We start from the raw sequence: 57,671 nt of genomic DNA on the forward strand, positions 1-57,671 counted from the left end.
CCGGGCCACGAAGTCTTTGTTTTGCGGCTCCGCCGCTCTCCGCGCTGCGCGCGTCGATCACCGGGGTGGGGCTGGGTCGGGGGCGCTGACGCGCCAGGGGTGGGTGGTCAGGTTGGGGGGTGGGGTGATTCGGGGGTGGTCCACCAGGCTTCGGGTGGGTGGGTGGTGTAGCGGCTGCGGGGGCGGGGGGTTGGGGTGGGGGTGGTGGGGGTGCCGCCGGTGGTGGGGGCGGTCAGCCATGTGGGTGGCAGGGGGGCGGGGGGTGGGTCGTTGTGGGTGGTGGTGCCGAGTGGGTTGGGGAGGGGGGTGGCGGTGTGTGCGGCGTCGTGTGTGGCTGCTGGGCTGCCGGTGCGCAGGCCGGGTGCGATGCGGATGCCGGTTACCGGGGGGATCGGGGGCGAGGGGGGTGGGGTGGGGCGGCGTACGCGGGGGCCGATTCCGGCTGGGAGGACCTGGCGAGGGTCTCGGGGTAGGGGGGTGCCCATGACGGGCGGGGGTGGTGGGGGCGGTGGGCAGCTGGATGGTGGGGGTGGGGTGAGGGGCGGTGTCGGTGTGGGTGGGGCTTCGGGGGGTGGTGGGGGCAGGGGCGGTGTGCTGTTGGTCAGACAGGTGGGGATTGGTGTGGACGGTGGTGGTGGGGGCGGCACTGTCTTGGGTGCTTCGGAGGCTTGGGTGACTGCGGGGGCTTCGGAGGGTGGGGCTTCGAGTGGGTCGCAGGATGTGGGTGGGGCGAGTGGGGGTGGCGGGGGTGAGAGGGGGGTGATGTTGCCGGGGTCGGTGGTGGTGGGGTTGATGGTGCTCGGGTTGGTGGGGGCGGTGGTGTTCTTGGTGCAGGGTTGGCTCGGGGGTGGGGTGGTGGTGGGGGGAGCGTCGGCGGGGACGTTGGCTTTCGGTGTGGCGTCGGTGTGCGGCGGAGGGGTGAGGGCGGGTAGCCGGTCGCCGAGGTCGCGGTACACGTCCTCCAGGCGTGTGGCGGCGGATTGGGCGGCTGTGGGGTCGGTGGCTTGCTCTTGGGCCAGGTTCAGGGCGTGGGCCGCCTTGTCGAGGTGCCGGTGCAGCGCGATGCCGTGGGCGGCGAGTCGGTCGGCGGTGTCGGCCAGGGTGTGACAGCGGGCGGTGAAACGTTCGGCGCCGCCGCCGGTCCAGATCTGGGCGCCACGTCGGGCGGTCTCGGCGAGTGCGTCGCGCAACTCGGCCAGCCGGACGGCGGCCAGGCGCCAACCGTCGGCCGCTGCGGCCACCTCGCCGGGGCGGGCCGCGTGAATCGCCGCGTACGTGTCCACGGCGTCGGGGGTGCTCATCGCGAGGCCGCCGTCCGCAGCAGCGTGCCGACCTCGGTCTCGGTGGCGGTGAACCGGTCGGCGGTGTGGCCGAGTTCGATCCGGGTGGTGGCCAACTCGGCGCGAATTTGCGCCAACAGCTCGACCATCTCGGCCGCCGCTCGGCGGTGTCGGTCGGTCAACTCGGCGGCGCCCGGGAGCGTCCCCAGGGCATCGGGGCCAAGGGCGGTGTCGGCCGCGACCCGGGCGGGCTCGGCGAAGCAGCCGCGCGCGAGGTAGTCGGCGCCGATGTTGTGCAAGCGCCGGACCAGTCCGTGCAGTTCGCCGGTATCGACCGCGTAGCCCGTTGTGCCTTCGCCGTCGGTGCGGGACATGCCACCACCCCCTGATGAGTACGTGAGCCGAGTGCTGCCTGCTCGGGAAACGATCAGGTTGGCACGTGGTCACTCCGCGTGCCCGACTGCCTGTGGACAACCCGGGGACACATCACCCCGAAGAGTGAAACCCGCCGAAAATCCGCTTGGTTGTCCACAGATTGTTCGACGGCGGGCGATTCGTCCGGCCCTCGGGCGCAATCTGGAGGCGTCGTGAACACACCGGACGAACTCCGGCGAACTCCGGGCGACCCGGACAAGCACCGCACGAGGGAGCGATCATGCACACCATCGAGACCTTCGCCGAACTGGACGACGAGCTGGCCACCGTCGATTCCACGCCACGCGCACTGGCCGCCGTCGCGCTCGCGCTGCACACCGTGCAGCAGGTGGTGCACGCGTGGAGCGGCAAGCCGGACCGGGGCGGCTGCCTGTGCCGGGTGGCCGACGAACTCGGGGACGCGCGGGAGATCGTCGGCCGGATCGTGGGGCCCGATTGCGCGACAGTCGTTCCGCTGCCGGGCGGAGACCCGGCCGCCGTGCCGATCGCGGGCGCCGCCCGGGTGCTCGGGCGGGTCGCCAAGGTGCTCACGCTGCTGGCCCGACAGGGCGTCGCGGACAACCCCTGCGGGGACTGGGCCAGGTTGGAGCCCGCCCAGCGGCGGGCCTGCGCGGCGGCCTGGGCGATCGTTTTTCGCAACCTGGTGCGGCTGCGTGCCGCCGAGGAGACCGCGACCTGGTCGGGGCTACCGCATCGGCACGCCCCGGCGATCCCGCCGCGCCGGCGACGCGGTGTGGCACACGTGGTGCCCTTTCCGGCGCGGCTCGCATGATCGAGTCCGGTGGGCGGCGCGTCCTCGGGGGAGGATGGGCACATGGATCTGCGTATCTTCACCGAACCCCAGCAGGGCGCGACCTACGAGACGCTCCTGAGCGTGGCCAAAGCCACCGAAGACCTCGGTTTCGGGGCCTTCTTCCGCTCGGACCACTATCTGCGCATGAGCGGCGACGGCCTGCCCGGTCCTACCGACGCCTGGATAACGCTGGCCGGACTGGCCCGGGAGACCAAGCACATTCGGCTGGGCACGTTGATGACGGCGGCGACGTTCCGGCTGCCCGGCGTGCTCGCGATCCAGGTCGCGCAGGTCGACGCGATGTCCGGCGGGCGCGTCGAACTGGGCATCGGCGCGGGCTGGTTCGAGCAGGAGCACACCGCCTATGGGATCCCGTTCCCGCGCGAGAAGTTCGACCGGCTCGAAGAACAACTGGACATCATCACCGGCCTTTGGGACACCCCGGTCGGCGATACCTTCGACTACGACGGGCGCTACTACTCGCTGGCCGACTCGCCCGCGCTGCCCAAGCCCGCGCAGCGCCCGCACCCGCCGATCCTGATCGGCGGCTTCGGCGCCAAGCGCACACCGGCGCTGGCCGCGCGCTTCGCGAACGAGTTCAACATCCCGTTCGCATCGGTGCAGACCAGCGCGCAGCAGTTCGACCGGGTGCGCGACGCGCTCGCCGAGCACGGTCGCAAGAGCGAGGACCTGGTCTTGTCGAACGCGCTCGTGGCCTGCGTGGGCAAGGACGACGCCGAGGTGGCCCGCCGCGCCGCGGTGATCGGCCGCGAACCCGCCGAACTCAAGGAGAACGGTCTCGCCGGCTCGCCCGCCGAAGTGGTCGACCGGATCGGCCGCTTCGCCGAAATCGGCTCGACCCGGATCTACTTCCAGATCCTGGACCTGCACGACCTGGACCACCTGGAGCTGATCGCCTCGGAGGTGATGTCCCAACTCGGCTGAGCCGAGGGCCCCGTGGCCATCGGCGGCACGGGAAAGGGCTCTGTCGCAGCCCGTGCGCTGCGACAGAGCCCCTCTCTCACCCCACCGCCCCCGGTGCTACAGCGGGCGGCCGTTCGGTGTGTTCCCTCGTCGTCAGACGGTCGCGGGAGTGTCCCCGTCGTCCTCGCCGAAGGTGCCACTGCCGGCAAGCAGCGTGCTGCGGGTGCCGCGGCTGCGGTACCACATGACGCCGCCGATCATCAGGAGCGTGCCGCCGGCGGTGCCGAGCAGGCGCGGGTCCAACAGGGCACCGGTGTGCGCGAGCCCACCGCCTCCGCCGCCGTTGCCGCTCCCGGCCGAACTGCCGGAGCTGGTGCCGGTCGTGGTGCCCGTGGTCGTGCCGGCGGTGGTGCCCGCGGTGGTGCCCGCGGTGTCACCGGCGGTCGTGCCGGTCGTGGTTCCGGTGGTCGTGCCCGCGGTCGTCCCGGCGGTGTCACCGGCCGTCGTGCCGGTCGTGGTGCCCGTGGTGGTGCCGGTGCTCGAACCGTTGGTCGCCCCGGCACGCGTGAGGGTGACCTTGAAGGGGCGCTCCACCTTGGGTCCGGTCTCGGTGGTCGTGACCGTCAGGATGTAGTCGCCGTCCACCCAGGGAGCCGCCGCCCGGGGGAAGGGGGCGAGTGAGGCCGTGAACCGACCGCCGGCATCGGTTGTGGTCGTGGGTAGTTCGACCGGGGCGAACGCGGTGTCGTTCTTCTTGGTGATCACGGCCTTGAACGGCACATTCGCGGGGAAGTTCGTCAGCGTGAGGGTGTAGTTCACCTGCACACCGGTCGCGTCGGGAATCTTGATCTCGTCATTGAAGCCCACGGTCGGCGTGACGGTGGCCAGCACCTTCCAGGCGGTTCCCTCGAGCTTCAGGTTGACCCGGGCGAGGTCGTTCGCCACGACCGCGCCGGCGTCGTCCAGGCACTGGGCTCGGATGCGGTAGTCACCTTCGGCGCCGCCCGAGATGATCAGCTTCTGCGTGATCGCCGGCTTGCGGTCCGCGGGAAGGGCCTGGGGAGAGAACCCGCCGATGCGCGTCTCGGTGCCGCCGCCGGGAGGGGTCAGCAGGAACAGGAACTTCGTCGTGCCCTGCGGGCATGCCTTCAACGAGGTGATGTTCCCCTTCGTCAAGAGCTCGCCGGTCGTGGGGTCGAGGACGAGGGTGTCCTCCGCGCCGGTCGGCGGGGTGGTCGTCGGCGGCGTGGTGGTCGGTGGCGTGCTGGTGGGCGGTGAGGTGGTCGGGGGCTCGGAGGTGGGCGGAGCCGCCACGCTCCACGTCTTGCCGTCCGCCGCGTCCGCCGTCGTGATGTCGACCGACGCGGGTTCGCTCAACAGCGTGCCGATGTCGCTCACGCACTGCGCGGTCAACTTGAACGTGCCCGTGAGGTCGGTCCCCGCCAGGAACAGCCGGATCGCCGTGGTGCGGTTGGGGATCCGATCACCGGGAAGCTCGTCGCCGACCTCGCCACCGATCAGGCGCGGCGCGGTCAGCGTGCCCCCGCTGACGCTCCAGCGGAAATTGGTGGCCGGCGCCGCACAGGGCACCGTCGCCTTCATCGTCACCTTGGTGTCGATCTTGCCGGTACCCGGAGCGACGACGATCGTCGGAGTCGGGGAACCGGGGTCGGCCGCCGCCGCGAGCGTCGGCATGGCCGACATTACGAGCAGCCCGGCTCCGCACGATGCCAGCACGCGCGCGAGTCTTAGGCTCATCTGGTCAACTCCGTTGAGAGGAAAGGAAACGGGGACGGATCGCAAGTGGGCCACCGGGAGGATTCCCGGCGGCCCAAGGCGTTGTCACCGACGCCGCGTCACCACCACAGGCGGGACGAGTCGAGGGTGATCGAGACCGAGGAGGTCGCCTTCGAGTCCGTGCCGGAGAGCACGAGCGTGTAGGAACCGTCGGCCACGGACGCCGGGAGCGTCAGCAGCGCGCCGCCCCAGGTGCCATTGGGCGCGATCTGCGGCTGCAACGAGACGGGGGTGGCGGTGCCGTCGGCGGCACGCACGACACCGTCCACGTGCTCACCGGGCGCGAAGCCGCGGAACAGGACCAGACCGAAGCGCAGGGCGCCGATCTTGGTGGGCAGCGCGCGGACCTCGGGCGAAAGCGAGCTCCACACGCCGCTGTTGACGCGCAGGTCGACCGAGGCGGGCTCGGTGATGGTCAGCACGCCGTCCGCGCCGGTCGTGTAGCACTGCGCGACCAGCTTGTGCGCGACGCCTTCCTGCGCGGCGGAGCCGACCGGGAAGAGCGCCCGCAGGCCGACGACCGCGGTGTCCGCGACCTTGTCGGCGGGCAGCGGCGTACCCAGGAACGACCCACCGAAGACCCGCTCGTTGGCGTCGGGCGAACGCACGACGAACCGGAAGGCGGTCGCGTCGGGGCCACAGGGAACGCTCGAGCGCACGGTCGCCTTGCCGGTGGCGTCGGCCGGACCGTACAGCGGGCTGACCTTGATGGTGCCCGATGCCGTGGTCGCCGAAGAAGTGGGTGCGGCGTCCGTGGCGATGGCCGGCACCGCGGCGATCGCCAGCGCGGCCGGAACCGCGACGGTGAGCGCGAGCAGACGACGAAGCTTCATGAAATGCCCTTCCGGGGTCAATGGGATCGAGCAAAACAGCACGCGGCGACCTGGTGGGCGTCCGCGGGGGAAACGTCAGGGGCCGGTGATGGCAAACGGATGAGCGATCCGCCACCGTCGGGTGAACTTTGGCTCGAAAGCCCCTGGAGTCGTGCGACCGGTGAACCGTGGTACCTCGGCCCGGCGTCGATCAGGGCCTGAATGCGAATGGCCCGGATCGGGAGCTGCGCGGGGCCTGGGCCCAGTCGATGAACACCGCACGAAGGTCGGAGTATTCGCACGGCAGGTGCTTCTGATCGGGCCGGACGCGGTGCTTCCCGGGATCGGACTCCGGTCTGTGCCGACGCACCCGACGATGTCCCGGAGCCGAGTGGTGGTCGGGTTCGCCCGAACCTCCGGCTTGTCGCCGCGGCCACCGAACCCGTCACCGTACCGATCCCGCGCACCCTGCCCCGCCTGGAACTCTGCGGAGGCGACGGGCCGTCCCTGAACCCCCGATTCGGGACGGCCCGTCGCTCGATCACATGCTGCGGTGTGGCTCGGGCGTCGACTAGGAGACGAAGCCGAAGGTGGTCCAGATCGGGAGCTGCGCGGGGGCCTTGGCCCAGTTGATGAACGCGATGGTGTCCGTGTCGGGCTCGGTGTCCAGCGGGTCGTAGACGAAGTAGACCGAGCGGTTACCGATGAAGCCGGTGGCGTTGGGCGCCTTGCCGTCGATGCTGCGCGGGGTGAAGCCACCGGTGTGGTTGGTCACGCCCGAGGCGGGGGTGGTCTGCTCGCCGTACGCGGCCTGCGAGTAGGGGATGATCGCGTTGTTCGAGAGGATCTGCGGCGCGTCGCCGCGGTTCTCCTGCGCGCTCTGGTTGACCGTCGCGGCGCACGCGCCGTTGGCGGTGGCGGTCGGGTCGAAGCCGAGCACCTTGTCGATGAACTCCTGGCGGGTACCGGAGCCGGCCTGCGGAATGTGCTTCTCGATCGTGCCCGACAGGCTGGAGTTGATCTGGTTCCAGTCGGTGATCGTGCACTTGTAGATGTCCTGGAGCTGCGCGCGGGTCACGTTGGTCGGCGCACCGGGCTTCTTGGTGGCCCAGGTGACCGCGTCACCGGCGACGCGGGTGAAGGTCAGCGTGGTCTCGGGCGTGCCGGCCTTGGGGCCACGCGAGGACCGGATGAAGCTCAGGCAGTTGGCGCTGGTACCGGCGCGCTCGGCCAGCAGGGCGTTGATGCCCGCGCTGGAGCCGTTCGGCCACGGGTTCTTGCCGGTACCGTACTGGGTGTCACAGGCGGCCTTGCCGGTCGCCTGGCCACCGGCGGGAACGCCGGCGTTGACGGTTATCCAGTTGTTGCCACCCGGATCGACATTGGCCGCATAGTCCGAGCCGAGCGCCGCGGTGACGTTCTGCAGCGTGTCCGAACCGGCGTTGACGTAAGTGGCGGCGTTCGCCGAGGCGTTGGCGCCGACGACGAGGGCCATGGCGGCGGTCGCGGTGCCCAGTACGGTGGCGGTCTTGCGCATGCTGAAGACGCTGGACATTCGAAGTCTCAACTCTCTCTTGGCATTTGCTGGCCGTCGACCGCAGTGGCCGACGCCGACAACGCTGCCGGCGGCTTGATCGTCGTGGGATGTCCGGCAGGGAAACGGGACCGGGCCCAACGAGGCGTCGACGCGAACGAGCCGCGCCTGTAACGGAAACCGGATACGCCGGAACCCCGACGGCACGGATATGACGCCTGCCGTACACCCTCGGCACCGGTTGTTTCCGTAGCGGACAGTCGCCGGGGTGCTGCGCTCTGGTTGTCTCCAGGCGAGGGGCATCCGGCTTGATCGCCGGGCGACATGACGAATGGTCAGGTCGGTTCGCCACCCGCTTCCAGGAGCCGACATCCATGGCACATCCGCCCGTGTTCGCACCCGAGTCGCCGGAACTCATCGATTCGCCCCGGCGGATCGTGGTACGTCGGACCAGGGCCGATCACGCGTTCCGCTGGACCACACGCGGCGTGGCGATCCTGGTCCTGGGACTGCTCGTCGCGATCGGCGGCTACCTGCTCTACCAGGGCAGCAGCGCGCTCGACCGGGCCGGTTGGGGATTCCTCACCGAGGACGTGTGGGAACCCAAGAGCGGCACCTTCGGCGTTCGCGGCCTGCTCACCGGGACCGTCCTGGTGGCCATCGTCGCGCTCGTCGTCGCCGTACCCATCGCCCTCACCGCGGCCCTGTACATCACCGAATTCGCACCCCGGCGCCTGCGCGGCGTACTCACCTCCATCGTGGACCTGATGGCGGCGGTGCCCAGCATCATCTACGGCATCTTCGGCTTCTTCGTGCTGCAACCCCAGCTCATCCCGGTCAGCCGATGGCTGGCCACCACCTTCGACTTCCTGCCGATCTTCGAGATCCGCACGATCGACGTGAAGGCCCGTTTCGTGGACAGCCAGTTCAGCTCCTCGCTGTTCATCTCCGGTGTGGTGGTCTCCACCATGGTCATCCCGATCTGCTGCTCGGTCAGCCGTGAGGTGTTCGGTCAGGCGCCGCCCGGCGAGAAAGAGGGCGCCCTCGCGCTCGGCGCCACCCGTTGGGGGGTGATCCGCGCGGTGGTCCTGCCGTTCGGACGCGGCGGCATGATCGGCGGCATCATGCTCGGCCTGGGCCGAGCCCTGGGCGAGACCATCGCCGTCGCGATGATCATCTCGTTCAACACCGACTTCTCGTTCCGCATCCTCGACGGCCAGGGCTCGACGATCTCCTCGTTGATCGTCCTGAAGTACGGCGAGGCCGACACCGAGTCGATCTCCGCGCTGATGGCCGCCGGCCTCGCGCTCTTCGTCCTCACCCTCGCCGTCAACACCGTCGCCGGTGTCCTGGTCGCCCGCTCGCGCAGCGGCAAGTCCACCGAGATCTGAACCGCGAACAACGGCTCCACCAGACCCACCATCGAGGGGATCCACGACGATGACCGTCACCGAGCCGATCGTTCGGCCCGGGCCCGACGCGCCGCCGCCCGCGTCCGCGCCGCGACCACCGGAGGAAGCCCGCGTGGCGTTGCGCCGCGTGGCGCCCGACGACATCGGCGTCGCACTCGGCGCCGCGGTCGCCGGCGCGAGCTTCGCGTGGGTGCTGTACGGGCGCATCCTGCCGGTCGCCGGCTGGCAGGGCTACCTGATCACCGCCTACGTGAGCTTCCTGCTGCTGTACGCGATCGCCACCCGCATGCGCCTGGACCGGGTCGCCGCGAGCGACCGGGTCGCCGGCGCGGTGATCTCCACCGGTGCGGCCCTGATGGTCGCCACGGTGGTGACCGTGATCGGCTACGTCTTCGTCAAGGGCTTCGGTCGGATCCTGCACGCCGACTTCTTCACCGCCACCCAGCGACACTTCAGCGCCCTGAGCGCCGACGGAGTCGCGGTCGGCGCCGCACACGCCATCGTCGGCACCTTCGAACAAATGGGCATCGCGATCGTGCTGAGCGTTCCGCTCGGAGTGATCGCCGCGATCTACATGAACGAGGTCGGCGGCCGGTTCGCCTCGGTGGTGCGGGTGGTCGTCGAGGCGATGACCGCCATCCCCTCGGTGGTCGCGGGCCTGTTCGTCTACGCCTTCTTCGTCATCTCGCTCGGCCAGGGCTTCTGCGGCCTGGCCGCCGGACTCGCGCTCTCGGTCGAGATGATGCCGGTGGTCACGCGAGCCACCGAAGTGGTGCTGCGCCTGGTCCCCAACGGCCTGCGCGAGGCCTCGCTGGCGCTCGGCGCGAGCGAGTTCCGCACGCTGTGGAACGTGGTGCTGCCGACCGCCCGCAGCGGCCTGGTCACCGCGGTCATCCTCGGCTGCGCCCGCGTGGTCGGCGAGACCGCACCCGTACTGCTCGTCGCCGGCGGCAGCGCGGGCATGAACTGGAACCCGTTCAGTGGTGTGCAGAACTCGTTGCCGTACTTCATCTGGGAGAACTACAAGTCGCCCAGCGACCAGCTCAACTCCCTCGCCTGGGGCGCCGGCGTCACCCTGCTGCTGATCGTCCTCGTGCTGTTCACCCTCGCACGCCTGATCGGCGGGCGGACCCCCGGCGAGTCCGGTCGCCGCAAGCGGCAGCGCGCCGCCGCCAAGTCCCTCACCCCGGAGCCCACTTCATGACCAGGATCAAGCGCGTCCCCGCGCTCTTGCTACGGCTGGCGATCGCCTCCGCACTCGCCGTGCCCTTGATCACCGTGCCGACCGGCACCGCCTCGGCCGCCGCCGGGATCAACGGCAGCGGGTCCACGTGGAGTGCGCCCGCGACCAAACAATGGGCGGCCGACGTCGCCGCCCGCGGTCTCGCGGTCGACTACAACCAGAACGGCTCCACCGCCGGGCGCACCGACTTCATGCACCACCTGGTGGACTTCGCCGTCTCCGAGATCCCCTTCCAGGGCAACTACGTCGACCGCACCGGCGCCTCGACCAACGAACTCGCCGCGCTGGCGAGCTCGAACACCAAATTCAAGTACCTGCCGATCGTCGCCGGCGGCACCTCGTTCATGTACAACCTGAAGATCCGCGGCCAGCAGGTCCGCAACCTGCAACTGTCGCCCAGGACCATCGCCGGGATCTTCACCAACCAGATCAAGGTGTGGAACGACAAGGCGATCAAGGACGACAATCCGGCACTGGCGCTGCCCGCCACCCCCATCACCCCGGTCGTGCGCTCGGACGGCTCGGGCACCAGCGCACAGTTCACCGCGTTCCTGACCAACCAGGTCAACGACATCTGGCGGCCGTTCTTCCCCGGCGGGATGACGTCGGAATTCCCGGTCAAGGGTGCGGCCAAGGCACAGGCGGGCTCCGAGGGCGTGGCCAACTACGTCGCGGCCGGATACGGCGAGGGCGCGATCACCTACGTCGAGACCGCCTACGCCATTCAACGCCAATTCCCGGTGGCCTCGGTCAAGAACGCCGGCGGCGTGTACACCCAGCCCACGTCCGACGCGGTGTCGATCGGGCTCACCAAGGCCCGGTTGAACCAGGACAGTACGCAGATCCTCGACGACGTCTACACCAACCCCGACCGGCGCGCCTACCCGATCTCCAGCTACAGCTACATGATCGTGCCGGCGGCGAAACAGTTCGGCTTCGACGAGGCCAAGGGCGAGACGCTGGGCAAGTTCATCAAATACTTCCTGTGTGCGGGACAGGCCAGGGCCCCCGAACTGGGCTACTCGCCGCTGCCGCCCAAGCTGGTCAGCTTCGGCTACGAGGCGATCAAGTCGATTCCCGGCGCACCCGATCCGGGCGCGCTGCCGGCCAACTTGAACAAGCCGACCAAGGCGGAGTACGACGCCTGCCCGAACCCGACCTACAACCCGTCGTGGGTACCGCCGGAGCAAAAGCAACAACAGCAACAGAACGTCCCCGGCAGCACCAACCAGAACAACAACACCACGAACAACGGCAACGGGAACGGCAACGGCAACGGAACCGGCAACACGCCCAAGCCCGGTGACACCCCCGGCGCGAACACCCCCGGCGGCCAAGGAGAGAACGGCACCGGCGGCACCGGCGACCAAAACACCGGCGAAGTCCTGGCCGGCGGCGACAAGTCCGGCCCCGCGGGGCCGGTCAGCGCCGGATCGGTGGAAAGCGGCGACTCGCCGCCCCTGCCCCCCGTGTGGTTCTACGCGCTGACACTGGTGTGCCTGGCCGGCGCGGTGTTCGGCGCACCCTTCCTGTACAGCCGCCTCGGTCGAGGGCGTGGGCCCGATGTCGGTTGAGTCGGGTGACCGGGAGATGTCCGGTCCGTGCGTCGCAGACGAACTTTCGAACACCGTGTCGGATTCCGCTCCCCCGGTACCGCCGCGCCGCGCGAGGATCGGCGCGGGTCGTCCTCGCCGGGGGGAGCCGTCCCCGAACGCGGGCGTCAGAAGTGGAGTTGCCGTGAGCGGCATCGAACCATCCACCGCCTCGCGCGGTCGCGTGCCGACCGTCGGTGGAGTCATCGCGCTGTGCGTCGCCCTGCTCGCGGGATGGCTGAGTGTGATCGTCGGCTCCGCCGGCGCGGCCGAGCCCCGCCCGACGGTGACCGTGTCGCAGAACACGAGCCTGGTCAACCAGCGAATCCTGGTCAAATGGACCGGATTCACCCTGGCCGCCGGCACCAACAGTGTGGTCGTCATGCAGTGCAAGGGCACCTCGCCCCAGCCCCGCGACTGTTGGGCGCCGCGCTGGACCGAGAACGGCAACGAGGTCAAGCAGCCGGACTCGTCACCGCCGGGAGCCGCCACCAAGCAGACCGGACTGCCCACCGCCGCCGACGGATCCGGCCAGGTGTGGATCCAGGTACGGCCGGCGCTGCGACTGTCGGAACTGGGCTGCTCCGACCGCCAGGCATGCTCGATCGTGGCATTCGTGATGCCCGCCGCCGGGAGCACCGTCACCTCGTTCACGCCATTCCACGTGGACCTGGGTGAGTCGTACGGCCCCAAGGACACCGACATGGCGCTCGCCTTCGCCGCCGGGCAGGCCGCGTTCACGCCGCTGTCCTTCGTGCCCGCACCCGACGCGTGCCCCGGCATGGAGCACCCGGACCTCTCGGTCAACGGGTCCGGTGAGTTCACCCAGGCCGGCGCCTCTTGGGTGTTCGGGCTGTGCGGCGCCCGGACCAGCCCGGTCAACATGACGGTGAGCGCCGGCTCCGGCCCCAGCGGTCGCGAAGCGTTCCTCGGCAACCTCGTCGACGTCGGCGTCACCCAACAGCCCATCGGCGGCCCCCTCGACAAGGCCCGTCCGGTGGCGCTGCCGACCATCCGGGACAAGGACAAGACCGTGTACGCGCCGCTGACCAACGGCGCGCTGGTCTTCTCGTTCAACATCGACGACGTGCAGACACACCTGCCCATCCCGTCGATGAAGCTGACCCCCCGATTGATCGCGAAACTGATCACCGGGGCCTACCTGCCTTTCGAACACGAGCCCGGCGCCATCCTGAATTTCTATGACGACCCCGAGTTCAAGGCCCTCAACGGGACATACTCCTGGCCCACCGCCGCGCGCACCCCGATCCTGCGCGGCGTCCAGGACGACACCATCTGGGCGCTCACCGCATGGCTTGCCTCCGACCCGGAGACGGTCACCTGGCTCTCCGGCACACCCGACGCCAGTGGCATCGTGTGCCCGCCGGAATGGCGGATCGGCAAGGCGACCTATCCGCTGGCGGTGTACACCAACCGGGTCGAGATGCTCTCCAACACGAACGTGCCGCAGACGGTCTACGAAGACGTCGTCAACCGGCTCGGCAACGCGGTGCCCACCAACCGCAGCATGACCGAGGTCGGACCCAAGGACGACGGCCAGGACAAGTACGGATCCCACTACGTGATGGCCATCACCACGGTCGAGGCCGCCACCCGCATGGGCACCCCGGTGGCCAAGATCCGCAACGCCGCAGGCAACTTCGTCGACCCGACCGACCCCGCGACCGTGCGCGCCGGCCTCGCCGTCGCCAAGCCGGGGCCGGACGGGGTGACACTGACCAACGACTACCGCAACACCGCGCAGAACGCCTACCCGCTCACCGTCACCGACGTGGCGATGGTCTCCACGGACAAGCTCACCGCCGCCAAGGCGGCCAAGATCGACACCTTCCTCGCCTACGCGGCAACCGCCGGCCAGGTACAGACCGGGAGCTTCAGGCCCGGCGCGCTGCCGCCCGGCTACACCCCGCTCAGCGACGCGCAGAAGCAGCAGATCGCCGCCGCCCGCTCGAAGATCGCCGCCGCGCCCAAGTGGACCGGCGAGACCCCGCCGCCCACCACCGCGCCGGTCGACCAGGGCACCGGCGCCGGCAACTCGGGCGGTTCGAGCGCCGGCAACGGCAGCCCGAACACCCCGGGCACGATCGACCCCGGCAACACCCCGACCGCGGCGCCCTCGACCGCGCCCTCCACCGCCCCCGTCGGCGCGGCCGCCCCGCCCACCGACAAGGGCCCGTTCCCCTCGGTCGCCAACGTGATCAAGGACGCGCTCGACGGCGACCCGTCCGCAGTCGTGCTGCTGGTCCTGATGTGCGTGAGCGGCGCCGCGCTGATCGCCTGCCCGGTACTGCTCTCGCTCGGACACAAGCGCCGCACCGGTGGCTGGCCGCCACCGGTAGCCGCCGTCCTGCGCCTGATCGGTCGCCAGGGGGCCACCGCATGACCGCCGACACCGTCTCCAAGGTGCCCGCGACCGCGCCGGCGACCGCACCCGCGACCGACCCTGCGCCCGCGAGCGCACCCGCGGGCGCCGACGGGCGACCGCCGGCGACCGCGGGCAAACCCCGCAGCGCGCGCCCGGACCCGTACACGATCGCCGGCGCGTCCGTCGCGCTGCTCGCCCTGCTCATCGCGGGCTTCGTCGGCTACCTCTACGTGGTCTCCGACATCCAACAGGCCCGCGACCAGAGCATCCTGGCCGACCGACTCTCCGACGAGCTCTACCGCGACGTGGGCCCGCTCGGCGGCAACATCGACAAGGGCAGCCCGGTCGCGATGCTGCGCATCCCCGCGATCGGCGTGCGCCAGGTCGTGGTCGAGGGCACCACCGCGGACTCGCTCGCCAAGGGCCCCGGACACCTGCGCACCAGCGGCCTGCCCGGCCAGGGCGGGCACAGCGTGATCATGGGCCGCTCGCACACCTTCGGCGGCCCGTTCCGCGACCTCGGCAAGCTGCGCGTCGGCCAACGCATCGAAGCCACCACCCAACAGGGCGAGTTCACCTACAAGGTGATCGAGCGCAGGCACGTGGCCAACGGCAAGGACGACGTGCTCGCGCCCGGCCGGGAGAACCGGCTCGTGCTGATCACCGCCGACTCGTGGATCCGACCCGGTGGGCGCACCGTCGTCATCGCCGAACTACAGGGCGCCCCCAAGGCCCAGGAGGGTCGCCGTCCGCAAGGTCTACGCGCGGACGAGAAGGGCACCGGCGGCTACGCGGACGCCGGCGTGCGGCTGCTGCTGTGGGCACAGGCGTTCACGCTCGTGCTCGTCGTCCTGGTCTGGGCGCTGCGCCGCCACCCCGATCGCCGAGTCACGCTCCTGCTCGGCACCCCGGTCGTGCTCGCCGTCGTGTGGGCACTGTACGAATCCGCCGCTCGCGTACTCCCGGCGACGCTCTGACGCCGGTTCTCGTCCCGTCCCACTCCACACCCCGGAGGCTCCGCACGTGACCAGCCCGGACAGCGGTGCGACGACTCTCGCTCCCGCAGCCGAGACCCAGCCTTTACCGGTTCAATCCGCCGGCGGGCGTGGCTCGACGCTCACCGCGGATGCCGTCAGCGCCTGGTTCGGCACCCACAAGGTGCTCGAACGCGTCGACCTCGTGATGGCGGCCAACTCCGTCACGGCCCTGATCGGGCCGTCCGGCTGCGGCAAGTCCACCTTCCTGCGCATCCTCAACCGGATGCACGAACTGGTGCCCAGCGCGCAACTCGCGGGCCGGGTCCTGCTCGACGGCGAGGACATCTACGACTCCACCCGCCGTCCGATCGAGACCCGCCGACGGGTGGGGATGGTCTTCCAAAAGCCCAACCCGTTCCCGGCGATGTCCATCTACGACAACGTGGTCGCCGGCCTGAAGCTGACCGGCGTGCGCAACGTCGACAAGGACGCCGTCGTGGAGTCCTCGCTGGTACGGGCCGGCCTGTGGATGGAGGTGAGAAATCGGCTCCGCCAACCCGGCGGCGCACTCTCCGGAGGCCAGCAGCAACGTCTCTGCATCGCCCGCTCCCTGGCGGTCGACCCGGACGTGCTGCTCATGGACGAGCCTTGCTCGGCACTCGACCCGACCTCCACCCGGCGGATCGAGGACACCATCGGCGAACTGCGCGACGACATCACCATCGTGATCGTCACCCACAACATGCAGCAGGCCCAACGCGTATCCGACCACTGTGCGTTCTTCCTCGCGGCGGAGAACACCCCCGGCCACATCGTCGAGGCCGGACCCACCACCGCGATCTTCGGCGCCCCCCGCGACCCTCGGACGGCCGACTATGTCGCCGGTCGCTTCGGATGAGTCGCGGGCCCCGGACGGTACGCCGGAACGGCACGCGCGCTACGACGTCCACCTGGACGCCGAGCAGCACGTGCGGTGGCGGCTCATCGCCCCGAACGGCCGCGTGCTCGCGCGGTCCGCTCGGGGCCATGTCACGGCGGGGGCCTGCCGTATCGAGCTGGACCGGCTGCGTCGCCGGGTCGTCGACCTCGTGCCCGTCATCGGACGGGCCACGGGCGCGCCGGGATGGTTCTGGAGCGTGGCTCTCGAACCCAGCGCCCCCGTGGCGTTGTCGGCCCGCACCTACGAACGCCTGGAGAGCTGCCAGGTGTCCTACGAGAGATTCGTCCGCCTGCTGACCGTCACCGAGCCCGACGACTGGTGACCCCGGGCCGCGCGCCCGCCGCGATCGCGACGATCGCGGCGGCGCGCCCCCCGCAGTGGACTCTCCCGTCACGGGAGAGGGCACTGTGGTCGCTCGGAGGTGATGAGGATGCTCCTCGGCATCGGAGACTTCGCACGTGCCACGGGCCTGACCGTCAAGGCGCTGCGTTGGTACGACGAACAGGGCGTGCTGGTGCCCGCGGACGTGGACCCGCACACGCGCTACCGCCGCTACACGATCGACCAAGTCGAACGGGCGGGCCTGGTCCGTGCACTGCGCTCGGCCGGTGTACCACTCGCGGCCATCCGCGACACGATGCACGAAGGCGGCTGCGCGCACGAGGCGTTGCGCGTGCGACGGGAGGCGGTGCGGACCGAACGGGCGCGCGAGGATCGAGCGCTCGCGACGGCGGAACGGGTGCTCGCGGGTGCGGGTTTCGCCTACGACGTGCGCCTGCGGGCGACGCCGCCTCGGGCCTGGGTCGGGGTGGTCGAGTACGTCGTATTGCCGGCGGACGCGGACGCGGGGCCGGTGATCGCGGACTCGGGTGGTGCCGTCGTGGATGCGGACGTCGCGATCGAGGGCGCCTTCTCGGATTTGTACGCGAGCCTGCACGCGGACGGCATCGCGCCCATCGGAGCTTTCTGGCTGGACCTGGGTCGACCAGCGGACGACGCCGGCGCCGAGGTCGGGCTGTGCGTGCCGATCGCCGCGCCGGTACCCGAGGGCTGGTCGGTGCCCGGACGTCGGACCATCACCGGCACCCGCCCGGCCGGCCGCGAACTGACCACCGACCACGTGCTCACCGACGACGACGCCGGCGACGGGACCGCCGTGCACCCGGCGTTCGCCGCGCTCGTGCGGGCCGCCGCCGAACAGGAGTTGTCGATCGACCTGGGCAGTGTGCGACAGCACTGCCCGCGAGAGGCCGCAGGCGCGCCGGCGGGCGCGACCCGTACCGCGGTGGAACTGTCCGTCGACGTCGACGAGTGAGGGCGCAACCGAGGATGCGGTCGCAGGCACGGTCGCAGGCGCGTCGGGGCGGTGCCGGAGGGCGGTTCGGAAGCTGCGTCGGTGGGCGCGCCGGCGGGGGTGCACACCGGGAAAAAGCGATCGTCGGTGACCGGGTGCCTGGCACATAATCGGCCTGGTGTTCCTGACCATCGCAACCACTCATCAGCCCGCCACCGACCTCGGCTTCCTGCTGCACAAGCACCCCGGGAAGGCGCAACGGTTCTCCACGACCTACGGCGAAGCACACGTTTTCTACCCCGAGGCGGACGACGCGCGCTGCACCGCGGCGCTGCTGCTCGACGTCGACCCGATCGCGCTCACCCGCGGGGTCAAGCGGGGCAAGGGCGCCAAGGGCTCGCCCGACCTGGCACTCGCGCAGTACGTCAACGACCGGCCCTACGCCGCGTCGTCGCTGCTCGCGGTCGCGCTCGGCACGGTCTTTCGCACCGCGATGCAGGGGCGCTGCGACGCGCGTCCCGAGCTGGCGGCGATGCCGATGCCGTTGGAGATCGAGGTACCCGCGCTGCCCGCGCGCGGTGGCGAAGAGATGGTCCGTCGGCTGTTCGAGCCGCTGGGATGGCAGGTGAGGATCGAGTCGATTCCGCTGGATCCGCGCTTTCCGGCATGGGGCGAATCGCGCTACGTGCGCCTGGCGCTGAGCGGCACGATGTTGCTCGCCGACGCGCTGCGGCAGCTCTACGTGCTGCTGCCGGTCCTGGACAACGCGAAGCACTACTGGGTCGCGCCCGACGAGGTGGACAAGCTGCTCCGCGCCGGCGAGGGCTGGCTGTCCGGGCACCCGGAGCGCGACCTGATCGCGAGCCGCTACCTCGCGCGCCGTCCCACCCTCACCCGCAGCGCGATGGAGCGGCTCGCCGAGATCGACGACACCACGCCGGAGAACCTCGACAACGCGATACCGGACGACGCCGGCGAGGACGCCGAGGCAGCCGTGGACGCGGAGGCGGGTGCGGGTGTGACGCCGGCGGACGCGGGTGCGCCTGCGGGCGCGATGCCGGCGAGTGCGGTGGGGGTGCGGGCGGCCGAGGGCGTGGCACCCGCGCGTGCGGTCGAAGGCGTCGCGGCCGGCCTTGCGACCGAGGGACCTGCGCCCGAGACCGAGGGATCCGCGTCTGAGACCGAGGGTGCTGCTCCTGCGGCTGCGGCCCTTGCGGCCGTGCCGGCGACCGCCGAGGTGGTGGACGCAGGTGCGGGTACGACCGAGCGACCCCCGACGCTCGCCAGGCAGCGGCGGGACGCGATTCTGACGGCGCTGCGGGCGGCCGGGGCCGAGCGGGTGCTCGATCTGGGTTGTGGCGACGGCAAGTTGATCGGGGCCCTGCTTCGCGAGCCGCGCTTTCGCGAGATCGTCGGCGTCGACGTGTCCACCCGAGCGCTCACCATCGCCGAGCGCAAGCTCAAGCTCGCCCGGATGTCGGAGCGGCAACGCGATCGTGTGCGGCTTATCCAGGGCGCACTGACCTACACCGACAAGCGCCTCGCCGGCTACGACGCAGCCGTGCTGTGCGAAGTGATCGAGCACCTGGACGAACCACGCCTGCCCGCCATGGAATACGCCGTGCTCGGCTCGGCCCGACCGGCGACCGTCGTGGTCACCACCCCCAACGTCGAGTACAACGTCCGCTACGCCCCGGAAGAGGCGGGCGGCGAAGGTCTCGCGGCGGGCGCCATGCGGCACGGCGACCACCGCTTCGAATGGGACCGCGCCACGTTTCGCGCGTGGGCCGAGCGGGCGGCGGACAGGTACGGCTACGCCACCCGATTCGAACCGGTCGGCGAAGTCGACCCCGAGGTCGGCCCCTCGACCCAGATGGTCGTCTTCACCCGTACCGAGACCGACCTCGCCGGCATCCCGCACGCCCCCGACACCCCCACCCCCACCATCGACAACGAAGGCACCGGAGCAACGGCATGACCCACGACGCGAGCGCCCGCCGTGCATTGACCATGCCCGACCTGTGTCTGGTGGTCCTGATCGGCACCACCGGTGCGGGTAAGTCGACCTTCGCCCGGACCCACTTCAAGCACACCCAGGTGCTCTCCTCCGACTACTTCCGCGGACTGGTCGCCGACGACGAGAACGACCAGTCGGCCTCCGGTGACGCGTTCGAACTGCTGCACCACGTCGCCCGGATGCGTCTCGCGTCCGGCCGGCTGACCGTGGTGGACGCCACCAACGTGCAACGCGAGGCCCGCGCGCAACTGGTCAAGGTCGCCCGCGACCACGACGTGTTCCCGGTCGCGATCGTGCTCGACATCCCCGAGGCCGAATGCCAGGCACGCAACTCCGCACGCCCGGACCGGATGCACCTGCCCCCGCAGGTGGTCCAGCGTCAGCACCGGGACCTGCGCCGATCGTTGCGCGGCCTGCAACGCGAGGGCTTTCGCAAGGTGCACGTGCTCTCCGGTGTGGACGAGGTCGCCCGCGCCGAGATGGTGTACGAACGCCGATACAACGACCTGCGACACCTGACCGGCCCGTTCGACGTGATCGGCGACATCCACGGTTGCCGCGCCGAGCTGGAATCGCTGCTGCTCGAACTCGGCTACGCGATCACCCGTGACCGGACGGGGCGGCCGGTCGACGCCGCACACCCCGAGGGACGGACCGCCGTGTTCGTCGGCGACCTGGTCGACCGCGGGCCGGACACCCCGGGCGTACTGCGCCTGGTGATGGGCATGGTCGGCGCGGGACACGCGCTGTGCGTACCGGGCAACCACGAGAACAAGCTGGTGCGCGCGCTCAAGGGCCGGCAGGTCAAGACCAGCCACGGACTCGCCGAATCACTCGAACAATTGGCCGCCGAGAGCGAGGAGTTCCGCACGCAGGTGGTCGACTTCTGCGAGTCCCTGGTCAGCCACTACCTGCTCGACGAGGGCAGGCTCGTGGTGTGCCACGCCGGGTTGCCGGAGAAGTACCACGGTCGTATGTCCGGGCGAGTGCGCAGTTTCGCCCTGTACGGGGACACCACCGGGGAGACCGACGAGTACGGCCTCCCGGTGCGCTACCCCTGGGCCGACGAATACCGGGGCAAGGCGACCGTGGTCTACGGGCACACGCCCACGCCGCGCGCCGTGTGGGTGAACAACACGATCTGCCTGGACACCGGCGCGGTGTTCGGTGGCGACCTGACCGCGCTGCGCTGGCCGGAGCGCGAACTGGTCGCCGTGCAGGCCGAACAGGTCTGGTACGAGCCCATGCGTCCGTTGGCCTCGCAGGCGCCGGGTGGCCGGGACGGGCGGACCCTCGACCTGGGCGACGTACTCGACCTGAGCGCCGGCGGAGTCGGTCGCCGGCATGTCGAGACGGCCGGCGCAGGCATGGTGACGGTACGTCAGGAGAACGCGGCGGCGGCCCTGGAGGTGATGAGCCGGTTCGCCATCGACCCGCGCTGGCTGGTCTACCTGCCCCCGACGATGGCACCGTGCGCGACCAGCACGCTGCCGGGGCTGCTCGAACATCCGGCCGAGGCGTTCGCGCAGTTCCACGCGGACGGGGTCACCAAGGTGATCTGCGAGGAGAAGCACATGGGCTCGCGCGCGGTCGCCCTGGTGTGCCGGGACGAGGCCGCCGCGCGCGAGGCGTTCGGAGTGGACGAGGGGATGGGCGCGGGCGCGGTGTGGACCCGCACCGGGCGCGGCTTCTTCGCCGATCGGGCCACCACCGACGGCTTCCTGCACCGGCTGCGCGCGGCGATCGACGCGGCGGGGCTGTGGGCGGAGCTGGACACCGACTGGCTGCTGTTCGATGCCGAGTTGATGCCGTGGTCGGCCAAGGCGCAGGAGTTGCTGCGGCAGCAGTACGCCGCCGTGGGCGCGGCCGCGACCGCCGCGTTGCCGGTCGCCGGCGCCGCGCTGGCGCGTGCACTCGAACGCGGAATCGACGTCGGCGACCTGGCTGATCGCATCCGCGGTCGCGAGGCCAACGCGCACGCCTTCGTCGACGCCTACGGCCGGTACTGCTGGGAGACCGACGGCCTCGCGGGACTGCGCTTCGCGCCGTTCCAGATACTCGCCGGCCGCGCCGGGTCCTACCTGGGCCGCGACCACGAATGGCATCTCGCGCTCGCCGACCGACTGGTGGCGGCCGACCCCTCGGGGCTGCTCGCACCCACCGGCCGGCTGATCGTGGACGTCACCGACGAGCAGCAGGTCGCGGCCGGCGTGCACTGGTGGACCGAACTGACCGCGGCCGGCGGTGAGGGCATGGTGGTCAAGCCGCTCGCGGGCGAGGCCGCGCGGGTCGCGAACCGTCGGGTGCAGCCGGGCGTCAAGTGCCGGGGACCGGAATACCTGCGGATCATCTACGGCGCCGACTACACCGAACCGGTGAACCTGGAACGACTGCGCAATCGTGGTCTGGGCCACAAGCGGTCGATGGCGCTGCGTGAGCACGCACTGGGCGCCGAGGCGCTGGACAGGCTGGCGACCGGCGAGGCGCTGTGGCGTGTGCACGAGGCGGTTTTCGCCGTCCTCGCGCTGGAATCGGAGCCGGTGGACCCCAGGCTCTGAGACCGCGTCACCTGTTCGCAGCAAGGGCGGTATCCGTGCCCGCGCGGATGCCGCCCTTTCCTGCGTGAATGCCGGAAACTTTCGGGTATGTCGCTTCAGTGCCCTGTGCCGACCGAAGCGGGTCGAACGTCCCGCGTCGGTCGGTCCGAGCGTCGTCGCAGGTCGTGACCTGTGTCGGAGGTTCGCGCCCGACCCCGGGTGCAGGATTTCCATGTGGTGGAAAACGAGGCCGAAGACACGGCCCCGGATCCCCTCGACACGGAGGAGCAGCGATGAGCCACGCGGTGGATCCCCAGGCCCCGGCGGCGCCACCCGCGACCGATCCCGCGGCCGACGACACCGCGCGGGGCACCCTCGGTCTCCCGCAGGCGACCGCGCTCGTGGTCGGCGGTGTCGTGGGCACCGGGATCTTCCTGTTGCCGGCCACGCTCGCCAAGTACGGCACGATCAGCATCCTCGCCTTCGGCCTGGTCACCGTCGGCGCCCTGGCGATCGCGGCCGTCTTCGGCAAGTTGGGCGCACGCGTCCCGGCGGCCGGTGGCCCCTACGCCTACGCCCGCGAAGCCTTCGGCGAGTTCCCCGGATTCCTGAACGCGTGGTCGTTCTGGATTACCGCCTGGGCCGGCAACGCCGGCATCGCGGTGGCCTGGGTCGGCTACGTGAACTACTTCCTGCACTGGGACTCCGAACCGGGCAAGATCGCGATCGCCCTGGTCGGCCTGTGGATCCCGGCCCTGATCAACTTGTCCGGGGTCAAGAACATGGGCCTGTTCCAGGTGGTGACCACCGTGCTCAAGTTCGTTCCGCTGATGTTCGTCGCCATCGTCGGCCTGTTCTTCGTCGAGAGCGGCAACTTCGGCGAGTTCAACGCGAGCGGCAAGAGCTTCCTGGGCGCCCTCCAGGTCTCCGCGGCGCTGGTGGTGTTCGCCTACTCGGGCATCGAGGCCGCGTCGGTGGCCGCCGAGAAGGTCAAGGACCCCGAGCGCAACATCGGCAGGGCGTCGATCTACGGCACGCTCGCGTGCGCCGCCGTCTACATGCTCAGCACGATCGCGGTGATGGGCAACGTGCCGCATGGCGAACTCGTCGATTCCTCCGCCCCGTTCTCCGACGCGCTGAACAACATGTTCGGCGGCGGCGTCTGGGGCGGCATCATGGCCGCGATGGCGATCGTCTCGGGCATCGGCGCGCTCAACGGCTGGACCATGTTGTGCGCGGAGATGCCGTACGCGGCGGCCAAGGACGGCATGTTCCCGCGGCCGTTCGCCTCGGTCAATCGGGCGGGCGTGCCCGCCTTCGGAATTCTGGTCGCCACGGCCTTGACCTCGGTCGTGGTCGCGGTGAACTACCTGTGGTCCGAGGACGCCTTCGAGACGATCCTGCTGCTGGCCACCGTCACCACCGTGATTCCCTACCTGTTCTCCGCGTCGGCGCAACTGTTCTGGCTGGTCACCCGCGAGCGCCCGGTCAGCCGCGCGGCCTTGGCCAAGGACCTCACCATCGCCGGAGCGGGCTTCCTGTTCACGCTGTGGATGGTCTACGGCGCGGGCTCGGACGCGGTGCTCAAGAGCCTGATCATGCTGCTGCTCGGCATCCCGGTCTACATCTGGGTCAAGGCCTCGCGCGGCGAATACGGTCCCGGCGGCAAGGAGGCGACCTACGTCGAGGACGTCATCGTGGACATGCGCGATTGACGCGGCGCGCTCCCGGCGCGTCGTACCCCGGGCAACCGGAAAGACCATCCGCAGACGAAACCGGAAGCAGACACCGACCCGGCACCGAAAACCACCACCGAAGTACCACCGAAACCAGACCCGGTCCCGATGGCCGGAAAGCACAACGCAGTTCGCAACGGTCAGGAGGACCATTCCATGGGGTTCCACGTCGAGTCGGAGACCGGTCGCCTCAAGCAGGTGATCCTGCACCGCCCGGATCTGGAAATGAAGCGACTGACCCCGACGAACAAGGACGAGTTGCTGTTCGACGACGTGCTGTGGGTCAAGCGGGCCCGCGAGGAGCACGACGGCTTCGCGGACGCGCTGCGCGATCGCGGCATTCGTGTCCACCTGTTCACCGACCTGCTGCGCGAGACGCTCTCCGGCGAGCCGGCCGCCAAGAAAATGGTGCTCGACCGGGTCTTCGACGAGCGCGAGTTCGGCTTGCTGGCGGTGGATGAACTGCGCAGCCTGTTCGAGGGCTTCGACGCCAATGAGCTGGTCCGCTACCTGGTCGGCGGAATCACCAAGCGCGAGATCCTCGAATACGTGCAGGAGCCGCACAGCGTCGCGTTCCACACCATGGACGTGGACGACTTCGTACTCAAGCCGCTGCCCAACCACATCTTCACCCGGGACACCTCCTGTTGGGCCTACGACGGCGTCGCGGTGAACGCGATGATGATGCCCGCCCGCCGCCGCGAGACCGTGCACTTCGAGGCGATCTACAACTACCACCCGAACTTCGCCAAGGGTGACTTCAACGTATGGAACCCGGGCCAGAGCAGCTTCCCGGCGACCATGGAGGGCGGCGACGTCCTGGTCATCGGCAACCGTGCCGTCCTGGTCGGGATGAGCGAACGCACCACCCCGCAGGGCGTCGAGGCGCTGGCGCGTGCGCTGTTCAAGCACGGTTCCGCGACGAAGGTGGTCGCGCTGAACATGCCGAAGAAGCGCGCCTTCATGCACCTCGACACGGTGATGACGATGCTCGACGGCGAGACGTTCACCAAGTACGCCGGCATGGGCATGTTGCCGTCCTACACGATCGAACCGGGAGAACACGACAAGGAACTCAAGGTCACCGACCATCCGGCCCACGACATGCACAAGGCGATCGCGAGCGCGCTGGATCTGTCCGACATCCGGGTCCTGACCGCGACCCAGGACGTGCGCTCCGCCGAGCGCGAGCAGTGGGACGACGGATGCAACGTGCTGGCGGTGGAGCCCGGTGTGGTCTTCGCCTACGAGCGCAACGTGACCACGAACACCTACCTGCGCAAGAACGGCATCGAGGTGGTCACCATTCGCGGCAGCGAACTCGGACGCGGCCGCGGCGGGCCGCGCTGCATGAGTTGTCCGGTCGAGCGCGAGGCCGTCTAACCTGGCGGTTTGCCGATCCGTGTGACCCGTCGTGCGAGCCTTCGACCGACGCGTCGTGCGATTCGTCGTGCGACGTCTTGCCCGAGTGATTCGTCGATCCTTCGAACCCGTCCGAAGAGAGATGCCTGGAGCCATGGCCTTCAATCTGCGCCACCGCAACTTCCTCAAGGAATTGGACTTCACCCCCAAGGAGTTCAACCACCTGCTCGACCTCGCCGCGGACCTGAAGGCCGCCAAGTACGCGGGCATCGAGCGAAAGCGCCTCGTCGGCAAGAACATCGCGCTGATCTTCGAGAAGACCTCCACGCGCACCCGCTGCGCGTTCGAGGTCGCCGCCTACGACCAGGGCGCCGGCGTGACCTACCTCGACCCAGGCGGCTCGCAGATCGGGCACAAGGAGTCGATGAAGGACACCGCGCGGGTGCTCGGGCGAATGTACGACGGGATCGAGTACCGGGGCAGCAAGCAGGAGTACGTCGAGGAACTGGGCACGTACGCGGGCGTGCCGGTGTGGAACGGCCTGACCGACGAATGGCACCCCACCCAGATGCTCGCGGACATGCTCACCATGCGCGAACACAGCGACAAGCCACTGCACCAGGTCTCGTTCGCCTATCTCGGTGACACCCGCAACAACATGGGCAACTCGCTGTTGATCACCGCCGCGATGCTGGGCATGGACGTACGCATGGTCGCACCCGAGGAGTTGTGGAACGAGCCGGAGATCGTCGACAAGGCCAAGGAGATCGCGGTCGCGACCGGCGCCCGGATCACCCACACCGCCGACGTCGCGGACGGTGTCCGGGGCGTGGACTTCCTCTACACCGACGTGTGGGTGTCGATGGGCGAACCCAAGGAGGTCTGGGACACCCGGATCGCGCAACTCAAGGCGTACCAGGTCAACATGGACGTGGTGAAGGCGACCGGCAACCCCAAGGTCAAGTTCATGCACTGTCTCCCGGCGTTTCACGACCGCAACACCAAGGTCGGGCAGGACATCTTCGAAAAGACCGGCATGGAGGCGCTCGAGGTGACCGACGAGGTCTTCGAGTCGCACTTCTCGATCGTCTTCGACCAGGCCGAGAACCGCCTGCACACGATCAAGGCGGTCATGGTCGCCACCCTCGGCGACTAGGCCCGAAGCAGGTACGAGGATCGGCGCGGCCCGGGCACCGGACCATCGGTACCCGGGCCGCTCGTGGTTGCGCTACGCCCCATTCATCCGGATTTGCCGCGACGTTGCGATCGGCGGACGGCCGTTCGTGAGCGTCGCTTGGGACCGAAGGGATCCACCATGCGCGTCGTCGTCGCCCTCGGCGGAAACGCGATGCTTCAGCGCGGGGACAAGCCCGACGCCGACATCCAACTGCACAACATTCAAAAAGCGGTCAAGTCGCTGGCCCCACTGGCCCGTGACCACGAACTCGTGGTCACCCACGGCAACGGCCCCCAGGTGGGCGTACTCGCTCTCCAATCCGCCGCCGACGCCTCGCTCAGCCAGCCCTATCCGTTCGACGTGCTGGGCGCGATGACGCAGGGCATGATCGGCTACTGGCTGCTCCAGTCGTTGCAGAACGCGCTACCCGGCAGGCAGGTGTGCTCGCTGATCAACCAGACCCTCGTCTCCACCGCCGACCCCGCGTTCCGGGACCCGACCAAGTTCGTCGGCCCGGTCTACGAGGAGGACGAGGCCAAGCGGCTGGCCGCGGAACGCGGTTGGATCGTCAAGCCGGACGGCAAGTGGTGGCGCCGGGTCGTGCCGTCCCCCAAGCCCGCCCGTGTGGTGGAGACCCGACTCATTCGGCAACTGCTCGCCTCCGGGGCCGTCGCGGTATGCGCGGGCGGCGGCGGCGTACCGGTGGTCCGCAACGAACTCGGCCAACTCACCGGAGTCGAGGCGGTGGTGGACAAGGACCTGACCGCGGCCCTGCTCGCCGAGGCCCTGGACGCGGACGTGTTGATGCTGCTCACCGACGTCCCCCGGGTGGTACGCGGATTCGGGCAGCCCGACGCGCAGGAGATCACCAACGCCACCCCCATGCAACTGCGCGCCGGTGACTTCCCGGCCGGTTCGATGGGTCCCAAGGTCGACGCGATCTGCCGCTTCGTCGAGATGACCGGCGACATGGCCGCGATCGGTGCGCTCGACCAGGCCGCCGAGATCCTCCGTGGCAACGCCGGGACGATCGTCACGCCCAGCGGCAAGTATCCGGAGACCAGTCTGCTGTAGGGCGATGGGGAGATGGGCGGGGCCGGCGGGTGCGGCAGGCGTCTGGGGGCGTCGACCGCGGGCGCCGGTCGGCCCGGGGGCGGGCGGCATGACCGGCGCGGGCAGCGCGAATCGCGGCAAAAGCGCGTGCGGGCGCCGATTCGGCGACGATCTTTTCGAGCGCGGATCGGCAAAGGGTCTGGTCCGATCGACCCGTGTCCTGTGACCATGTCGAGCATGGCTGTCTCCGTGATGCCTGCCGCCGACACACTCGCTCGAACGCTGCTCGCCGCCCGAGGCGCCGAGTGGGGGGACTGGTCCGCCGAAGCCCTGATGGAGACCGCCGGGCGGCTCGGCTGGGAGACTCGCCCGGGCGAGGACGGGTACATGGCCATCGAAACCGGCATACCCGGACTGCTGTGCCGCGGGGATCCCGGCGAGCGCGCCGAGGGCGCGCCGTGCGTACGCTTCACCGCCCCGCTGCCGATCCGGGCGGATCCGCCGCCACCGATGCCCGGGTTCCAGGGCCCGTCCGTGCCCGGCCAGTACGCCTACGGCCCCGGCGCCTGGGGCACCGTGCCCTATGTCCGCGACCGCGGGCGCGAGTTGGACGCCGCACACACCAGGCTCGGCGCCGCGCTGACCGCGACCCTGGGGCCGGCGCCTTGGCGGGGCGGGCCCGCCGCGTGGCTGCGCTGGCGATCGCGACGGATCACCCTGCGGCTGTCCCGGGACGACGCGAACGAGGCGCTCGTCATGGAGTTGTTCCCCACGCGCGCCGGCGAGGCCTTCGAGCGACGTGGATTCGAACGGGCCGGCTCGCTGGCCGAATTGCCCTACATCTGGTGTGTCAGCCGACCCGACATGAGCCTGGCCGAACTGTTCCTGCCCTTCGGGCCGGACCCGCGCGACTGGGCGGACTTCCGCGACGCGCTGCCGCGTGTGCTGTCCTCGCTGGTGGTGGACATGCCGCTGGTCGGCTGGGTGGAACCGGTTCTGCTGGTGCTGGGCGACGTCGCCGAACCCGCGCACACGGCCGAGATCCGCGTCGGACAGGATCGCCTCGAACTGGGCAACGTACCCGGCAACGGCCGCCAGGTGTGGCTGCGCCCCGGCGCCGAACACGCCGTCGCGGCGGCCGAGTCGATCCTGGAGGCGTTCGCCTTCTGGGGCATCGACGGCGTACGTCGGCTGCGCACCCGAGCGTGGACGTCGGGAGGCTACGTCGACCTGCCCGGCATCGGAGTACGCCCCGAGGGCACCCACCCGGACGACGCCTGACCACAAGGGTGCGATGCGCGACGCCCGGCCGGTGAGCGGGATGCGCTCGCACCGGCACCTGCGACCGCGGGCGCCTGCACCTGCGCGGGCACGGTTGCCGGCACCTGCGCCCGCACCCGCGCCCGGGTGCGACCGCCGGGCGCCCGCACCCGCATCTGCTTCGTCGCCCCGTACGGGGGTCCCGCGTCAGTCCTTGGTGCCCGCTCGCCACTGCAGGCCCCACCCGTACGCCTGGTCGACCTTCTGCTGATTGCCCTTGATGTAGCGCACCTCGCGCTGGATGGTCAGATCGCCGCCCTGGTTCTGAACGAGCGCGATCGCGCACGAGCGGGCCGCGCCGCCGGTCTCGTCGAGCCGGATCTCCAACTCGGGACCGGTCGCCGGCGTCAACGTCACCACCGCCTGCGCATCGTCGAACGTCACACCCTTGTAGATGAACGCGAAGATCAGCAGTCGCTTGAAGCTGCTCTTGTGGTCGAGGTTGATGAACAGGTTCTCGCCGGCGGTGTTCGCGCCGGTGCGGTCGTCGCCGTCCAGGAACACATACGGCGGCTTGTCCGGCGAACCGAACATGTTGCCCAGCGCCTGCACGATGCCCTTGGAGCCGTCGTTCAGCTCCCACAGGCAGCACAGGTCGAGGTCGGTCGGCCCCATCAACCGCTTGAGCATGCCGCGCCCGGGAGCGGCCTGCACCCAGTTGAGGTTCACCCGCATCCGACTGCCGGTGATGCCCTCCTTGCTCAACGAGACCATCGGCGAGGCCTTGGTCAGCGTCACCTTGCTCAACCGCACGGGCGGCCTGCTCGGCGTACTCGCCGGCGGCGGGCCGGCCGGCGGCCGCGCCGGCTCGGGCTTGCGGACGTTCAACCGAGGCGCCGGCGGCGGCGTCGACGACACCGGCGGCGGCGCGGGCGCCTGCACCCGAGGAGGCGCGGGTGCCGGCGGGGGCGGGGGCGGGGCCGTCACCGTGATGCCGAAGTCGGTGGCCAGCCCCTCCAGCCCGGTCGAGTAGCCCTGCCCGATCGCCCGGAACTTCCAGGCCCCGCCGCGGCGGTACAACTCGCCCGCGAGCATCGCCGTCTCCACGGTCGCGTCCGCGATGTCGAACCGAACCAGGTCCACCTCGGCCCCGGGATCGCTCACCAACAGGTGCAGGTCACGGATGCCCGCGAACGTGCCACTGTGCGCCGAAGCCGCGAGCACCACCCGATCCACACTCGCCGGCATCGACCCCAGGTCGATCTCCAGTGCGTCCCGCGACCACGTCCCCTCGTCCTTGCCGACGTGGCGAACCGCGCCGGAGGGATGGGTCGGCTGGTTGTAGAACACGAAGTCGGCGTCGCCCGAGACTCGACCCGACGCACCCAACAACAGCGCCGACGCGTCCAGGCCGGGGGTACTCGGCCCCGGCCGCCAGACGAAGACCGCGCGCACCTTCGCGGCGGACACCGGCGTGTTCTGTCCCTTGCCCAACTGCTGCACCATGCGCACGATCGTCACACGAGTGGGCTGATCGGTTCATCCTTTGCGTCGAAAAAAAGGGGTGCCCACCCGTACGGGTCAGTAAAACCGGGGTGAAACGTCCTCGCTCGTCCACTACTCTTACTCGCCTTGCCCGGGGTGTTGCGGGCCGGGGCCGGCGTTCGACACGCATCAGGCTCGGCGCAACGAAACCAAGAGTGAGCATCCCCACGCCTCCGCCCGAGGTCACTTCGGTATGCCCAAGGTCGCGTGTCCTGTCGGCCCCGCCGACGCCACACGCCGCCCGGGGAAAGGGATTTCACCATGACGTTCGCTTTCGCGCGCCCACCGCGGGTCGACCCCCCGCCGGACCGGCGGGCCCGGCTGTACCGCTTCGGCGCGCTCTTCGGCGCGGGCTTTCGCCGCTGGTCCACCTACCGCCAAGCCGCCCTCGCCGGCCTGTTCACCAACATCGTCTTCGGTGTGATGATCTACTCGCTGATGCGCGCCCTCACCGAGGACGGACGCCGGCCCGGCGGCTACGACGCCGCCCAACTCGCCACCTATGTCTGGGTCGGCCAGGGCATCCTCAGCGTCGTGCACGTCTGGTCCTGGAACGAACTCGCCGACCGTGTCCGCAGCGGCGACGTGACCGCCGACCTGCTGCGCCCGATCGACCCGTTCGAGGCGTTCCTGGCCGCCGACCTCGGCCGGGCCGCCTACGCGGTGCTCGCCCGCATGCTGGTACCCGTCCTCGCCGGCGCGCTCATGTTCACCCTGTACATCCCACAACGCCCCTACACGATCCCGCTGTTCGTGATCTCGCTTACCCTGGGCACGACAATCAGCTTCGCGCTGCGCTACCTCGTCAACCTCGGCGCGTTCTGGCTCCTGGACGCGCGCGGTCTCGGCGCGGTGTGGTTGCTCGCCTCCGGCGTGTTCGCCGGCACCTTCTTTCCGCTGCGCTTCCTGCCCGGCTGGGCCCAGGCGGTGCTGTGGTTCGCCACCCCGTTCCCCGGCCTGTTCCAGATCCCACTCGACGTCGTGGTCGAACGCCCCGGACCCGTAGAGCAGATCGGCAGCGTCGTCCTGCAACTGGTCTGGGTGGCGATCCTGGTGCCCCTGGTCCTGCGCGTGCAGCGGGCCGCGACCGACAAGCTGGTGATCCAGGGTGGCTGAGCCCACGGCGGTCCGCGCGTACGTCCGCCTGGTGCAGGCCCAGATCCGCAGCCAGACCCAATACCGCACCTCGTTCTGCATCGACGTCGCATCCTGCGCGCTGAGCACACTCGTCGAGGCCGCCGTCATCCTGGTCGTCTTCCGGGTCTCGCCGACGGTGGGCGGGTTCGGGCTGCGCGAGGTGCTCGTGATGTCCGCGCTCGCGGTGTTCGCCTTCGATCTCGCCGACCTGACCGTCGGCAACATCGAACGGCTGTCGTTGTACGTGCGCAAGGGCATGCTCGACGCCATCCTGGTCCGGCCCCTGCGCGTACTGCCGCAACTGCTCGCCACCGACTTCGCGCTGCGCCGGATCGGTCGGGCCGCCCAGTCGTTCGTGCTGCTCGCCGTCGTTCTCGTCTACGCGGCTCCGCACTGGACGCCGGCGCGCGTACTGATGCTCGTACTGACCCCGATCGCGGGCTGCGCGTTGTTCGCCGCGGTGTTCGTGGCCGGCGCCTGCGTCGCGTTCTGGTTCGTCGAATCCGGCGAGATCGCCAACGCGTTCACCTACGGCGGCAAGGAGTTCGCACGCTACCCGGCGACGATCTACCCGGGACTGCTGCGCCGCGTGTTCGGCTACGGGGTCGGCCTCGCGCTGGTCGGGTATCACCCCGCGCTGTTCCTGACGGGGCACGCGGATCCACTCGGCGGGCCTGCCTGGCTCGCCTGGCTTTCCCCGGTTGTCGCGGCCTTCGCGTGGTTGATCGCGCTGCTGATGTGGCGGACGGGGATCCGGCATTACAGGAGTACGGGATCGTGACCGCGACCGGGACCATGACTGCGATCAAGACCGAGACCGAGACGATGATCGAGGTTCGGGATCTGCGCAAGGAGTTCACCGTCCGACGCAAGGTCGGCCGAATCCGCCGGGAATCCCGAACGGTGGCCGCCGTGGACGGCGTCGCGTTGAGCGTCGTGCGGGGTGAGACGGTCGGCTACATCGGGCCCAACGGGGCAGGCAAGTCGACCACGCTCAAGATGATGACCGGCATCCTGACGCCGACCTCGGGACACGTGCGGGTCTGCGGCCTGGAACCGGTGCCCCGTCGACGCCGGCTCGCCCGCCGGATCGGGGTGGTCTTCGGCCAGCGTTCGCAACTGTGGTGGGACCTGCCGCTGCGTGAATCGTTTCGATTGCTGGGATTCGTCTACGCGGTGCCGCGCGCCGAACACCAGGCCCGGCTTCGCCGGTGTCGGGCGATGCTCGAACTGGACGAGTTCATGGACACGCCGGTGCGTCAACTCTCGCTCGGGCAGCGCATGCGTGGTGAGATCACCGCCGCACTCCTGCACGGTCCGGACGTGTTGTTCCTGGACGAGCCGACGATCGGGCTCGACGTGGTCAGCAAGCAGTCGCTGCGCGCCTTCCTGGCCGAGATCGGCACGCGAGGGGACGTCACGACCGTGCTCACGACACACGACCTCGCCGACATCGAGCACCTGTGCCGGCGGCTGATCGTGATCGACCGCGGGCAGGTCGTGCACGACGGGACGCTGGAGGCATTGCACGCGCGCTACGGCTCGCGCCGACGTGTGGTCGTCGACCTGGACGAGGCCCGTGTGCTGGACGTGCGCACGCCCGGGGTCACGATCGAGGCGGTCGAGGCGGAGGGCAGACGGGTCACCTTCGCACTGGACGGCGTGCCCGCGGGGGAGTTGATCGCCACCATCGCGCGCGACGGAGGCCTGCGGGACGTCTCCGTGCGAGAGCCCACGATCGAGGAGGTGGTCGCGCGGCTGTATCGAGGGTGACGGGGCGACCGCGTCGAGGCTCTCGTGCTCCGGATCGGCAAAGGGCCTTTGGAACGGGTCATGGACCGGGCCGTCGACGACGGTCGGGCCGTTTGTCCGGTGTGGGTTGTGGCGGGTGGTCCTCGGTATTGAGGGATTGCCCCCTGCGCTCGCGGGGCTCCTCGGGAGAGAGTCTTCCCGAGGAGGACGGGACATGACGCACAGTCGGGACGAGGTCGTCGGTGCCGCGTTGTCGCGATGGGCGGCCGGGCGCTTTCCGTTGCCGGGCGACCCGGGACACCGCTGGTACCTCGCTCGCGAAGACGTCGTCGCGGCCTTGGCCGGGGCCGAGACGACGTTGCGAGCGGCGGAACCCGATGTGACGGCGGCCGGGTGGGTGGGCGACGCCGACCCGGACCAGATACGGGTACTCGCCGCCGCGTCGGCCCGTCCTCCCGCCCTGGTCGTGATCGGGGCGGCCGGCACCGGCAAGACCAGGACCGCCGCGATGGTGGTTCGGCGCGAGCGCGACGCCGGCGGGCGCGTGTTGGTCGTGACCAGGCAGCGGTACGGGGCGCGGCGGTTGTGGGAGGAACTGGCGAGGGCCGGGGCGACCGGTGGGCGCGCCGGTGCGGGGGTGGCCTGCGGGGGCCGGGCAAGTGGCGGGGTCCCGGCGGGCGACGCAGTCGCAGCCGTGGCGGACCACGACGCGGACGGACGGCTGCTGGATCGGCATCGGCGTTCGATGGTCGAGCCGTACGGGGCCTGGGGATTGACCCTGGGCGGGATCCAGGATCACCTCATCGGGCTGCCGCCCTGGACCGGTCCGGTACTCGATCACGACGTGGCGTCCACCCTCGACCCTGGCGAGGCCCGTCGGCTCGGTCGCGAGCTCGAACGATTCGCCCACGCGGGTGGGTTGCGCGACGCGGCCTGGCACGGCGTACGCATCGACACACCCGAGCAGGCCCGCAAGACCGTCGGCGAGATTGCCGAACTGCGCTCACGTTTCCGGGAGATCAGAGCAGGCGCGGCCAGGGCACGACTGCACGCGGATCGGCCCGAACCACGCGATCTCGCCGAATGGACCGCGTGCCTCGTGGTGGTCGAGCGGCTGCGCCGGCTCTCGATCGCCGTCGACCCGGAGATCCTCGCGGGGCCGTACTCCATGCGACAACTGCTCGCGACCACGCACTGGTACGGTCGACCCGCGGCGCGTCGATACCTGCGTGACCACACCCGCCTCCCGGCCGACCGGGCGGCCATGCGGCTCACCCTGTCCGAGGCGCGGGCCCTGCACGGGCTCTTCCGGGAAGGGGCGAGCGGGGTGCCCGAGGCGGCCTTCCTGCGGGAAATGGCCCTGGCGTGGGCCGGTTCGGAGCGGGAACGGCAGGCGCTGGAGGGCTACACGCAATCGTTGTTCCCGGTCCTGGACCTGCCGGCGGACACCTCGCTGCCCGAGATCGGCGCACGGCTGGATCGGCTCGCGGAATCGATCTCGGCGGACGGCGCGTCGTGGGAGCGACTCGCGGTCCGCTGCCGTTCGTACCGCGCCCTCGCGACCGCCGGCCTCGGACCGTTGTTGGCGGACCTGACGGCGCGGGGCGTGTCGCCGGAGCGGGTCGCGCAGGAATACGGGCGATTCCTGTATACGTCGCTCTCCCACGCCTGTACCGCCGTCGCGCCCGGCGGGGTGGTGGGGCTGCAGGCGCACGCGCATCGGTATCGCACGGGGGCGGCCGCGGCCGCTGTCGCCGGACCGGTGCCGGGGATGCCCAGGAGTCTGTCTAATGCGCCGGCGGACGAGTACCTGAAGGTGATGTCGCCACGCGATGTTCGGCGATTGCCGGACACGGCGCACTTCGACCTGGTGGTGGTGGACGACGCCGGGACCGTGAGTGAACGTGACGTGATCCCGGCCCTGTTACGGGCCGGTCGAGTCGTGTTGTTCGGGGACCCGGCAGGGCCCGGACTCGGTGACCCCGACGGGCCGGTCGAGCCCGGCGATCCCGGCTCAGAAGGCGACCTACGCTCCGCCCTCGCCTCGGTGAGCCGGTTCGTCGAGCCGGTTCGGATCGCCTACACGCACCGCGTTCTCGACGAACGCCTTGCGGTGCCGGGTGTGCTGCCGGCTGCTCGGCTTCCGGGCGTGCGGGGCGAGGAGGCGGCGGTACGGCACGTTGTGACCGGCGCGTACGACATCGCGGAGGTGGTCGCGACCGCCCGGTCATATCGGGCGCGGTATCCCGAGGAAAGCCTCGCCATTGTCACCCTGGGTGGGTCGCAGGCGCAGCGCCTTCGGTCCGCACTGTCGACGGGCCGCGGCGGTGGGGAGTTCGCGGTGGACCGGGCGGCGGTCCTGCACGGGGGCGAATGGGACACGGTGCTCTTCAGCATCGGGGCGAAGCGGGACGCCGAAGGACGGCTGATCCATCGATTCGGCGCGGCCACCATGCCCGGCGGGGACGCACTCGTGGCTTCGGCGGTCTCCCGGGCGCGCCGGCGACTGGTCGTGATGACCACCTTCGAGGAAACCGAACTCGATCCGGCACGGCTGCGGGCCCCAGGGGCTCGGTTGTTGCGAACGGTCCTGCGGTACGCGGCCGCCGGCGAGCGCGAGGCAAACGTGGGCGAGACCGCAGGTGCGGGTGCGCGCGGCGGGAGAGGTGTGGGCGCAGGGACGGCCGGAGCCCCGGACCCGTTCCACGCCGATGTGCTCGATCGATTGCGGGCGGCCGGTCTCGACCCGATCCACGGGTTCGGTGGGCGCGCGGGCGTCGTGATCGCGTTGCCGGGACCGCGGGTGGATCCGGATACCGCTGCGGGTGCGGGCGACGCCGCGGTTGCAGGCACGCTCGCGGGCGCCGTGTCGCCGAGGCGGATGCTGGTCGCGATCGAGACCGACCGCAGTGCGGCCTATCGTGCGGAGTCGTCCGTACGCGAGCGCGAGTGGTTGCGGCCGGCTCGTCTGGTGGAGCGGGGGTGGGTCGTGTACCGCCTGTGGAGCGGGGACTGGATCCGTGACCCCGACAAGCAGATTCGGCAGATCGTGGCGCTGTACCAGTCTGCGGCAAAGGCCACTGGGGCTGCGACAAAGGAGTGACGCGGGAGTTCGGGCCCGGCGCGCCCCGCCCTTCCCGGTCCGCGAGGCCGCACCATATCGTGTGGCATATAAGCGGACGAAAAGGACGGCCCAGTGAGCGGATCGAGCCGGGACGCCGCTGCCGCGCCTCGCGTGGACCCGGTCGTCGCCGGCGTCGGCTTCGCGGTCGTATTCGCCGTCGTCCTCTGGGGCGTCCTTGCCAAGGGGTCGCTCGAGACCGCGGCGTCGACGGGACTCGATTGGACGATCCGCAACTTCGGCTGGCTGTTCGTCGTCGCCGCCGACGCCTTCCTCGTGCTCGCGGTGTTCATCGCCGTGTCGAAATACGGCCGGATCCGGTTGGGCAAGGACGACGAAGAACCGGAGTTCAACACCGGGGCCTGGGTCGCGATGATGTTCAGCGCCGGCATGGGCATCGGGTTGATGTTCTACGCGGTCGCCGAACCCATCCAGCACTTCGCCACTCCGCCGCCGGCCTCCGGCGCGGTTCCGCAAACCCCGGGTGCGGCCGGCGCCGCACTCGAATGGACACTGTTCCACTGGACGTTGCACCCGTGGGCGATCTACGCGATCGCGGGTCTCGCCCTCGCGTACGCGACGTTTCGGCGCGGTCGTGGAAATCGGGTCAGTGCCGCGTTCGTACCGCTCCTGGGCCGGCGCGCGGACGGCGCGGCCGGACAGGCGATCGACCTGCTCGCCATCTTCGCGACCGTGTTCGGCTCGGCCACGAGCCTGGGGCTCGGTGCTCTCCAGGTCGGCAAGGGCCTGGACCTGACCACCGACATCAAGGACACCGCGACGTTGCACGTGGTGATCATCATCGCCCTCACGGCCGCCTTCGTGGTGTCCGCGTTCAGCGGGATCCACCGCGGCGTCAAATGGCTGAGCACCGCGAACGTACTGCTCGCACTGGTGCTCATGCTGTTCGTGTTCGTGGTCGGGCCGACGGTGTACGTGCTCGGTGTGCTGCCCGCGTCCGTCGGCAGCTACCTCAACGACCTGCTGACCCTCGCGACCCGCACCGGTACTTTCGGCGGCGACGAGTGGATGGGCACGTGGACGATCTTCTATTGGGCGTGGTGGTTGTCCTGGGCTCCGTTCGTGGGCACGTTCATCGCGCGCATCTCGCGAGGGCGCACCGTACGTCAATTCGTGATCGGCGTGTTGCTGGTGCCCAGCGGGGCGAGCACGGTCTGGTTCGCGGTGATGGGCGGGACGGCGCTGCGCCTGCAACAGACCGGCGCCGCCGACCTGGTCGCCAAGGTCGCCGAAGGGCCGGAGTCCGGCCTGTTCGCGATGCTCGACGCACTGCCCCTGTACGCCGTCACCGCGACGGTGGCGATGGTCTTGGTCGCGCTGTACTTCGTCACCGGAGCCGACTCCGCCTCGCTCGTGCTCGGTTCGCTGACCAGTCGGGGATCACTCAAGCCGGCGCGCTGGTTGGTGGTCGGGTGGGGTGCGCTGATCGGTGCGGTCGCAGCCGTGCTCCTGGTCGCCGGCGGCCTCAAATCGCTGCAGCAGGCGACCATCCTGGTGGCGTTGCCGTTCGTGTTGGTGATGCTGGCACTGTGCGTGGCATTGCTGAAGGACCTCAACAGCGACCCGATGGTCGCGGCCGGACCCAGGCGCATGCGGGCACGCGGATTCTCGGAGGCGGTGCGCACGGCGGTGGGCGACGAGGACGAGGACGTGGAGGCGGAGACCTTCCACCGACACCACGGCGGGATCTGAGCGCGGCGATCTGATTGGATCCGTCCGGGGCGATCTCGGCCCCGATCGGTCGTGTTGGCGTCAGAGCGAATCCGGGCACATCCCGGTCGGGAGGTCTTGGTGCTGTTGGAGGACGAGCGTCGCGAACTGTGCGAGTTCGGACGCCGGATCGTCGAGTGCGGCCTGGTGGTCGGCGCCTCGGGCAATCTGAGCGTGCGCCGGGGTCCGATGGTCGCGATCACTCCCTCCGGCGCCCCGTTGGAACGCATCACGCCCGTGGAGTGCGCGGTTGTGGATCTGTCGGGCACGGTGCTGGAGGGGGCGAGGGCGCCGTCCTCCGAGACGCCGATGCACCTCGCGCTGTACGAGAACGACCCGCGCGCCGGGGCCGTGGTGCACACGCACGCCGTGTTCGGCGCGGTGGTGGCGACGACCCTGCCGGTATTGCCGGCGATCCACTACAACGTGCTGCTGCTCGGCGGCCACGACGTGCGAGTCGCACCGTACGCGACCTACGGGACACCGGAATTGGCGGACTCGGTGCGCGCTGCGCTCGCGGGTGGTCGAAGCGGGGCGCTGCTGGCCAACCACGGGGGAGTGACCCTGGGGCGGGATCTGATCGAGGCCTACGACCGCACCAGGATCCTGGAGTGGTTGTGCGAGGTCTACGTGCGCTCGCTCGCGGTGGGCACACCGAACGTGCTGACCGCCGCCGAGTTGGCGGCGGTCGAACAACGAATGACCTAGACGAATGGCCGGGGCGAAGCCGAGCGCGGCGCGCCTCGACCCGGCCGTCGCCTCAGCGCTTGACGTCGATCACGATGCGGCTCGGGTTGGTCAGGACCGACGTGACCACCTGCTGCACATTGCTCTTGTAGCCGATGCCGACCTTGAGCTTGCCCTCGAAGTCGCAGGTGACCGAGTACCCGGTGAGCGAGGGCATGTTGGTCACCACGGTGCGCGGGCCGGTGTAGGTGGCGTTGCCGTTTTCGTCGTGAGCCGCGCTCGCGATGTCCAACTCGACGTACTCGGCGCTGTTCGGGAAGCTGACCGGCTTCCCGCTCGCGCACTGTTCCAGGCTGCTGGTGCCGGTGACGCCGTAGGCGGGCACGCCGGCGGAGAAGTCGAGGACCACGCGATCGTAGGTCGCGTGTTGCCCGGTGCGGATGTTGGTGAGGTAGGTGGTGCCGGCGGCCTGGGCGGTCCCGGACAGCACGGTGGTGGCGGCGATGCCGACGACGGCGGCGACGCCGAGCGCGGAGCGGACGAGATGGCGACGGGGAACGGATACAACAGCCATGACAGCCTCCGAATGAGCCGATATCTACAGCGACGAAACGTTTCGCAGTCTGGTTCCGAGAATGCCGATGTCGATCTTCAATGCACTCTTTCGAGGTAAAACCGCGTCCGTTCGCCCTCGCTTCGCCCTTTCATGCGCAACCCTGGACACACGTCGGAACCGGGGCAACGGATTCGACGAACGGGGAAGTTCTCATGAATCGCATGCGACGTCGCCTTGTCTGCGCGCTGGCTCTGACCACGAGCCTGCTGACCACCGTTGGCGCACCGAGCGCCTCCGCCGAACCGGCTGCGGCAGCCTCGTGCGCACCCGGGCAGGTGTGCTTCTGGACCGAGCCGGGCTTTGCGGGCGCACCGGCGGCAACCTTCGAACTGGCCGGCGTCAACGTCGATCAGTGCGTGTCACTGCCTGATGGGGTCGATGCCTTGTCCTTCGCGAACCGCATGGATCGCTACGTGACGATGTATCAGAGCAGGGAGTGCGCCACGGAAGGAGACTTCAGCACATATCCCGGCGAGGGGGTTTTCGTGCCCGACGTGCCCTTCACGGTCCGGGCCTTCCAGATCTGGGAAAAGCCCTGACGGCGGGTATCCCAGGGAGTCGTCATCCCTGGGCTCCGGAATAGTCCGAGAAATCGAAGGACGCGACGATGTGATCGACCGTCGCGTCCAGATTCGGCGGCATGGCGAAGGTCTCGACGGAGAGTTTGGTGACCGGCAGCCACCACACCCGAGGGTGATACGTCGAGCCGTTGTCGCAACCGGCCGACCAGCGCCGGTAATCGGCGGTCTTGGGTCCGACCGGCCGGAACCCGCGTTCGACGATCGTGGATGACGTGGTCATCGCGGTGCCGCGGGGTATTACCCCGCGGCACCAGGCGTCGCCCTGCCAGACCCAGCCGGATCCGGATTCGAGGTCCAGTGTTCGTCCCCACTCGTCACCGGGCGGATCGGGCAGGCGGATCTCCACGCCGTCCACCGCGCAGCCGTCGTTGGGGCGGCCGCCCAGCAGTGCGGCGGGCGGCAGCAGACACATCACGTGGGGACCATCAACGCCCTGCTCGACCGTCCAGCCCGCCGGCACGACGAAGGTGATGCCCTGAAGGCTGCGCCGCGTCTCACCGGCCGCACTCGGCGGTATCGCCGGAGGGCGTGGCCCAGGGGCCGTGGGCGAGGCTGAGGCGGGGGGTTGGGCGCTTGTGCCCGTAACGCCGTTCAGGGTGCTGGTGCCGCCCTGGGCGCCGTTGGAGGTCGGCGGATTCGTCCTGCCCGCAGCCGGTGTGTCGTCGTCGATCAGGTTCGGCACCGCCACCGCCGTACCGATGGCCAGCAGGCAGGCCACCACGGCTGCGGCGACCGGCCCGGCTCGGCCGCGGCCGCGTGGTTCGGACGGGGGCTGGGCGGCGGCAGGAGGAGGGATGTGGGCCGCCGGATGAGTTGAGAACTGCGACGGTGCGGGCGGCATCGCGTGGAACGTGTGCACGGGTTGCGGGTCGGTGGACGACAACGGTGCGGGGTCGGCGAGCGGCCTCGGCGACGGTGGGACGGCGGGCGGGTGCGTCGGCCCGGGAGTGGGCTCGGGTGGGTCGCCGATAGGGGCCCGATGCGCCGGGAGCATCGTGGTGACGGCGTCCGGGAGCCAGGTTTCGGGGGCGGCGTGCGCGTCGACGCCGAGCTCCTGCAGGTAGGTCAACACCTGCGTAGCGGGCGGGCGGTCCGCAGGGTCCTTGGCCAGACATGACTGGATCAGACCGCGCAACTCGCGCGGGACGCCGTCCAGATCAGGCTCGCCGTGCACCACGCGATACACGACCGCCTCCACCCGGCCGCCGCCGAACGGTGGACGACCGGTCGAGGCGTAGGCCAGCACCCCACCGAGTGCGAACACATCGCCGGCCGGCCCCACTTCCGCGTCGAGGGCCTGCTCCGGGGCCAGGTAGCCGGGAGAGCCGACCGTGCTGCCGGTACGGGTCAGCGCGGTCTGCTCACCGATCCGCGAGATGCCGAAGTCGATCACCCGCGGACCGTCCTGGGCCAGCAACACGTTGGAGGGCTTCAGATCGCGGTGCACGACCCCGGCGGCATGGAGTGCGGCCAGAGCCTCGGCGAGACCGCCGGCCAGTACGCGTACGGCCTCCACGGGCAGCGGACCCTGCTCGGCGACCGCGGCGTGCAGAGACGGCCCGGGGATGTAGGCGGTGGACAACCACGGCTCGTCCGCGTCCGCGTCGGCGTCCAGGACCGGCGCGGTGAAGAACCCCTGGACGCGCCGGGCGACATCGATCTCGCGTCGGAACCTGGCCCGGAAGTCGGGATCCTGGGCCAGCTCGACATGGATCACCTTGACCGCGACCGGCCGCCCGCCCGGCGAACGGCCGAGGTAGACACGCCCCATGCCGCCGGCGCCGAGCCGACCATGGATGGAGTAAGGCCCGATTCGAGTCGGGTCACCGCTCTGAAGCTCGCGCATCGATCCCCCCTGAGTCGATGAGTGCCACGCCCGCGCCGCACCGAGCCGCCGTCAGTGCGGCACACGCGTCACAAGGTCGAGCAGATCCTGCCGGCGCGGATCCGTGTGTGGGTCCCTGGCCCCCATATCGGTCGCGGCGCGGATCGGATGGTCCCGGGCACGGTCGAGCGCCGGTGCCTGCGCCGGCTCGCCTTCGCCCTCGGGCGCGTACTCGTGACCGGTTTCGCATCCGCGCGCCGGTCCGGGCTCGCCGTACTCCCGCCCGCCCCGGAACCCGGCCGCGGCAGTACCGGGTTCGAGGCGGCGGTCGTCCCGAAGGGATGGCCCGGGATGCCGGAAGGCCGCAAGGAACGCGGTGGCCGTCGGCTCGTCGTCCGCCGACAGCGTCCGGCACCGCTCCGCTGCGGCGTCCGCTGTCGGGCAGGTCGGGAAAGCGGCCCCACCACCCGGTAGAGCTGCATGTGCGAAAGCGCCGACTCGAACACCGAGCGGCCGGGGACCGCCCCCGGGCGATCGGCGCGGTCCCCGGATCGGAAACGCGCGCCATTGTCGTCCCGGCGCCGCGGTTCCCACTCGTTCATACGACACAGTGTCCCTCGTTCGGGTGATCGCAGGGCGAGACAACGGAACACTCCGCTGCAATGCATCGCATGACGACGATGGCATCGACCGCTGCCGAACAGACCGGACCCCCCTCGCGATCGACGCCGTGCCCCGATTTGGAGGTCGCGGTGGACGCGGCCCTGGAGCGGCTGATGCTTGCCGGGCCCGCGCGATCGGCGTTCGCACCGCCGCACGGCGCGGCGATCGACGCTCGCGCGACCACCGAGCCGCAGGCGTGGGTGCGTTGGTGGCGGCGGTTCGAACCGGCCAGGGAACGGCGCGATCTGTCCGCCATACGCGGCATGATCCTGGGTCTGATGGCCGGCTACGGCCTCTCCCGGTTGATCGAAGGCGTCCCCGAACGCAGCCTCACCCGGCGTGTTTGCGACGTCGTGATCGTCCTGAACCGATTGAACGGCCTGGGCGAGTACGACATGGTCCTCGACCTGGCGGGGCTCGCGTTGCGTCGGCTGGAGACCGACGAAGCGCTCGCCGGCAACCCCAACCACTGGGCCTGGGACGCGGCGGAAGACCTGCGCGACCTGTCAGCCGGCTTCGGACAGCTTGCGTTCGGTGCCCGTTGATCCGGCCGCGGTCTGCTTCGGCCCCCGACGCAACGGGATTTCCCGCAACATCAAGGCGAGCACGAAGCCGAGCACCGCGATCGGTACGCCCGCCAGGAACACCGCGTCGAGCGCGTCCGCGAATGTGGTCAACGTCGCTTCCCGTTGCCCCGCCGGCAATGCGTCGATCGCCTGCCGGGTGACTCCCATGCCGGTCTCGCCGGCCCCGCTGCTCGCGGTCTTGCCGGCCAGCCCGTGGGCGAACACCGCGCCGAGCACGGCCGCGCCCAGAGCCGAACCTATCGAGCGGGCGAACGAGTTCAGGCCGGTGGCCACGCCGATGTCCGACTGCTCGACCGAATTCTGCACCGCGAGTGTGGTCACCGGCCCGATCGTGCCGAGCCCGAAGCCCAGCACCATCAGGCCAATCAGCAGATGCCAGTACGGGCTGTCCGTGCCCAACAGCGACAACACCACGAGCCCGGCAGCGGCGAGCACAGTGCCGATCAGGGGAAAGCGCTTGTACTTGCCGATCCGCGAGATCAACCGACCCGACAGCGTCGAGCACACCATCATCGAGAGCATCATCGGCGCAAGCAACAGCCCCGATTCGGTCGGCCCGTGACCGCGCACGATCTGTTGGTAGATCGGCAGGAACGTACTCATCCCCAGGGTCAGGCAGCCGGTGACCATCGTCAGCGGACACGCGACCCGCACGATCGTGTTGCGCGAGAGCAGCCGCAAGGGAATCAACGGATCGGCCGCACGCCGCTCGACCAATACGAAACCGGCGAGCATGCCGACCGCCGTCACCGCCAGTACCAGGCTCGGTGCGGAGATCCAGGCGAACTGTGTCCCGCCCCAACTCGTGAACAGGATCAAAGCACTGGTCCCGCAAGTGAGCAGGGCGAGACCGGAGCCGTCGAACGCACGCTTGACGTAGGGCTTGCGCGGCAGCCTGAGCACCGCGGAGGTGACCATCAGCGCCACCGCACCCAGCGGGATGTTCACGTAGAACACCCACCGCCACGACAGCGCCTCGGTGAAGAAGCCGCCGATCAGCGGCCCGCACACGGTCGAGAAGGCCACCGTCGACGCGATGAAGCCCTGATAGCGACCACGCTCGGCGGGTGGCACCAGGTCGCCGATGATGGCCTGAGCGTTGCTCATGAGCCCGCCGGCACCGAGCCCCTGGATCGCCCGGAAGGCGATCAACGCGCCCATCGACTGCGCGGTGCCGCACAACATCGAGCCTGCGAGGAACACCACGATGGCGAACTGAAACAGCCGCTTGCGGCCGTGGACGTCGCCGAGCTTTCCGTACAGCGGGATCGAGACGGCCGTGGCGAGGGTGTACGCGGTGGTCACCCACGCCAGGTGTTCGAGCCCGCCGAGGTCGGCAACGATCGTCGGCATCGCCGTCGAGACGATGGTCGCGTCGAGCGATGCCAGCATGACGCCGAGCATCAACCCGCAGAAGACCAACAAGATCTGGCGGTGCGTCAGAGTAGGTGGGGCGGCGGAACCCGCCCCCGAATCCTTCACATCGCTAAAAGCTAGGCTGGGTAATGAACCATGTCAATGATCATCCACCGGCCGGCCCTGCGACGTGCCTCGACGGGCCCGCCTACGCGGCGCCGCTGCGCAACTGCGCCACCACGCCGTCCACGCCCTCGCTGCGCAGCCGCTCGACCACGCGCACGCCGTCCAGGCGGGTCTTCATGTCCTGCGGGGTCAGCCCCCGCTCCAGGCACAGCGCCGCCAGCTTGTACTCGGTCGGCAGGATGCCGGCGGTCAGCCAGGCCAGCACCTGAGCCGCCGTCATGTCCAACTGGGTCCAGCTCGTCGCCATCGCGTGCCGCTGCTCGGGCGTGGTCCGGGGATCGATCTGCTTGATCACGCGACCGATGTCGAGAACGCGCGTAGCGTCTCGATTGGGCACGGCCGCTGGCGCAGGCGCCGGGATGACGGCACGCGGCGCCGACTGCGCCTGACGGCGCTGCTGCTGCGGGGGCTGGTGTTGTCGATTGGACCGGGTCGGCGTCTCCGAGCTGCGCCGACGAGGCCGCCGACCGTCGAGAAGGTTGGCCAACATGGCCTGTTCGACGGCATCGAGATCTTCCACCACAGGTAGTCACCCTTCTGGAATCCGCGCCGTGCACAATCCGGTCATTCGCAGAGGAATGCCGCTGTTCGGCGCTCAGAATCACACGCCGGGAGGGACGTGGACTGCGATGGTCTTGCCCATGTCGACCTTCACTCACACACGCGACCGATCATCGAATCGTAGCGATATGACGAATCGTCAACCGCGCGCCCGCAAGCGCGCCGGTCAGTACGCTGAGGCGCGGGGCCGAAGGGGGTGACATGGGAACGGGATACGAGCGATCCTGCTGGTTCACCCTGCCCGCCCAGCCGGCCTCGGTCGCCCAGGCCCGACGAGCTCTCGCGGACCATCTGACCTACTGGGGACTGCCCTACGGGCACGACCTGGGCTACGCCCTCAAGCTGGTCGCCTCCGAACTGATCACCAACTCCGTCGAACACGCGGCCGTACTGTCACCCGAGGTCTCGGTGACCTGCACGGTGCACGACGGTTGGCTGTGGTTGGGAGTGCGCGACCGCCACCCCTACCGTCCGGTCGCCCTGTTGGAAACGGTCGACGACACCTCCGGGCGAGGCCTGCTGATCGTGCGCAACATCGTCACCGAATTCGGCGGCCAGATCCACATCGAGGCACACCCCGACGGCAAGACCCTGTGGGTGATCCTGCCGTGGCCGGTCGCCTGAACCCCGCACCGCCGCCCCTGGCTTGGCCGCCCCAGGCAACTCTGGTCCTCCGGCCGTCGCAAGACATCCCGTAGTCGCGGCCCGCATACGGGTGAACGAAAATGCGACGGATCCCGCGGTTCGACGTTCGAGCGGTGCCGGAGCCTCGCCTCCTCGGTTGCACGACTTGCGGGGGGAGGGTGGCAGGAGCCGGTTGCGGAGATCGCCCGTCTCGCCTCTCGCTGCCTACGACACAAGGGCGTTCGTATCGTAGCCGCTCGCGGACGGTGCGTGGTGACGATCACCGGAACCAGGAGAATGCTGCGATCGTATTCGGCACGAGTACCCCGATCCATCGGAAATGGCGCAAACTCCTTGTGGGAGCGACATGTACAACGTGCTCAGCCTCGATCGCCCGCATCGACCACCACCGCAGGTCGGCGGACCCGTCAGGTCCGCCGGGTACGACGACCGTGCGTCCATTCGGGGGAATGCGAAGCGGCGCCGGACCCGCGGTGCCCGGTCCCTGACATCGCTCTTATGGAGGCGTTCGTACCGTGATGACGGGCTCACGCGGCCGCTGGCCGCCGACATTCGGGCAACGGGGCGGGCCCGCAGGCGCGTTGGCGTCCGCCGGCATCGCGGATCATGAGAAGGGGTTGCCATCGCGCAAAGCCCGCACACGGGAGCCCGATGCGGGACATGATTCTGATAACCGGCGGATTGCCGTACGGTGAACGTCCTTCGGAGCGGTGGCGAACGGGCCGCGTCCACGATTCGAACCGTAGCCCGACCCACGGCCGTGCAGACCAGGGGAGGTACGTACCGCACATGTCGACATCCGCGGAGGCGCTTCCGGAGCCGGCGCGACCGGGCAGCCCTCGAAAGGCCATCCCCGGTCCGGCCGGGGACGAATCCTCGCCCGCGCGAGCCCATCCGACCCACCTCGAACCCGAACACCCGCGCCCCGGCGCGGTACTCGGCGCCGCGCGACACATCACCGCCGGCGACCGCGGGTCGAGCGACCCACTGCTCGACCCCGCGCCGGCGCGCGCCGCCGACCACGCGGCCATCGAGAATCTGCTGCGTTGCCGCATCCGTGAAAGCGGCACGGCGGTACCGGCGGACGGCCCCTTACGGCTTCCGTTGCCGGCGACCGCCAGCACCGTCGTCGCGCCGGTCCTGTATCGCTCGGAGACCGGCATGCACCGTTTCGGGCCGGTCCGACTGAGCAGTGGTGTCGCCCTCGACGCCACCACGTTGGCCGTGCTGCTTGCGATCGAGGCCGCGCACGGGCGAGTCGGCTCGATCACCGCGATCGCCGATATGACCGACCGGGTGATCGACTCGACCCGACGGATCGCACACCATCTCGCCGAGCGTCGCAAGGCGTCCGAGGACGTGCCCGGAACGACGCCGTTCCTGTGCACCGAGCAGTCGATCGTGCTCGGCCACCCGATGCACCCGTCGCCGGCATCCCGTCAAGGTATGTACGGGCCCTCGTCGCCGCGCTACTCGCCGGAATTGCGCGGCTCGTTCCCCCTGCACTGGTTCGCCGTCGACCCCTCCGTCGCGGTCCACGACGGCGACCTGGGGCGTCCGGTGCCGGTCGTGCTCGCCGGGCTTGCCGAAGGGGACGTGAGCCTGCCCCCGGGTATGGTCGCGCTGCCGGCGCACCCGTGGCAGGCCCGCGACGTGTTGGCGAGGCCGGGTGTCGCCGCCCTCCTGGAACGTGGTCTGCTTCGCGACCTCGGTCCCGGTGGGCCCGCCTGGTCCGCGACATCCTCGCTGCGCACCGTGTACCGCACCGGCGCGCCCGTCATGCTCAAGACCTCGCTCGGCATCGAGATCACCAACTCCCGCCGGGAGAACCACCGCAGCGAACTGCGCCGAGGTCTCGCCGTACACCGGATGCTCGACGCCGGCCTCAAGCGCGTCATGCACTCCGCTCACCCCGGCTTCGACGTGCTGCGCGATCTCGGTTGGATCGCCGTCGACATTCCCGGTGGGCGTGGCGAGTCGGGGCTCGAACTCGTGGTGCGGGACAACCCGTTCGGCCCGCGAGACCGCGTGCACTGCATAGCGGGGCTGGCCGCGACGCGCCCGGACCTGCAGCGGGGGAGATCGATCCTCGCCGACGTGCTGTACACGCTGGCCGCGCGCACCGCGACACCGCTGCGGGAGACGGCCGAGTCGTGGTTCCGCCGATACCTGGAGGTGCTGGTCGCACCGATCCTGTGGCTGCACGGCGAATACGGCCTGGGCCTGGAGGCGCATCAACAGAACACCCTGGTCGTACTGGACACGGACGGTCGTCCGATCGGTGGGCGCTATCGCGGCAACCAGGGCTACTACTTCTCGGCCGAACGCGGAGCACGGCTGGCCCGTTGGCTCCCCGGCGCGGGTCGGGACCTGGGCACCTGGTGCCCCGACCACGTGATCGACGAACGACTCGGCTACTACCTCGCGATCAACAACGTGCTCGGCCTCGTCGGCGCGATGGGTGCGCAAGGGCTTGCCGATGAAAAGGCGTTGATCGCGATCTTCCGTGACCGACTGATCCGCACGCGCGCGGATCACCCCGCAGGGCGCCCGCTCATGGACCGCCTGCTCGACGGTGCCACACTGCGGTGCAAGGCCAACCTGCTCACCCGCGTCGCGGGTCTCGACGAACTCGAAGTTCCGTTGGAGACCCAGTCCGTCTACGTCGACATCCCCAACCCGATCGCGGACGTGCGCGGCTGAGCGGTTCTCGTACCACCAAAGAGGAGACGGCACGGTGCGCGCGAACGTCACGGTCCTGGCGCTGCACCGGTTCGAAGGCGAACCTCTTGAATACGAGGACGCGGTCTGGATCGGCGACGGGGCGGGGCGTGGGTTCCTGCCGCCGGCCGGACCCGCGTGCAGGCGCGCCCGGGTGGACCGGCCGGGCGCGCTTCGGGTGGCTTTCGCGGACGGCGCCGCAGAGAGCCTGCTGGCGCGGCGCTGGGCCGAACTCGTGGTGCGGGCATGTGGCGCGGCGCCCACTCCGCTCCTGTGCGGGGGTGCGGGCTTCGCCGACGTGTTGGCGCGCGCGGCGGACCGATGGCCCGAACTGACCAAGCGCTATCTGGTCGAGCGGGATCGGCGTGGAATGCCCGTACAGCCGTACGAATTGCGCAAGTTGGAGCGTGGAGCGCATGCTTCCGCAGTACTCGCCGCGCACTTCGCGCCACATCCGTGGTTGTCCGGCCGAGGCCAATGGGCGGTCGCGGTGCTCGGTGACGCCTACCTCTTCCAGGTTCGCGGCGACCGGCTCTGGCGGGTGTTCCCCACCTCCCGACGGCCCGATGTCGCGACCAGCAACGGTGCGGATCGTGCAGCGGTGGCACGGCGGGTGCGGTGTGCGCGCGGTGCCTGGACCGACCGCGATCTGTTGTACGTCGCCAACGAAACGGCGGGCGCGTGGTTCCTGCGCACCGCGCTGGCCGGCGGACGACCCTGGGAGGAACTGCGCGAACCCGCGGCGGGAAGTCCTCACGAACTCGCCCGCTGGGCAGCCGCACGACGGCGGGCGGGCATCCTCGACAAGGGGGACCTCACGCTCGTACGCATCGACCCGATGATCGGCCCGGCCCGGCCCCCTGGCGACCGGGACGGGGCCCAGACCCTTACGCGAGGCCATTCGCCGGCGACTCCCATGCCTTCGTCACCTGCGGGCGGCCACTGAGCGGCCCGCACAAGCACGCGACCCGGTGGGTGAAGCCGTCGATCGGTCGCCTTCACCGCGTGGCCGTGACCGGCCCGGACAGCCCGACCGCAGCCGCCGCCGTCGGGACTGCACGCGGGTGCGGGTCTCGGGACCCGAACCGAAGACGTCAGCCGTAAGGCGTCGGCGGGGACGCCGAAGGGGTGGGACCGGCCGCCGACGGTCCCACCCCTTCGGCTCCTGTCACGGGCGATCAGCAAGCGCCCCGGTCCTCCCACACACCCCACTGGCCGGTCGTGCCTGGTGCCTCGCCGCGCGTCCACCACTTGGCACGCCACGTGTGGTTGTTCCACACGACGGTGTCGCCGTTCGTGTACGTCATCGACTCGGTCCACGGCTTGGCCGCCGCGCACTTGGTGTGCAGCGGGACGTTCATCTCCTTGACCCACTGGTTGCGCCGGAAGTCGCGGGCCTTGATCGTCACGCGGTCGTTCGCGACCTCGACTTGGAGCCCACTGTTCTCCAAACCGCTCAGCGCGCTCTCGCCGCCCGAACCGTCGTCGGTCCATTGAGTCTGAACGGCACCCGTGTTGACGACGGTGAAGCCCTCGAGGTTGCCGGTCCCGGGCACCACCTTGCGCACGGCCCAGTCGGACAGGTTCAGGTCCCAGTGCGTGTGCGAGGTGAACAGCACGGCGTCCTTGTGGGCGCCAAGGATGTTCATGATCCGGTCGGCCTGGAGGTAGTCCGACTTGTAGAGCTTGTTACGCGTCCCCGAGACGGTGTCCGGCAGGACGTGGTGCGAGAACACGAACGTCGGCTTGCCCTGTGCCTCCCAGTAGTTCATCCGCTGCTCGAGCCACGTGAGCTGCTCGTCGCTGAACCACACCTCGTCCCACTTGGTGGAGTCGCTGTACTTCATGTACTTCTCGGTGCCGAGGAACAACATCGGGACACCGTCGACAACGCGCTCGTAGAAGACCTTGTCGAGGCCGGTGAAGTCGTAGAAGTTCTGGAAGAGCGACTGCTCGGTGGTCCCGTTGGGCCAGGTCTCCTGGCAGAGCTTGTCCGGATTGCAGTACTTGGGCACGTAGAACTCGTGGTTGCCGATCGTGAAGAACGTGTTCGCCGGGTGCGGACGCGTGTTCAGGACCTGCTTCACCTGGTCGTACTCGGCCTTGTAGCCGCGCGGGGTGATGTCGCCGTTGACGACGAGCGCGCCGCTGTTCGGGTTGATCACCTTCATCTGGTCGAGCGCGCGGCCGAAGTCCGCGAGGTCGCCCTGCACGTCACTGATGACATTGAAGGACACCTTGGCGGGCGCGGCGGCGGGGGCCGCACCCACGGGGGCGGAGGAGTGGGCCGTGGCGGGGCGGCTCTCGGCGTAGGCGGCGCCTGCGCCCGCCGTCAGAGCGAGCGCGGCGCACACGGCCGCTACGCGCCGGTGTTTGCGGAGGTTGGGCATGGCGATCCTCGGGACGGAGGGGGTGCGGGGACTCGTCCATCACACCGGTTGGTCGCGACGGTCCGGCGGCCCGCAGCGATCATGAAGGTGTCGAATGGCTGAAGATCGTCCACGAATCCGGCAAAGCGAGCTCCAAGTCGTCCACAAGGGTCGAGTTGTCCACAGACTGCGGCCTCGCGCCGCGTGCCCCGGGCCGTGCAGACCAGGATCCGGGAATGGAAGTGACCGTACGAGTCTTGCGGGGGTTGGCATGGCAGCACGACGGAGTGGTAACGCGGGAACAGGCGCTGTCCGCCGGGGTGACCGGGCGGGTGTGGCGCAGGCTCGTGAACGATGGGAGCGTGCGCGAACTCGCGCGCGGCGTGGGGTTCGTCGATGCCGATCGATGTGCGCTGTCCTGGCGCGGGCTGTTGCGCGCCGGGCTCGCAGCCTATGGCGAGCGAGCCGTGGCCGTCTTGCACAGTGCGGCCCGCGTGCACGGGATGCGTGGCGTGCCGCCGGTGGAATGTGTGCACATCGCGACGCCCGATACCGCGTCGCGTCGTGGTGGGCCCGGCATCGTGGTTCATCGGCGACGGTTGCCGGCGGAGGAGATCGTGATGGTGGACGGCTTCGCGGTGACGACGCCGGTGCGGACGCTCGCCGACCTGGTGGCCAGGCTTTCGCCCGAGGACGGGTTGGCGATTCTCGATTCGGCGCTGCACCTGCGCCTGGTCGAAGTGGCGCAGTTGGAGGCGGTCGAGCGGGCGGCGGCAGGCCGCCCCGGGGCGGGACAGGTGCGGCCGCTACTGGAGATCGCGGACGCACGGGCCGAAAGCCCGCTGGAGTCGCGAGTACGCCTCGACTGCGTGCGGGGCGGGGTCGCACCGGACGAGTTGCAGCACGAGGTCGCGCTGCTCGACGGCGGCCGGGCCCGCGTGGATCTCGCCTGGCTGACCGGGCTGCGGCCGATTTTCGCCGAAGCCGACGGAGCGGACGTGCACTCGCGGCCCGACGCGTTGTTCCGCGACCGGTCCCGGGCCAACGAGCTGGCCCTCGCCGGCGCGCTCGTTCTGCGTTTCACCTGGCACGACACACTGCGTCGAGGGAAGGTCGCGGGGCTCGTGCGGCGGGCGTTCCAGTCATGAGTCCCGCGAGCGTCGCGGTGCCTGTGGAAGTGGACCGGCTATCCGGCGACGCGGATGTTCTCCAACGCCAACAGGCGCTGCTTGCGCGGCAATCCGCCCGCGTAGCCGGTCAACGTGCCGTCGGCTCCGATCACCCGGTGACACGGGATGACGATGCTGATCGGATTGCGGCCGTTGGCCAGTCCGACCGCACGGGAGGCCGTGGGCTGCCCGAGGAACCTCGTGGCCAGCGCGCCGTAGGACATTGTGTGCCCGAACGGGATGGTCGTCAGGGCCGACCAGACCCTGAGCTGGAAGGCCGTGCCGACCGGCGCCAACGGCAGGTCGAACTCGCGCAGTTCGCCGGCGAAGTAAGCGCTCAACTGCGCCTTCGCCTGCGTGAACGCACCGGGATCGGATACCCAGTCCGCGTCTGGGGTGGCCGCCATGTAGAGGGCGGTGAGCGACTGGCCGTCACCGATCATGAGCAACTCGCCGACCGGGGATTCCAGCGTCGCGTATCGGCGGGGGCCGTCGAGGGGGACGTTGAACGCGGTCGGGGGCACGTTCGGGTCGGGCGTTTCGACGACATCGAACAGCGCGTCCTGGTTCATGCGACTTCCTTCACCGAGACGGTGGATGCTGCGGACAGGCTCGCCCACAGGTGGTGCAACGCGTACGAGCGCCATGGGGACCACGACTGCGCGGCCGAGACCGGGAGCCCCCAGCGCGCCAGCGCGTGCTTGACGCCCAGATCGGTCGGTAGGAACACATCCGGATCGCCGAGTGCCCGCAACCGAATGTACGACGCCGTCCAGGGGCCGATACCCGGAAGGGCCAAAAGGCCCGCCTCCGCCGCTCGGCGATCCACCCCCGGGTCCAGGCGGACCGCCCCGGACGCGAGCGCCCCGGTGAGCGAGTAGATCGCCTTCTTGCGAGCCGTGGGCATCGGCAGATCCGCCGGATCCGCGTCCGCCAACGCGTCCGCGGTCGGGAACGCGTGGGTGAGTCCGCCCTGTGGCGCGACCAGCGGTTTGCCGTACAGGGCTGTCAGCCGACCCGCGATCGTGCGAGCGCCCGCGACCGAGACCTGCTGGCCGAGCACGGCTCGGACGGCGAGCTCGTCGGGGTCCACGTGGCCCGGTGAACGCAGGCCGGGTGTGGCACGCACCAGCGCGCCCAGCCCGCCGTCACCGACCTCGGCGCTTGCGAGTGCCTCGTCCACGGCGAGCGGATCCGCGTCCAGGTCGAGCAAGCGCCGGCAGCGCTGTACGGCGGCCCCCAGGTCGCGCAGGTCGTCCAGGACCAGGCGGCACCAGACCCACGAGGGACCGGGCGAGAGCTCGACCACGCCGGTGCCGTGCGGGAGGGACAGTACGCGACGGTAGACGCCGTCCACGTACTCCTCCACCCCCGGCACCGCCCGCAGCCCCAGGAAATCCAGCGTGTGCCCGAGCGCGATCGGCTCCCGGTAGGGCAGCCGCAACCGGATCTCGCCCGGTTCGACGCTGCGGGCGCCGGCCCGTCCGCGCACCTCCGTGGGGGTGCGGCCGAACACCTCGCGCACGGTGTCGTTGAACTGCCGCACGCTGGCGAACCCGGCCGCGAACGCCACCTGTGCGATCTGCAGATCGGAGGTCTCCAGGAGGACGCGGGCCGTCTGTGCCCGGCGGGCGCGGGCGAGCGCGAGAGGGCCCGCGCCGACCTCGGCCATCAGCAGCCGGTTCAACTGGCGGTCGCTGTATCCGAGCCGACCCGCGAGACCGCCGACGCCTTCGCGATCCACGACCCCGTCCGCGATCAACCGCATGGCGCGCCCGACCACATCGGCGCGGACATCCCACTCGGGCGAACCCGGCGAGGTGTCCGGGCGGCAGCGTTTGCACGCCCGGAACCCCGCCGCCTGCGCGGCTGCCGCAGACGGGTAGAACCGCGCGTTCTCCCGCTTGGGCTTGACCGCCGGGCAACTCGGCCGGCAGTAGATGTCGGTGCTGGTGACCGCCATGTAGAACCAGCCGTCGAACCGACTGTCCCGGCTGCTGCACGCTCGGTAGCACTGCTCGTCGTCCATCACGTCGACAAGTGTCACCCCTTCCCGCAGGAGTGGCCGGCGGGAATCGGACAGCACCGTGGCGGCGCCTCGCGGGCGCGAGCCGCGCCTACAACCCCCGAATCAACCCGTTGCGGAAGAGGTCGACGAAGATGGCATGGTCGGCGCGGGCACGAGCCCCGTACGCGTGCGCGAAGTCCACGAGTGAGGCCGTGAAGCCCTCCTCGTCCCGCTCGATCGCCTCCAGGATCGCGTCCTCGGTCGAGAACGGGACCAGCGTGTGACCGCTTTCCTCGTCCGCGACCGCGTGCATCGTCGCGGTGGCGCGGCCAAGGTACTCCACGACCTCCGCGATCGTGTCCACCTCGTTGAGGTCCGACCAGTCCAGGTCGTTCGCGTAGGGCGACACCTCGGCGACCAACTGCCCGACCCCGTCGATGTCGGTGTAGCCGAGCCACGGGTCCGCGTGTGCCTGCAGGGCGCGCTGCGAGATGACCGTGCGATGACCTTCGTGTTCGAAGTAGGACCGCACCTGGGGGTCGGTGACGTGGTGGCTCACCGACGGCGTTTGGCCCTGCTTCATGTACAGGATCACGTCGTTTTCCAGCGCCTCCGTGTTGCCCTCGATCAGCAGGTTGTACGAGGGCAACCCGGCGCTGCCGATGCCGACCCCGCGCCGACCCACCACGTCCTTGACCTCGTAGGTGTCCGGCCGTTGGCGCGTTGCGGGCGGCAGCGTGTCGAGGTAGCGCCGGAAGGCCGCCAGCACCGTCTCCTTGACGTCGTCCGGCAACTCGAACGCGCCGCCGGACAGGGCGAAGCGCCGTTCGTGGTCGGCGACGACCGTCTGCGAACGAAGCAACCCGATGCGCGTCTGCAACCGGGCCTGCCGCAACACTTCGAGCAGCGGTCCCTCGGTCGTCGCCAGTGTCAGTGCGGCGTCCTGCGGCGTGATCTTGTCGGTCAGCAGCCGGAGTTGGTCCAGGTAAGCCGCACCGTAGCCGGTGACCAAGGCCGCGATCGTGTCGTCGCTGAGGGCCTTGCCGTGCCCGATCAGCGCGAGGCTGGCCGCGAAACGCTTGACGTCCCACGTCCAGGGGCCGACGTACGCCTCGTCGAAGTCGTTGACGTTGAACACGAGCTTGCCGTCCGCGTTCATGTACGTGCCGAAGTTCTCCGCGTGCAGGTCGCCGTGGATCCACACCCGCGAGGTGTGCTCGTCCAGGAAGGCGTCCTCGCGGCCGTCGAGGTCGGCGTAGAACAAACAGGCCGTGCCCCGGTAGAACGCGAACGCCGAAGACGCCATTTTGCGGAACTTCACCCGGAACGCGGCGGGATCGCCGTCGATCAACGCGCCGAAGGCCCGTTCGAAGACCTCCAGGATGTGCCGGGCACGATCCTCGGGGTCCGCCGGGCCATACTGCGCGTAGCCGCCCTCGAACCCCACGCCGCCCAGACCGATCCCTATGCCCTCGGCCATTGCGACCGCCTCCCTCGAAGTCTCCCCGGAGTCGACAGGACCCCACGTCAGGATCCCAGACGGGAGAGCCTGGAGGGCATCGAGCCCCCGGAGCGTGAGGGGGGAGTCAGAGGCGCCCGGGGGCTCGACATCCGGCGCCTGCCCGGCCGACGGCCAGTCATGCCCGGCAGGGGCCGACGATGTTCGAGAGCGCGATCCGGCTTCGGGAATCGATCCGGTGGCAACGCCCGGTCAAGGAGTCGACCCGGCCCCGTTCTCCGACCGCGCGTTTCCCGAAGGGGTCTGCGACGGCACGGCGGTCGACGGCGGGACGTTGTAGTCGTCCCGACGAGTTGGGGACTGGTAGTTGATGTTGGGCGGGGTGCTCGCCGCCGTACTGTTGGCTTCCGCGCGCACCCACACGGGCCAGATCGGGGCGAGCGCGATCGAGCGCAGCCGGTCCATCGACAGGAGCGGTGTCGGGCGGCCGATTTCCCCCTTTTCCTCGCGGGAGGCGACCTCGTTGACCGTGATCACGACCCCGTCGCGACGCACGACTTGAACGGACCACTCCTGGGGTCCCCTTCCCGAAGTGCCGGCCTTGCCGTCGGCGCGGTTCTCCGGCGTGTCCGGAGCTGCGGGATAGACCCAATCCTGACGCTCCACCACTCGACTGCCGTCGGACATCCCGTAGTCCATGCACTTGGCCTTGGTGGTGCCTTCCGGGTGCGGACACCCCGCGACTTCGGCTACCACGGCGCTTTGTTGCACCGACATCGACAGCAGGCTGGGCCCGAGGGAGTCCTCCAGGACCAACGACACCGACGCCCCGACGCTATGGATGCCCGCAGTGCTCTTGTCGGTGTTGTCCGACCCGGTGATCCGCGTGGGCGGAAGGGTCTCCGGCAACAGCGGCATCAACAGATGCAGCAGCAGCGGCGGCAGCAGGGGTGTCATCTGAGGCGGGGCGGACAGTGTCGGCCGTGGCTTGGGCACTGCCTGGGGGATGGGTGATGTGAGCAGCTGCGCCGTCGGGCTCGCAGGTCCGGACACCTGTCCGGGGCCACCGTCGGTTCGTTCCGAGACGACGAGCAGGGTCGTTCCCGCCACGGCCAGTACTGCTGCGGTCGACACGCCGACCTGGAAACGCCGTACCAACTTCATCCGCCTGCCTCGGGCGATACCACCCGAGACCAATCCCGCCGGGGGGACCAGCCCCGACGCCGACGCCCGCATCGCGGCCGCCAGCTCCTTCTCGTGGGACCCCATAGACCTACCGTCTCCTCGCCATCCGTGCCATCCGTGTGAACGCAGGTCGTACTGCTCACCAGCCGTACGGCCGTACCGGCGGTGTGCTCACTGACCCCTCATGCGGCGGAGAGCCAGCCGGATTCGCTTCCGAGCACGCTCCGCAACTTCTCCAGCGCCCGCATCGACCTGCTCCGCACGGCCCCCTCGGACACGCCCATCTGTCGCGCCGTCTGCTCCACGCTCAGGTCCTCCCAGTACCGCAGGACCAACACCGCCCGGTCCTTGGGCGGCAGTTCGGACAGGCTCTTCAGGAGCGTCAACCGCAACGCCTGGTCCTCCTCGGGGCCCGAGCCTTCCGGCAGGTCGGCATAGGGCTGCTCGGTGCTGCTCAGCCTGCGTCGGTGGGACAGATAGGTGCGTGTCAGCACGGTGCGCGCGTATGCCTCCGGGCTGTCGGCCCGACTGACCCGCTTCCATGCCCGGTACAACTTGCCCAGCGTCGTCTGCACGAGGTCCTCGGCGAGATGCCAATCGCCACACAGGAGCCACGCCGTCCGGAACAGCCGACCGCTGCACGCGTTGGCGAACTCCAGGAAATCGGCCGGCTCAGCGTCGAAGCCCGCCATAGACCCTCCTCGTCCCTACGCGCCCTCGCGCGTACCCACCCCATAGACGCGGCGGACCCCCCGACACGTCACAACTTCCGGCCGAGAATACGTATGCGCAGCTCATGGGCCATTCGAGGGGTTGGCCAAGGAATCCGCGCGTCGGCCCGTAGCCTGGGCCGGAGTCGATCACCATCGATGCCGCAGCCCTCGCGCCCCCAAATCCGGCACGGGGACACGAACCAGCCAGGGGAGTCGACGTGACGTCGGTGGACAACGATGTGGACCGTTTCAGCGCGAAGACTCGAGACTGGGTCGACGAGGCCATCCGCAAGGTGAGCGCCGACGCCAACCGTTCCGCCGACACCCATCTGCTCGCCTACCCGCTGCCCGCGCAGTGGGGTATCGACCTCTACCTCAAGGACGAGTCGACCCATCCCACCGGCTCGCTCAAACACCGCCTGGCCCGCTCGCTCTTCCTGTACGCCCTGTGCAACGGGTGGATCGAGGAGGGCACCACCGTGATCGAGGCGTC

46 protein-coding genes (1 of these 46 running past the window's edge) are annotated in these 57,671 nt (G+C 69.9%); 30 read left to right on the forward strand and 16 right to left on the reverse strand.

Features of this window, described 5'->3' with window-relative positions:
* Positions 1–107: 107 nt before the first annotated feature.
* Positions 108–1,301: a hypothetical protein gene (locus ABZ374_RS31220; protein WP_360317365.1), complete on the reverse strand. Its 1,194-nt coding sequence runs from the start codon at positions 1,299–1,301 to the stop codon at positions 108–110.
* Complete coding sequence (locus ABZ374_RS31225; protein WP_360317367.1) at positions 1,298–1,654, reverse strand: hypothetical protein; 357 nt, start codon at positions 1,652–1,654, stop codon at positions 1,298–1,300. Before ABZ374_RS31225 ends, ABZ374_RS31220 begins: the two co-directional genes overlap by 4 nt.
* Positions 1,655–1,935: 281 nt before the next feature.
* On the opposite strand from ABZ374_RS31225, the gene ABZ374_RS31230 reads away from it, so the two are divergent.
* Together ABZ374_RS31230 and ABZ374_RS31235 are read left to right on the forward strand one after the other, a co-directional pair.
* Positions 1,936–2,487 carry a hypothetical protein gene (locus ABZ374_RS31230; RefSeq protein ID WP_360317369.1) on the forward strand — a complete coding sequence of 184 codons (552 nt, stop codon included), beginning with the start codon at positions 1,936–1,938 and terminating at the stop codon, positions 2,485–2,487.
* Between the two features lie 42 nt (positions 2,488–2,529).
* Positions 2,530–3,453, forward strand: coding sequence for an LLM class F420-dependent oxidoreductase (locus ABZ374_RS31235; protein WP_360317371.1), 924 nt, complete (start codon positions 2,530–2,532; stop codon positions 3,451–3,453).
* A gap of 132 nt (positions 3,454–3,585) precedes the next feature.
* On the opposite strand, the gene ABZ374_RS31240 is transcribed toward ABZ374_RS31235, so the two are convergent.
* The 3 genes from ABZ374_RS31240 to ABZ374_RS31250 all read right to left on the reverse strand — a co-directional run bounded on the left by ABZ374_RS31240 (position 3,586) and on the right by ABZ374_RS31250 (position 7,578).
* Complete coding sequence (locus tag ABZ374_RS31240) at positions 3,586–5,190, reverse strand: hypothetical protein (protein WP_360317373.1); 1,605 nt, start codon at positions 5,188–5,190, stop codon at positions 3,586–3,588.
* A 98-nt stretch (positions 5,191–5,288) separates the two neighbouring features.
* Entirely contained in the window at positions 5,289–6,062 is a 774-nt protein-coding gene (locus ABZ374_RS31245; RefSeq protein ID WP_360317375.1) for a hypothetical protein, read from the reverse strand.
* Positions 6,063–6,612: 550 nt separating this feature from the next.
* The gene (locus ABZ374_RS31250) at positions 6,613–7,578 is read right to left on the reverse strand and encodes a substrate-binding domain-containing protein (RefSeq protein ID WP_360317377.1); all 966 of its coding nucleotides are present in this window, start codon (positions 7,576–7,578) and stop codon (positions 6,613–6,615) included.
* A gap of 371 nt (positions 7,579–7,949) precedes the next feature.
* On the opposite strand from ABZ374_RS31250, the gene pstC reads away from it, so the two are divergent.
* The 15 genes from pstC (at position 7,950) to ABZ374_RS31325 (ending at position 28,582) form a co-directional block, all read left to right on the forward strand.
* Positions 7,950–8,966 carry a phosphate ABC transporter permease subunit PstC gene (gene pstC / locus ABZ374_RS31255; RefSeq protein WP_360317379.1) on the forward strand — a complete coding sequence of 339 codons (1,017 nt, stop codon included), beginning with the start codon at positions 7,950–7,952 and terminating at the stop codon, positions 8,964–8,966.
* Positions 8,967–9,015: 49 nt separating this feature from the next.
* Positions 9,016–10,191, forward strand: a complete 1,176-nt coding sequence (pstA, locus tag ABZ374_RS31260; protein ID WP_360317381.1) for a phosphate ABC transporter permease PstA — start codon at positions 9,016–9,018, stop codon at positions 10,189–10,191.
* Entirely contained in the window at positions 10,188–11,804 is a 1,617-nt protein-coding gene (pstS, locus tag ABZ374_RS31265) for a phosphate ABC transporter substrate-binding protein PstS (RefSeq protein ID WP_360317382.1), read from the forward strand. The genes pstA and pstS overlap by 4 nt, the downstream gene beginning before the upstream one ends.
* 163 nt (positions 11,805–11,967) lie before the next feature.
* Positions 11,968–14,226, forward strand: coding sequence for a hypothetical protein (locus ABZ374_RS31270; protein ID WP_360317384.1), 2,259 nt, complete (start codon positions 11,968–11,970; stop codon positions 14,224–14,226).
* Positions 14,223–15,185, forward strand: coding sequence for a class D sortase (locus tag ABZ374_RS31275; RefSeq protein ID WP_360317386.1), 963 nt, complete (start codon positions 14,223–14,225; stop codon positions 15,183–15,185). Before ABZ374_RS31270 ends, ABZ374_RS31275 begins: the two co-directional genes overlap by 4 nt.
* A 181-nt stretch (positions 15,186–15,366) precedes the next feature.
* Positions 15,367–16,083 (forward strand): phosphate ABC transporter ATP-binding protein, encoded by a 717-nt coding sequence (locus tag ABZ374_RS31280; protein WP_360317483.1) that lies wholly within the window; start codon positions 15,367–15,369, stop codon positions 16,081–16,083.
* A complete protein-coding gene (locus ABZ374_RS31285) occupies positions 16,061–16,447 on the forward strand; it encodes a hypothetical protein (protein ID WP_355529452.1) in 387 nt (128 codons plus the stop codon). The genes ABZ374_RS31280 and ABZ374_RS31285 overlap by 23 nt, the downstream gene beginning before the upstream one ends.
* 108 nt (positions 16,448–16,555) lie before the next feature.
* Complete coding sequence (locus ABZ374_RS31290; protein ID WP_360317388.1) at positions 16,556–17,440, forward strand: MerR family transcriptional regulator; 885 nt, start codon at positions 16,556–16,558, stop codon at positions 17,438–17,440.
* Positions 17,441–17,597: 157 nt separating this feature from the next.
* Positions 17,598–19,397 carry a 3' terminal RNA ribose 2'-O-methyltransferase Hen1 gene (locus tag ABZ374_RS31295; protein WP_360317390.1) on the forward strand — a complete coding sequence of 600 codons (1,800 nt, stop codon included), beginning with the start codon at positions 17,598–17,600 and terminating at the stop codon, positions 19,395–19,397.
* Complete coding sequence (locus tag ABZ374_RS31300) at positions 19,394–21,994, forward strand: polynucleotide kinase-phosphatase (protein WP_360317392.1); 2,601 nt, start codon at positions 19,394–19,396, stop codon at positions 21,992–21,994. Before ABZ374_RS31295 ends, ABZ374_RS31300 begins: the two co-directional genes overlap by 4 nt.
* Positions 21,995–22,266: 272 nt before the next feature.
* A complete protein-coding gene (locus ABZ374_RS31305) occupies positions 22,267–23,688 on the forward strand; it encodes an amino acid permease (protein ID WP_360317394.1) in 1,422 nt (473 codons plus the stop codon).
* 177 nt (positions 23,689–23,865) lie between these two features.
* A complete protein-coding gene (locus ABZ374_RS31310) occupies positions 23,866–25,092 on the forward strand; it encodes an arginine deiminase (protein ID WP_360317396.1) in 1,227 nt (408 codons plus the stop codon).
* Between the two features lie 133 nt (positions 25,093–25,225).
* Positions 25,226–26,227 (forward strand): ornithine carbamoyltransferase, encoded by a 1,002-nt coding sequence (gene argF, locus ABZ374_RS31315; RefSeq protein WP_360317398.1) that lies wholly within the window; start codon positions 25,226–25,228, stop codon positions 26,225–26,227.
* A gap of 159 nt (positions 26,228–26,386) precedes the next feature.
* The gene (arcC, locus tag ABZ374_RS31320; protein ID WP_360317400.1) at positions 26,387–27,322 is read left to right on the forward strand and encodes a carbamate kinase; all 936 of its coding nucleotides are present in this window, start codon (positions 26,387–26,389) and stop codon (positions 27,320–27,322) included.
* Positions 27,323–27,538: 216 nt separating this feature from the next.
* Positions 27,539–28,582 (forward strand): hypothetical protein, encoded by a 1,044-nt coding sequence (locus tag ABZ374_RS31325; protein ID WP_360317402.1) that lies wholly within the window; start codon positions 27,539–27,541, stop codon positions 28,580–28,582.
* Positions 28,583–28,768: 186 nt separating this feature from the next.
* Here the strand turns inward: ABZ374_RS31325 and ABZ374_RS31330 are convergent, their stop codons facing one another.
* On the reverse strand, positions 28,769–30,067 hold the full coding sequence (locus ABZ374_RS31330; RefSeq protein WP_360317404.1) for a TerD family protein: 1,299 nt from the start codon (positions 30,065–30,067) through the stop codon (positions 28,769–28,771).
* A gap of 300 nt (positions 30,068–30,367) precedes the next feature.
* On the opposite strand from ABZ374_RS31330, the gene ABZ374_RS31335 reads away from it, so the two are divergent.
* The 6 genes from ABZ374_RS31335 (at position 30,368) to ABZ374_RS31360 (ending at position 38,555) form a co-directional block, all read left to right on the forward strand.
* Entirely contained in the window at positions 30,368–31,222 is an 855-nt protein-coding gene (locus ABZ374_RS31335; RefSeq protein WP_360317406.1) for an ABC-2 family transporter protein, read from the forward strand.
* Positions 31,215–32,024, forward strand: a complete 810-nt coding sequence (locus tag ABZ374_RS31340) for an ABC-2 family transporter protein (protein ID WP_360317408.1) — start codon at positions 31,215–31,217, stop codon at positions 32,022–32,024. The genes ABZ374_RS31335 and ABZ374_RS31340 overlap by 8 nt, the downstream gene beginning before the upstream one ends.
* A complete protein-coding gene (locus ABZ374_RS31345; RefSeq protein WP_360317410.1) occupies positions 32,021–33,016 on the forward strand; it encodes an ATP-binding cassette domain-containing protein in 996 nt (331 codons plus the stop codon). The genes ABZ374_RS31340 and ABZ374_RS31345 overlap by 4 nt, the downstream gene beginning before the upstream one ends.
* 193 nt (positions 33,017–33,209) lie before the next feature.
* Positions 33,210–36,098, forward strand: a complete 2,889-nt coding sequence (locus ABZ374_RS31350; protein WP_360317412.1) for a hypothetical protein — start codon at positions 33,210–33,212, stop codon at positions 36,096–36,098.
* Positions 36,099–36,230: 132 nt separating this feature from the next.
* Positions 36,231–37,829, forward strand: coding sequence for a BCCT family transporter (locus tag ABZ374_RS31355; RefSeq protein ID WP_360317485.1), 1,599 nt, complete (start codon positions 36,231–36,233; stop codon positions 37,827–37,829).
* Positions 37,830–37,928: 99 nt separating this feature from the next.
* Positions 37,929–38,555 (forward strand): class II aldolase/adducin family protein, encoded by a 627-nt coding sequence (locus ABZ374_RS31360; RefSeq protein WP_360317414.1) that lies wholly within the window; start codon positions 37,929–37,931, stop codon positions 38,553–38,555.
* Positions 38,556–38,607: 52 nt separating this feature from the next.
* On the opposite strand, the gene ABZ374_RS31365 is transcribed toward ABZ374_RS31360, so the two are convergent.
* Positions 38,608–39,108, reverse strand: coding sequence for a hypothetical protein (locus tag ABZ374_RS31365; RefSeq protein WP_360317416.1), 501 nt, complete (start codon positions 39,106–39,108; stop codon positions 38,608–38,610).
* A gap of 194 nt (positions 39,109–39,302) precedes the next feature.
* Here ABZ374_RS31365 and ABZ374_RS31370 point away from each other — a divergent pair, with 194 nt between their 5' ends.
* The gene (locus ABZ374_RS31370; protein WP_360317418.1) at positions 39,303–39,689 is read left to right on the forward strand and encodes a peptidase inhibitor family I36 protein; all 387 of its coding nucleotides are present in this window, start codon (positions 39,303–39,305) and stop codon (positions 39,687–39,689) included.
* Between the two features lie 22 nt (positions 39,690–39,711).
* Here ABZ374_RS31370 and ABZ374_RS31375 read toward each other — a convergent pair whose 3' ends face one another.
* Positions 39,712–41,577 carry a serine/threonine-protein kinase gene (locus ABZ374_RS31375; protein WP_360317420.1) on the reverse strand — a complete coding sequence of 622 codons (1,866 nt, stop codon included), beginning with the start codon at positions 41,575–41,577 and terminating at the stop codon, positions 39,712–39,714.
* A 659-nt stretch (positions 41,578–42,236) separates the two neighbouring features.
* Here ABZ374_RS31375 and ABZ374_RS31380 point away from each other — a divergent pair.
* Positions 42,237–42,764, forward strand: a complete 528-nt coding sequence (locus tag ABZ374_RS31380; protein WP_360317422.1) for a hypothetical protein — start codon at positions 42,237–42,239, stop codon at positions 42,762–42,764.
* Here the strand turns inward: ABZ374_RS31380 and ABZ374_RS31385 are convergent.
* Entirely contained in the window at positions 42,726–44,288 is a 1,563-nt protein-coding gene (locus tag ABZ374_RS31385) for an MDR family MFS transporter (protein ID WP_360317424.1), read from the reverse strand. The genes ABZ374_RS31380 and ABZ374_RS31385 overlap by 39 nt on opposite strands.
* Before the next feature lie 82 nt (positions 44,289–44,370).
* Entirely contained in the window at positions 44,371–44,643 is a 273-nt protein-coding gene (locus tag ABZ374_RS31390) for a hypothetical protein (RefSeq protein WP_355529510.1), read from the reverse strand.
* A gap of 467 nt (positions 44,644–45,110) precedes the next feature.
* Between ABZ374_RS31390 and ABZ374_RS31395 the strand changes: the two genes are divergently transcribed.
* The 3 genes from ABZ374_RS31395 (at position 45,111) to ABZ374_RS31405 (ending at position 49,221) form a co-directional block, all read left to right on the forward strand.
* Entirely contained in the window at positions 45,111–45,533 is a 423-nt protein-coding gene (locus tag ABZ374_RS31395; RefSeq protein WP_020554102.1) for an ATP-binding protein, read from the forward strand.
* Positions 45,534–46,343: 810 nt separating this feature from the next.
* Positions 46,344–48,257: an IucA/IucC family protein gene (locus tag ABZ374_RS31400; RefSeq protein ID WP_360317427.1), complete on the forward strand. Its 1,914-nt coding sequence runs from the start codon at positions 46,344–46,346 to the stop codon at positions 48,255–48,257.
* Positions 48,258–48,291: 34 nt separating this feature from the next.
* A complete protein-coding gene (locus ABZ374_RS31405; protein ID WP_360317429.1) occupies positions 48,292–49,221 on the forward strand; it encodes a hypothetical protein in 930 nt (309 codons plus the stop codon).
* A 232-nt stretch (positions 49,222–49,453) separates the two neighbouring features.
* Here ABZ374_RS31405 and ABZ374_RS31410 read toward each other — a convergent pair whose 3' ends face one another.
* Entirely contained in the window at positions 49,454–50,665 is a 1,212-nt protein-coding gene (locus ABZ374_RS31410; RefSeq protein ID WP_360317431.1) for a DUF4073 domain-containing protein, read from the reverse strand.
* 266 nt (positions 50,666–50,931) lie between these two features.
* On the opposite strand from ABZ374_RS31410, the gene ABZ374_RS31415 reads away from it, so the two are divergent.
* Positions 50,932–51,792, forward strand: a complete 861-nt coding sequence (locus ABZ374_RS31415) for a type IV toxin-antitoxin system AbiEi family antitoxin (RefSeq protein ID WP_360317433.1) — start codon at positions 50,932–50,934, stop codon at positions 51,790–51,792.
* Positions 51,793–51,830: 38 nt separating this feature from the next.
* Here ABZ374_RS31415 and ABZ374_RS31420 read toward each other — a convergent pair whose 3' ends face one another.
* From ABZ374_RS31420 to ABZ374_RS31440, 5 genes are all read right to left on the reverse strand, one after another.
* Positions 51,831–52,385 carry a methylated-DNA--[protein]-cysteine S-methyltransferase gene (locus tag ABZ374_RS31420; RefSeq protein WP_360317436.1) on the reverse strand — a complete coding sequence of 185 codons (555 nt, stop codon included), beginning with the start codon at positions 52,383–52,385 and terminating at the stop codon, positions 51,831–51,833.
* Complete coding sequence (locus tag ABZ374_RS31425) at positions 52,382–53,842, reverse strand: AlkA N-terminal domain-containing protein (protein WP_360317487.1); 1,461 nt, start codon at positions 53,840–53,842, stop codon at positions 52,382–52,384. The genes ABZ374_RS31420 and ABZ374_RS31425 overlap by 4 nt, the downstream gene beginning before the upstream one ends.
* 88 nt (positions 53,843–53,930) lie before the next feature.
* Entirely contained in the window at positions 53,931–55,301 is a 1,371-nt protein-coding gene (locus ABZ374_RS31430) for a DUF2252 domain-containing protein (RefSeq protein WP_360317439.1), read from the reverse strand.
* A 231-nt stretch (positions 55,302–55,532) separates the two neighbouring features.
* Complete coding sequence (locus ABZ374_RS31435; protein ID WP_360317442.1) at positions 55,533–56,237, reverse strand: hypothetical protein; 705 nt, start codon at positions 56,235–56,237, stop codon at positions 55,533–55,535.
* 410 nt (positions 56,238–56,647) lie between these two features.
* Positions 56,648–57,157, reverse strand: a complete 510-nt coding sequence (locus ABZ374_RS31440) for a SigE family RNA polymerase sigma factor (RefSeq protein WP_360317444.1) — start codon at positions 57,155–57,157, stop codon at positions 56,648–56,650.
* Between the two features lie 239 nt (positions 57,158–57,396).
* Here ABZ374_RS31440 and ABZ374_RS31445 point away from each other — a divergent pair, with 239 nt between their 5' ends.
* Positions 57,397–57,671: the 5' end (the start) of a PLP-dependent cysteine synthase family protein gene (locus tag ABZ374_RS31445; RefSeq protein ID WP_360317446.1), read on the forward strand. 826 nt of this gene lie beyond the right edge of the window; the window shows 275 of its 1,101 coding nt (coding positions 1–275); its start codon is at positions 57,397–57,399; its stop codon lies beyond the right edge, outside the window.

The sequence above is a fragment of the Embleya sp. NPDC005971 genome (assembly GCF_040629175.1).
GTDB lineage: Bacteria > Actinomycetota > Actinomycetes > Streptomycetales > Streptomycetaceae > Embleya.

Coding starts and splice junctions, on each gene's coding strand:
- ABZ374_RS31220 (WP_360317365.1), bottom strand. CDS start 1,301: ATGAGCACCCCCGACGCCGTGGACACGTACGCGGCGATTCACGCGGCC.
- ABZ374_RS31225 (WP_360317367.1), bottom strand. CDS start 1,654: ATGTCCCGCACCGACGGCGAAGGCACAACGGGCTACGCGGTCGATACC.
- ABZ374_RS31230 (WP_360317369.1), top strand. CDS start 1,936: ATGCACACCATCGAGACCTTCGCCGAACTGGACGACGAGCTGGCCACC.
- ABZ374_RS31235 (WP_360317371.1), top strand. CDS start 2,530: ATGGATCTGCGTATCTTCACCGAACCCCAGCAGGGCGCGACCTACGAG.
- ABZ374_RS31240 (WP_360317373.1), bottom strand. CDS start 5,190: ATGAGCCTAAGACTCGCGCGCGTGCTGGCATCGTGCGGAGCCGGGCTG.
- ABZ374_RS31245 (WP_360317375.1), bottom strand. CDS start 6,062: ATGAAGCTTCGTCGTCTGCTCGCGCTCACCGTCGCGGTTCCGGCCGCG.
- ABZ374_RS31250 (WP_360317377.1), bottom strand. CDS start 7,578: ATGCGCAAGACCGCCACCGTACTGGGCACCGCGACCGCCGCCATGGCC.
- pstC (WP_360317379.1), top strand. CDS start 7,950: ATGGCACATCCGCCCGTGTTCGCACCCGAGTCGCCGGAACTCATCGAT.
- pstA (WP_360317381.1), top strand. CDS start 9,016: ATGACCGTCACCGAGCCGATCGTTCGGCCCGGGCCCGACGCGCCGCCG.
- pstS (WP_360317382.1), top strand. CDS start 10,188: ATGACCAGGATCAAGCGCGTCCCCGCGCTCTTGCTACGGCTGGCGATC.
- ABZ374_RS31275 (WP_360317386.1), top strand. CDS start 14,223: ATGACCGCCGACACCGTCTCCAAGGTGCCCGCGACCGCGCCGGCGACC.
- ABZ374_RS31285 (WP_355529452.1), top strand. CDS start 16,061: ATGTCGCCGGTCGCTTCGGATGAGTCGCGGGCCCCGGACGGTACGCCG.
- ABZ374_RS31290 (WP_360317388.1), top strand. CDS start 16,556: ATGCTCCTCGGCATCGGAGACTTCGCACGTGCCACGGGCCTGACCGTC.
- ABZ374_RS31300 (WP_360317392.1), top strand. CDS start 19,394: ATGACCCACGACGCGAGCGCCCGCCGTGCATTGACCATGCCCGACCTG.
- ABZ374_RS31305 (WP_360317394.1), top strand. CDS start 22,267: ATGAGCCACGCGGTGGATCCCCAGGCCCCGGCGGCGCCACCCGCGACC.
- ABZ374_RS31310 (WP_360317396.1), top strand. CDS start 23,866: ATGGGGTTCCACGTCGAGTCGGAGACCGGTCGCCTCAAGCAGGTGATC.
- argF (WP_360317398.1), top strand. CDS start 25,226: ATGGCCTTCAATCTGCGCCACCGCAACTTCCTCAAGGAATTGGACTTC.
- arcC (WP_360317400.1), top strand. CDS start 26,387: ATGCGCGTCGTCGTCGCCCTCGGCGGAAACGCGATGCTTCAGCGCGGG.
- ABZ374_RS31325 (WP_360317402.1), top strand. CDS start 27,539: ATGGCTGTCTCCGTGATGCCTGCCGCCGACACACTCGCTCGAACGCTG.
- ABZ374_RS31330 (WP_360317404.1), bottom strand. CDS start 30,067: ATGGTGCAGCAGTTGGGCAAGGGACAGAACACGCCGGTGTCCGCCGCG.
- ABZ374_RS31335 (WP_360317406.1), top strand. CDS start 30,368: ATGACGTTCGCTTTCGCGCGCCCACCGCGGGTCGACCCCCCGCCGGAC.
- ABZ374_RS31350 (WP_360317412.1), top strand. CDS start 33,210: ATGACGCACAGTCGGGACGAGGTCGTCGGTGCCGCGTTGTCGCGATGG.
- ABZ374_RS31365 (WP_360317416.1), bottom strand. CDS start 39,108: ATGGCTGTTGTATCCGTTCCCCGTCGCCATCTCGTCCGCTCCGCGCTC.
- ABZ374_RS31370 (WP_360317418.1), top strand. CDS start 39,303: ATGAATCGCATGCGACGTCGCCTTGTCTGCGCGCTGGCTCTGACCACG.
- ABZ374_RS31375 (WP_360317420.1), bottom strand. CDS start 41,577: ATGCGCGAGCTTCAGAGCGGTGACCCGACTCGAATCGGGCCTTACTCC.
- ABZ374_RS31380 (WP_360317422.1), top strand. CDS start 42,237: ATGGCATCGACCGCTGCCGAACAGACCGGACCCCCCTCGCGATCGACG.
- ABZ374_RS31395 (WP_020554102.1), top strand. CDS start 45,111: ATGGGAACGGGATACGAGCGATCCTGCTGGTTCACCCTGCCCGCCCAG.
- ABZ374_RS31400 (WP_360317427.1), top strand. CDS start 46,344: ATGTCGACATCCGCGGAGGCGCTTCCGGAGCCGGCGCGACCGGGCAGC.
- ABZ374_RS31410 (WP_360317431.1), bottom strand. CDS start 50,665: ATGCCCAACCTCCGCAAACACCGGCGCGTAGCGGCCGTGTGCGCCGCG.
- ABZ374_RS31420 (WP_360317436.1), bottom strand. CDS start 52,385: ATGAACCAGGACGCGCTGTTCGATGTCGTCGAAACGCCCGACCCGAAC.
- ABZ374_RS31425 (WP_360317487.1), bottom strand. CDS start 53,842: ATGGACGACGAGCAGTGCTACCGAGCGTGCAGCAGCCGGGACAGTCGG.
- ABZ374_RS31430 (WP_360317439.1), bottom strand. CDS start 55,301: ATGGCCGAGGGCATAGGGATCGGTCTGGGCGGCGTGGGGTTCGAGGGC.
- ABZ374_RS31435 (WP_360317442.1), bottom strand. CDS start 56,237: ATGACACCCCTGCTGCCGCCGCTGCTGCTGCATCTGTTGATGCCGCTG.
- ABZ374_RS31440 (WP_360317444.1), bottom strand. CDS start 57,157: ATGGCGGGCTTCGACGCTGAGCCGGCCGATTTCCTGGAGTTCGCCAAC.